Annotated in this window: 53 protein-coding genes, 1 tRNA gene and 4 pseudogenes (2 of these 58 cut by a window edge); 30 read left to right on the forward strand and 28 right to left on the reverse strand. The window is 65.9% G+C overall.

The features are described from left to right. The 3 genes from K3U93_RS11615 to K3U93_RS11625 form a co-directional block, all read left to right on the forward strand. Nucleotides 1–61 carry the 3' end of a helix-turn-helix domain-containing protein gene (locus K3U93_RS11615; RefSeq protein ID WP_071509094.1) on the forward strand. It extends 167 nt beyond the left edge of the window, so only the last 61 of its 228 coding nucleotides appear in the window; the start codon falls outside the window, past its left edge; its stop codon occupies nucleotides 59–61. A 300-nt stretch (nucleotides 62–361) separates the two neighbouring features. Beyond that, nucleotides 362–438: transfer RNA gene (locus K3U93_RS11620), tRNA-Pro, on the forward strand. Between the two features lie 259 nt (nucleotides 439–697). After that, nucleotides 698–1552: a ketopantoate reductase family protein gene (locus K3U93_RS11625; RefSeq protein WP_083009770.1), complete on the forward strand. Its 855-nt coding sequence runs from the start codon at nucleotides 698–700 to the stop codon at nucleotides 1550–1552. Nucleotides 1553–2315: 763 nt separating this feature from the next. Here the strand turns inward: K3U93_RS11625 and K3U93_RS11630 are convergent. From K3U93_RS11630 to K3U93_RS24855, 4 genes and pseudogenes are all read right to left on the reverse strand, one after another. Continuing rightward, a complete protein-coding gene (locus K3U93_RS11630) occupies nucleotides 2316–2921 on the reverse strand; it encodes a YdeI/OmpD-associated family protein (RefSeq protein ID WP_071511006.1) in 606 nt (201 codons plus the stop codon). Next, nucleotides 2918–3292, reverse strand: coding sequence for a putative quinol monooxygenase (locus K3U93_RS11635; RefSeq protein WP_071511007.1), 375 nt, complete (start codon nucleotides 3290–3292; stop codon nucleotides 2918–2920). Before K3U93_RS11635 ends, K3U93_RS11630 begins: the two co-directional genes overlap by 4 nt. A gap of 300 nt (nucleotides 3293–3592) precedes the next feature. After that, entirely contained in the window at nucleotides 3593–3901 is a 309-nt protein-coding gene (locus K3U93_RS24850) for a hypothetical protein (RefSeq protein WP_230981638.1), read from the reverse strand. A 97-nt stretch (nucleotides 3902–3998) separates the two neighbouring features. After that, nucleotides 3999–4754 (reverse strand): annotated as a pseudogene (locus tag K3U93_RS24855) (IS256 family transposase). Between the two features lie 441 nt (nucleotides 4755–5195). Between K3U93_RS24855 and K3U93_RS11645 the strand changes: the two are divergent. The 3 genes from K3U93_RS11645 to K3U93_RS11655 all read left to right on the forward strand — a co-directional run bounded on the left by K3U93_RS11645 (nucleotide 5196) and on the right by K3U93_RS11655 (nucleotide 7967). Continuing rightward, nucleotides 5196–5501 carry a hypothetical protein gene (locus K3U93_RS11645; RefSeq protein WP_083009768.1) on the forward strand — a complete coding sequence of 102 codons (306 nt, stop codon included), beginning with the start codon at nucleotides 5196–5198 and terminating at the stop codon, nucleotides 5499–5501. 38 nt (nucleotides 5502–5539) lie between these two features. Beyond that, complete coding sequence (locus K3U93_RS11650) at nucleotides 5540–6430, forward strand: DUF732 domain-containing protein (protein ID WP_083009767.1); 891 nt, start codon at nucleotides 5540–5542, stop codon at nucleotides 6428–6430. 460 nt (nucleotides 6431–6890) lie between these two features. After that, the gene (locus tag K3U93_RS11655; RefSeq protein ID WP_083009766.1) at nucleotides 6891–7967 is read left to right on the forward strand and encodes a hypothetical protein; all 1077 of its coding nucleotides are present in this window, start codon (nucleotides 6891–6893) and stop codon (nucleotides 7965–7967) included. A gap of 106 nt (nucleotides 7968–8073) precedes the next feature. Here K3U93_RS11655 and K3U93_RS11660 read toward each other — a convergent pair whose 3' ends face one another. Together K3U93_RS11660 and K3U93_RS11665 are read right to left on the reverse strand one after the other, a co-directional pair. After that, nucleotides 8074–8949 (reverse strand): NYN domain-containing protein, encoded by an 876-nt coding sequence (locus tag K3U93_RS11660; RefSeq protein ID WP_071510402.1) that lies wholly within the window; start codon nucleotides 8947–8949, stop codon nucleotides 8074–8076. Between the two features lie 458 nt (nucleotides 8950–9407). Beyond that, nucleotides 9408–9611 (reverse strand): cold-shock protein, encoded by a 204-nt coding sequence (locus tag K3U93_RS11665; protein ID WP_083009765.1) that lies wholly within the window; start codon nucleotides 9609–9611, stop codon nucleotides 9408–9410. Nucleotides 9612–10445: 834 nt separating this feature from the next. On the opposite strand from K3U93_RS11665, the gene K3U93_RS25660 reads away from it, so the two are divergent. Further along, nucleotides 10446–10835, forward strand: a complete 390-nt coding sequence (locus tag K3U93_RS25660) for a DUF5994 family protein (RefSeq protein WP_420915391.1) — start codon at nucleotides 10446–10448, stop codon at nucleotides 10833–10835. Between the two features lie 231 nt (nucleotides 10836–11066). Here K3U93_RS25660 and K3U93_RS11675 read toward each other — a convergent pair whose 3' ends face one another. The 5 genes and pseudogenes from K3U93_RS11675 to K3U93_RS11695 form a co-directional block, all read right to left on the reverse strand. Next, nucleotides 11067–11870 carry a transglutaminase-like domain-containing protein gene (locus K3U93_RS11675; RefSeq protein ID WP_083009822.1) on the reverse strand — a complete coding sequence of 268 codons (804 nt, stop codon included), beginning with the start codon at nucleotides 11868–11870 and terminating at the stop codon, nucleotides 11067–11069. A gap of 123 nt (nucleotides 11871–11993) precedes the next feature. Beyond that, a pseudogene (locus K3U93_RS11680) lies at nucleotides 11994–12239 on the reverse strand (DUF2293 domain-containing protein); the annotation flags it as partial. A 15-nt stretch (nucleotides 12240–12254) separates the two neighbouring features. Further along, the gene (locus K3U93_RS11685; protein WP_217808410.1) at nucleotides 12255–12782 is read right to left on the reverse strand and encodes a lipoprotein LppJ family protein; all 528 of its coding nucleotides are present in this window, start codon (nucleotides 12780–12782) and stop codon (nucleotides 12255–12257) included. Nucleotides 12783–12814: 32 nt separating this feature from the next. After that, nucleotides 12815–14701 (reverse strand): putative alpha/beta hydrolase, encoded by a 1887-nt coding sequence (locus tag K3U93_RS11690; RefSeq protein ID WP_083009764.1) that lies wholly within the window; start codon nucleotides 14699–14701, stop codon nucleotides 12815–12817. 270 nt (nucleotides 14702–14971) lie between these two features. Further along, nucleotides 14972–15289, reverse strand: coding sequence for a DUF732 domain-containing protein (locus tag K3U93_RS11695; RefSeq protein ID WP_420915392.1), 318 nt, complete (start codon nucleotides 15287–15289; stop codon nucleotides 14972–14974). Nucleotides 15290–15744: 455 nt separating this feature from the next. Here K3U93_RS11695 and K3U93_RS11700 point away from each other — a divergent pair, with 455 nt between their 5' ends. The 5 genes and pseudogenes from K3U93_RS11700 to K3U93_RS11720 all read left to right on the forward strand — a co-directional run bounded on the left by K3U93_RS11700 (nucleotide 15745) and on the right by K3U93_RS11720 (nucleotide 23313). Beyond that, complete coding sequence (locus K3U93_RS11700) at nucleotides 15745–17550, forward strand: N-acetylglutaminylglutamine amidotransferase (protein ID WP_083009820.1); 1806 nt, start codon at nucleotides 15745–15747, stop codon at nucleotides 17548–17550. Next, nucleotides 17547–19343, forward strand: coding sequence for an N-acetylglutaminylglutamine synthetase (gene ngg / locus K3U93_RS11705; RefSeq protein WP_083009763.1), 1797 nt, complete (start codon nucleotides 17547–17549; stop codon nucleotides 19341–19343). Before K3U93_RS11700 ends, ngg begins: the two co-directional genes overlap by 4 nt. A 54-nt stretch (nucleotides 19344–19397) precedes the next feature. After that, complete coding sequence (locus K3U93_RS11710; RefSeq protein WP_083009762.1) at nucleotides 19398–20879, forward strand: MFS transporter; 1482 nt, start codon at nucleotides 19398–19400, stop codon at nucleotides 20877–20879. 40 nt (nucleotides 20880–20919) lie between these two features. After that, a pseudogene (locus K3U93_RS11715) lies at nucleotides 20920–21024 on the forward strand (PIN domain nuclease); the annotation flags it as partial. Nucleotides 21025–21135: 111 nt separating this feature from the next. Then, entirely contained in the window at nucleotides 21136–23313 is a 2178-nt protein-coding gene (locus K3U93_RS11720) for a glutamine synthetase III family protein (RefSeq protein WP_071510410.1), read from the forward strand. Between the two features lie 19 nt (nucleotides 23314–23332). On the opposite strand, the gene K3U93_RS11725 is transcribed toward K3U93_RS11720, so the two are convergent. Beyond that, on the reverse strand, nucleotides 23333–25882 hold the full coding sequence (locus K3U93_RS11725; RefSeq protein WP_083009819.1) for a heavy metal translocating P-type ATPase: 2550 nt from the start codon (nucleotides 25880–25882) through the stop codon (nucleotides 23333–23335). A gap of 250 nt (nucleotides 25883–26132) precedes the next feature. Here K3U93_RS11725 and K3U93_RS11730 point away from each other — a divergent pair, with 250 nt between their 5' ends. Further along, nucleotides 26133–26402 (forward strand): SHOCT domain-containing protein, encoded by a 270-nt coding sequence (locus tag K3U93_RS11730; RefSeq protein ID WP_071510411.1) that lies wholly within the window; start codon nucleotides 26133–26135, stop codon nucleotides 26400–26402. Between the two features lie 59 nt (nucleotides 26403–26461). On the opposite strand, the gene K3U93_RS11735 is transcribed toward K3U93_RS11730, so the two are convergent. From K3U93_RS11735 to K3U93_RS11745, 3 genes are all read right to left on the reverse strand, one after another. After that, entirely contained in the window at nucleotides 26462–26761 is a 300-nt protein-coding gene (locus K3U93_RS11735) for a hypothetical protein (protein WP_071510455.1), read from the reverse strand. Nucleotides 26762–27001: 240 nt separating this feature from the next. Further along, a complete protein-coding gene (locus tag K3U93_RS11740) occupies nucleotides 27002–27499 on the reverse strand; it encodes a flavin reductase family protein (RefSeq protein WP_071510456.1) in 498 nt (165 codons plus the stop codon). Nucleotides 27500–27565: 66 nt separating this feature from the next. Then, nucleotides 27566–27907 (reverse strand): metal-sensitive transcriptional regulator, encoded by a 342-nt coding sequence (locus K3U93_RS11745; protein WP_071510412.1) that lies wholly within the window; start codon nucleotides 27905–27907, stop codon nucleotides 27566–27568. Nucleotides 27908–28461: 554 nt separating this feature from the next. Between K3U93_RS11745 and K3U93_RS11750 the strand changes: the two genes are divergently transcribed. Next, nucleotides 28462–29022 (forward strand): hypothetical protein, encoded by a 561-nt coding sequence (locus K3U93_RS11750; protein WP_071510413.1) that lies wholly within the window; start codon nucleotides 28462–28464, stop codon nucleotides 29020–29022. Between the two features lie 24 nt (nucleotides 29023–29046). On the opposite strand, the gene K3U93_RS11755 is transcribed toward K3U93_RS11750, so the two are convergent. Next, entirely contained in the window at nucleotides 29047–30171 is a 1125-nt protein-coding gene (locus K3U93_RS11755; RefSeq protein ID WP_083009760.1) for an FAD-dependent oxidoreductase, read from the reverse strand. Nucleotides 30172–30263: 92 nt separating this feature from the next. Here K3U93_RS11755 and K3U93_RS11760 point away from each other — a divergent pair, with 92 nt between their 5' ends. Next, complete coding sequence (locus K3U93_RS11760) at nucleotides 30264–31115, forward strand: hypothetical protein (RefSeq protein ID WP_071510415.1); 852 nt, start codon at nucleotides 30264–30266, stop codon at nucleotides 31113–31115. 84 nt (nucleotides 31116–31199) lie between these two features. After that, on the forward strand, nucleotides 31200–31889 hold the full coding sequence (locus tag K3U93_RS11765; RefSeq protein WP_083009759.1) for a PadR family transcriptional regulator: 690 nt from the start codon (nucleotides 31200–31202) through the stop codon (nucleotides 31887–31889). Between the two features lie 206 nt (nucleotides 31890–32095). Here the strand turns inward: K3U93_RS11765 and K3U93_RS11770 are convergent, their stop codons facing one another. Further along, the gene (locus tag K3U93_RS11770) at nucleotides 32096–33754 is read right to left on the reverse strand and encodes a 3-ketosteroid-delta-1-dehydrogenase (RefSeq protein ID WP_230981675.1); all 1659 of its coding nucleotides are present in this window, start codon (nucleotides 33752–33754) and stop codon (nucleotides 32096–32098) included. 141 nt (nucleotides 33755–33895) lie between these two features. On the opposite strand from K3U93_RS11770, the gene K3U93_RS11775 reads away from it, so the two are divergent. After that, nucleotides 33896–35038 carry a 3-ketosteroid-9-alpha-monooxygenase, oxygenase component gene (locus K3U93_RS11775; RefSeq protein ID WP_083009756.1) on the forward strand — a complete coding sequence of 381 codons (1143 nt, stop codon included), beginning with the start codon at nucleotides 33896–33898 and terminating at the stop codon, nucleotides 35036–35038. Continuing rightward, nucleotides 35038–35310, forward strand: a pseudogene (locus tag K3U93_RS24860) (ferredoxin); the annotation flags it as partial. The gene K3U93_RS11775 and the pseudogene K3U93_RS24860, both read left to right, overlap by 1 nt. Here the strand turns inward: K3U93_RS24860 and K3U93_RS11780 are convergent. The 5 genes from K3U93_RS11780 to K3U93_RS11800 form a co-directional block, all read right to left on the reverse strand. Beyond that, nucleotides 35300–36151 (reverse strand): SDR family NAD(P)-dependent oxidoreductase, encoded by an 852-nt coding sequence (locus K3U93_RS11780; RefSeq protein ID WP_083009754.1) that lies wholly within the window; start codon nucleotides 36149–36151, stop codon nucleotides 35300–35302. The pseudogene K3U93_RS24860 and the gene K3U93_RS11780 overlap by 11 nt on opposite strands. Further along, nucleotides 36148–36960 (reverse strand): IclR family transcriptional regulator, encoded by an 813-nt coding sequence (locus K3U93_RS11785; protein WP_083009753.1) that lies wholly within the window; start codon nucleotides 36958–36960, stop codon nucleotides 36148–36150. The genes K3U93_RS11780 and K3U93_RS11785 overlap by 4 nt, the downstream gene beginning before the upstream one ends. Nucleotides 36961–37153: 193 nt before the next feature. Continuing rightward, nucleotides 37154–38653: an FAD-dependent oxidoreductase gene (locus tag K3U93_RS11790; RefSeq protein ID WP_176219890.1), complete on the reverse strand. Its 1500-nt coding sequence runs from the start codon at nucleotides 38651–38653 to the stop codon at nucleotides 37154–37156. Further along, on the reverse strand, nucleotides 38617–39525 hold the full coding sequence (gene bphC, locus K3U93_RS11795; protein WP_083009751.1) for a biphenyl-2,3-diol 1,2-dioxygenase: 909 nt from the start codon (nucleotides 39523–39525) through the stop codon (nucleotides 38617–38619). Before bphC ends, K3U93_RS11790 begins: the two co-directional genes overlap by 37 nt. An 11-nt stretch (nucleotides 39526–39536) precedes the next feature. Then, nucleotides 39537–40721, reverse strand: coding sequence for an acyl-CoA dehydrogenase family protein (locus tag K3U93_RS11800; protein WP_083009750.1), 1185 nt, complete (start codon nucleotides 40719–40721; stop codon nucleotides 39537–39539). A 168-nt stretch (nucleotides 40722–40889) separates the two neighbouring features. Between K3U93_RS11800 and K3U93_RS11805 the strand changes: the two genes are divergently transcribed. Beyond that, nucleotides 40890–42506 (forward strand): flavin-containing monooxygenase, encoded by a 1617-nt coding sequence (locus K3U93_RS11805; protein WP_083009818.1) that lies wholly within the window; start codon nucleotides 40890–40892, stop codon nucleotides 42504–42506. A 34-nt stretch (nucleotides 42507–42540) separates the two neighbouring features. Continuing rightward, nucleotides 42541–43386 carry a mycofactocin-coupled SDR family oxidoreductase gene (locus tag K3U93_RS11810; protein WP_083009749.1) on the forward strand — a complete coding sequence of 282 codons (846 nt, stop codon included), beginning with the start codon at nucleotides 42541–42543 and terminating at the stop codon, nucleotides 43384–43386. 4 nt (nucleotides 43387–43390) lie between these two features. Here K3U93_RS11810 and K3U93_RS11815 read toward each other — a convergent pair whose 3' ends face one another. Further along, nucleotides 43391–44278, reverse strand: a complete 888-nt coding sequence (locus K3U93_RS11815; RefSeq protein ID WP_420915414.1) for an alpha/beta fold hydrolase — start codon at nucleotides 44276–44278, stop codon at nucleotides 43391–43393. Nucleotides 44279–44448: 170 nt separating this feature from the next. Further along, nucleotides 44449–44898 (reverse strand): nuclear transport factor 2 family protein, encoded by a 450-nt coding sequence (locus tag K3U93_RS11820; RefSeq protein ID WP_083009748.1) that lies wholly within the window; start codon nucleotides 44896–44898, stop codon nucleotides 44449–44451. 101 nt (nucleotides 44899–44999) lie between these two features. On the opposite strand from K3U93_RS11820, the gene K3U93_RS25225 reads away from it, so the two are divergent. From K3U93_RS25225 to K3U93_RS11830, 3 genes are read left to right on the forward strand one after another with little or no spacing between them, the layout of a single operon-like run. Continuing rightward, complete coding sequence (locus tag K3U93_RS25225) at nucleotides 45000–45131, forward strand: hypothetical protein (protein WP_254893557.1); 132 nt, start codon at nucleotides 45000–45002, stop codon at nucleotides 45129–45131. Between the two features lie 24 nt (nucleotides 45132–45155). Next, a complete protein-coding gene (locus K3U93_RS11825; RefSeq protein ID WP_083009816.1) occupies nucleotides 45156–46262 on the forward strand; it encodes a type III polyketide synthase in 1107 nt (368 codons plus the stop codon). 11 nt (nucleotides 46263–46273) lie between these two features. Beyond that, nucleotides 46274–46777, forward strand: a complete 504-nt coding sequence (locus K3U93_RS11830; protein WP_071510426.1) for an isoprenylcysteine carboxyl methyltransferase family protein — start codon at nucleotides 46274–46276, stop codon at nucleotides 46775–46777. 4 nt (nucleotides 46778–46781) lie between these two features. On the opposite strand, the gene K3U93_RS11835 is transcribed toward K3U93_RS11830, so the two are convergent. Further along, nucleotides 46782–47627 carry an SDR family NAD(P)-dependent oxidoreductase gene (locus K3U93_RS11835; RefSeq protein WP_083009746.1) on the reverse strand — a complete coding sequence of 282 codons (846 nt, stop codon included), beginning with the start codon at nucleotides 47625–47627 and terminating at the stop codon, nucleotides 46782–46784. A gap of 160 nt (nucleotides 47628–47787) precedes the next feature. Here K3U93_RS11835 and K3U93_RS11840 point away from each other — a divergent pair, with 160 nt between their 5' ends. Further along, complete coding sequence (locus tag K3U93_RS11840) at nucleotides 47788–48852, forward strand: alpha/beta hydrolase (protein WP_083009745.1); 1065 nt, start codon at nucleotides 47788–47790, stop codon at nucleotides 48850–48852. 107 nt (nucleotides 48853–48959) lie between these two features. Beyond that, on the forward strand, nucleotides 48960–51587 hold the full coding sequence (locus K3U93_RS11845) for an FHA domain-containing protein (RefSeq protein WP_176219898.1): 2628 nt from the start codon (nucleotides 48960–48962) through the stop codon (nucleotides 51585–51587). A gap of 165 nt (nucleotides 51588–51752) precedes the next feature. Here the strand turns inward: K3U93_RS11845 and K3U93_RS11850 are convergent, their stop codons facing one another. From K3U93_RS11850 to K3U93_RS11860, 3 genes are all read right to left on the reverse strand, one after another. Continuing rightward, nucleotides 51753–51917, reverse strand: coding sequence for a hypothetical protein (locus K3U93_RS11850; protein ID WP_169924618.1), 165 nt, complete (start codon nucleotides 51915–51917; stop codon nucleotides 51753–51755). Nucleotides 51918–52034: 117 nt separating this feature from the next. Further along, nucleotides 52035–52859, reverse strand: coding sequence for a hypothetical protein (locus K3U93_RS11855; protein ID WP_083009744.1), 825 nt, complete (start codon nucleotides 52857–52859; stop codon nucleotides 52035–52037). After that, nucleotides 52856–53485 carry a TetR/AcrR family transcriptional regulator gene (locus K3U93_RS11860; RefSeq protein ID WP_083009743.1) on the reverse strand — a complete coding sequence of 210 codons (630 nt, stop codon included), beginning with the start codon at nucleotides 53483–53485 and terminating at the stop codon, nucleotides 52856–52858. The genes K3U93_RS11855 and K3U93_RS11860 overlap by 4 nt, the downstream gene beginning before the upstream one ends. Before the next feature lie 171 nt (nucleotides 53486–53656). On the opposite strand from K3U93_RS11860, the gene K3U93_RS11865 reads away from it, so the two are divergent. The 5 genes in view from K3U93_RS11865 to K3U93_RS11885 are tightly spaced (at most 9 nt apart) and all read left to right on the forward strand, a layout consistent with a single transcriptional unit that may run on beyond the window. Further along, nucleotides 53657–54835, forward strand: coding sequence for an acyl-CoA dehydrogenase family protein (locus tag K3U93_RS11865; protein WP_083009742.1), 1179 nt, complete (start codon nucleotides 53657–53659; stop codon nucleotides 54833–54835). 3 nt (nucleotides 54836–54838) lie between these two features. Continuing rightward, nucleotides 54839–55969, forward strand: coding sequence for an acyl-CoA dehydrogenase family protein (locus K3U93_RS11870; RefSeq protein WP_083009741.1), 1131 nt, complete (start codon nucleotides 54839–54841; stop codon nucleotides 55967–55969). 5 nt (nucleotides 55970–55974) lie between these two features. Further along, nucleotides 55975–56475, forward strand: a complete 501-nt coding sequence (locus tag K3U93_RS11875; protein ID WP_083009740.1) for a MaoC family dehydratase — start codon at nucleotides 55975–55977, stop codon at nucleotides 56473–56475. Between the two features lie 9 nt (nucleotides 56476–56484). Continuing rightward, nucleotides 56485–56925, forward strand: a complete 441-nt coding sequence (locus K3U93_RS11880; RefSeq protein ID WP_083009739.1) for a MaoC family dehydratase — start codon at nucleotides 56485–56487, stop codon at nucleotides 56923–56925. Beyond that, nucleotides 56922–56950, forward strand: the 5' portion of a protein-coding gene (locus tag K3U93_RS11885; protein ID WP_083009738.1) for a thiolase family protein. 1183 nt of this gene lie beyond the right edge of the window; only the first 29 of its 1212 coding nucleotides appear in the window; its start codon is at nucleotides 56922–56924; the stop codon falls past the right edge of the window. The genes K3U93_RS11880 and K3U93_RS11885 overlap by 4 nt, the downstream gene beginning before the upstream one ends.

Consider the following 56950-nt stretch of genomic DNA (forward strand, 5'->3'; position numbering starts at 1 on the left):
TTTCGCGCAGGCGTTCCGCCGATGGAAAGGCATCGGGCTCTGCGCCTTCCGATCGCTTTAGCCGACCACGATGAACGTGTAACTGGCGGACAAACGGCCTGACCAAGTTGGGGCATGAGCATTTGAAATGCCATGGCTTACGCCGTATCGGTTGACCTGGATGGTAGACAGCAGCGTGCCCACACTCTCCGAGAATCGCCGCCACGACACGACACACACCAAATCGGGGCACAACCAGCCCGGCCGCTGCCCACCGTCAGCGCTGGAACCCCCAACGTGCTCACCCGCATGCCCCCGAATAGTCGGGCCCAACACTGAGGTATCGTTCCCTCGCGTCTGCCGAATTGTTGCGGCGGACTAACGGGCTGTGGCGCAGCTTGGTAGCGCACTACACTGGGGGTGTAGGGGTCGCAGGTTCAAATCCTGTCAGCCCGACCAGAGAAGCAGGCTTTGACCTGCGGGGATTCCGCTTTGCGAGCGGAAGATCGCCGGGCCTTTTGGGAAGCGTCGACTTGGCGAAATTCTTAGAACACCGTCCGACAACGTAGCCGCTTGATACGGGAGAACCCGAGGCGCCTCAGTATCGACGCCGGTGTCCACGACCTGCTACCGCATCAGTTCCAGGGCACAGATATTGGCTGTGTGTGCGGCGATCTGACAGACCGGACATTTTCGCGGTGCTGGTATTGATGGTGAGATGCAGATCGCGATAGTCGGACCGGGCAGTATCGGTAGCACGTTCGCTTTTCAGCTGTCCAAGGCTGGTCACGATGTGACTGTCATCGCCCGTGGCACCCGACTCGAGCAGTTGCGCCGTGCTGGTGCGATCGTCACTGTCGAGGGCGAGCGTGCGGCCGTCCACGTCAGTGGCGAACTTGATACGACAACGGACTGGGATCTGGTGCTAGTCACGGTTCTGGTGTCGCAGGTTGACGTGTTGCTGCCCGTGCTGAGCGCCAGTGCGGCCAAGTCCGTGATGTTCATGTTCAACACTTTCCAATCGCTGGATCGGCTGCGCGACGCCGTCGGACCGCAACGCTTCGCGTTTGGTTTTCCGGCGATCGTTGCGGATCTCGACGACGGCCGGCTGTCCTCGACGATCCTCCGCCGAGGAATGCTGACGACGGTTTCAGATCCCTTCTGGGCCAAGGTTTTTACTGATGCGGGTATTCCCACGACGGTGCATCCGGACATGGAGAGCTGGTTGCGCACCCACGCCGCGGTAGTTGTGCCGTTGGTTATCGCCGGCAGCACCGCGCTCCGACGGGGGACCGGTATCTCCCGGGAAGAAGCGGTCAGGTTGGCACGCGCCACGAAGGAAGGGCTTCAGCTGGTGCGCCACCTCGGTAACTCCGTCACCCCCGCACCTATCGCCGTCATCAGCCGCTCGCCGGTACCGGTGTTGGCCGCGTTGTTCTGGACCCTTACAAGGCTCGACGCGTTCACCAGAACGATTGCCGCTGCGCCCGCCGACGAGCCACGTACGCTGATCGATGAGATGACTTCCGCATGGCCGGGGCGCACGCCCGCACTGCTCGCGGTCAGACCTTGAGAAGCACAACGTGCCCTTACCACCAAGCACACCGACGACTGCGAGGCCTACATGGCGGTCGGGGGCAACTTCATCCGAACTGTCGTCGATCGACATAGCTCTCGCTACAAAGGCCAGAACCTCGATGATCACGACCCGAATTACACCGCTCCACGGAACGCTGTCCGTTGTGTTGGCCGATTCCGTGAGCTGTGGTTGGTTTATTCAGCTGCCGGGACGTAGGCATCGAATGGTGTCCTCGGATGGAACTCTGGGCCGCATCGGCTATTTGAGCCGTACGGCCGGCAACACCGGCCTTGGGGCGACAGCACAGGATTGCGTTTTTTGGCTTGGGACGCCGAGTGCCGGAACGACATGGGCGATGATGTGGTGACCGCAGAGAAGCTGCGTTGTGCGTGTGTCGAAGCGGCGCCGTCAGGGAGGATATCGCCCACTTCCTCATCGGCTGGGGGAGTCAGAGGCAAGGGTGTGGACCCTTCGGGGCGCGAGCAATTGTCAAATTCTGTGGATGGTTGGGTCTCACGGTAGGGAGCCCGGAGGGCATGAGCGAGGGGTTGCGTCCGTTCGGTGTCGTCGCGTCAGTGCGGACGACGACCTCCGTGGTGTAGGAGGCTGGACCGGCTTGCCGGTCGGCGCCGGATTGCCCGCGCGATGGGGGCTGTCGCGTTGTCTGCGGCACCCAAGCTCTGTCTTGGCGATTTCTGGCTGCGGCGCGAGTCGCGATGTCTTGGATCGCTTGCGGCGGGTTTGGGTGGAGAGGGTTTCAGCCGTCGAGGGTGCGCCTTTGGGGATAGATCGTTTCCCCGCGGGCGAGCATCGCGACGAACTGGGCGATCCGGCGAGTCCGGGTGTCGGTGCGTTTGGCGTTGGTGACTCGGTAGATGACGGCGTAGCGGTTCTGCGAGGTCAGTATGTCGAACATTTCCTGTGCCCGGGGCTCGGCGGCCAACGCGGTGGCCAGGTCGTTCGGCACCTCGATGCTGGCCTGCCCGGCGTAGGCCGCGTCCCAGCGGCCGTCGGCCTTGGCGCGCTCGATCTCGGTCAGGCCGGCTGGATGCATCCGGCCAGCGCTGATCAGTTGGTTGACGAGAGCAACGTTGCGTGCCGACCATGCGCTGCGGGGACGGCGCGGCGTGAAGCTTCGGCGAAAGGTGGTCTCATCGCGGCGCCGCAGCTGGCCGTCGATCCAGCCGTGGCAGAGCGCGTCTTCGAGCGCTTGGTCATAGGTGAGGTTGGTGGGTTGAGTCGTGCCCTGCTTGGCAAGCACCAACCACACCCCGGGTGAGTTGTCGTGGTGCGTCTCAAGCCATTCCCGCCACGCGCTGGCGTCGGCGACGACCAGCTCCAGCAGTTGATCCCCTGCGGTCATGGCGCCTTCTCAACATTCGACGCCGATCCCGGCTTTTGGTCGACGGCGAGCCCGACCCCGCCCCGCAAGACCAAGTCGACGCGATGGGGCTGGTCAGCGAGCATGGCCAGCACGTCGGCGATGCTCACCCCGTCGCCGGTGGCAGTGCGGGCCGCGTCGAGCGCTGCGGCGGCGGCCGCTTCGTCGGCCCAGATCTCCACGAGGTAGACCGTATCCGGGTCGGCGCGATCGTGGCTGATCAGATACGCCTCGCAGCCGGAGAAGTCGCGAAGGCTATCTGCCACCGCGATCAGGGCAGCCGCGAGTTCGGTGCCTCGTCCCGTTTGTGCGGTCATGGTCATCAGCCGGCCGACCCTGGTCGCGGCGCTCATCGGGGAACTCCTTTCAGATACCGGTGGACATACAGAACAGGTGACCCGCGAGGTCCAACAGCACCGTCCACCGGATGCCCACGCGCCCAACGAGAAGTCGACCATCCGCTGTTTGGTGTTCTTCGAACCGCCGCATTTAGGTCCTTCATGCAGCATATGTTGTCGGACTCCAAGGTGGGTGTCACCGCATCAATCATGTGCTGCCGTGTCCTTGGCATCGACCAGGATCCGTTGGACATCGCAGGGTTTCGCAAAGGTGTTCCTTTGAGGAGGAATTTTCAAACCGTGGATCGGCGAGTTTTAGGCGACCTCCGATCCGGCGGTTTCAGGCTCCGCCGTTGACGGTTCGGGTGTGATGTCGATGGGCCGTTCGAGCAGCTTGCCCTTGTGGAAGACGGCGCCGGCACGGATCAGGGCGACCAAGTGTGGTGCGTTGACTGCGCGCCAGCGGGCCTGGGCGGCCTCGATCAGCTTGTAGGCCATCGCGAGCCCGGCCCTTTGGTGACCTTGGTCATCAAACATACTGTGGCGAAAGTACTTTCGATAGGATTTGTGGTGCGATTGGTGTACCCAATGCTCGGCGGGATACCGGTAGAACTCCAGCAACACATCGGCGTCGTCAACGATCTTGGCGACCGCCTTCGGGTACTTGGCGCCATAGTCGACCTCGAATGCCTTGATCGCCAGCTGCGCTTTGTCGAGATCCTCAGCGTTTGTAAATCTCCTTCATCGCCGCAACCGCACCTGGGTGCGCCGATTTCGGCAGTGCGGCAAGAACATTGGCCTGCTTGTGCCACCAACAGCGCTGCTCTCGGGTATCGGGGAACACCTCCCGGACGGTCTTCCAGGAACCCAGAGCGCCGTCCCGACCGCGAGCACCGGTGCAGTCATGCCGCAGCGGCGACAATCGCGCAGCAGATCAGCCCCACGACTCGGTCGATTCCCGGAAGCCATCGCTGATGGCGACGATCTCCTTGCGGCCATTAGCGCGGACCCCGATCATCACCAGCAAACAGAATTTCTCCTGCTCAAGACGCACCTTGAGGTGGATACCATCCAGCCACAAATACACGTAATCGGTGCCGGATAAGTCACGCTTGCCGAAGGCTTTGGCCTCGTCCTGCCACTGCGCGGTCAGCCGAGTAATCGAGGTCGCCGACAACCCCGCGCCGGTGCCAAGGAACTGCTCCAGCGCCGGGCCGAAATCCCCACTGGATAGCCCATGCAGGTACAGCAGCGGCAGCACCTCGGTCATCTGCGGCGACTTACGCGCCCACGCCGGCAAAATCGTCGAGGAAAACCGGCACCGCTTGCCGGTGTCAGCGTCGATGCGCTTGTCGTTGATCCGCGGCGCCTTGACCGGCACGGCACCGGCGGCGGTGAGCACGCTTCGCTCGTCGTGGTAGCCATTGCGCACCACCAGGCGATGCCCGTTCTCGTCGACCCGATCGGTAGGGTGCACCCCAAATCCCGCCCGCTACAGCTGGTTTGATTCTCAAAGAGTCGACGATCTCGCGACTATCGCGTTTGGAGCATCAACACTCTTGATGGCCGCCGCCGACGACGACGCGAGTCTTGTCCACCCGCACTGTAGTTGGCCGAGATTGACGTCATTCCAACACAAGTCCGGCGCGCACATGATCGGCAGTGAGCGTCTCGAATTTTCTGATCTTGCCCGGCACGTGATCGACCAGTCCAGCAGCGTTTGCCGCCCAAGCGTCTGCGAGGCAGTGCGCGGCTTCTGCACCGGCACCTGCAGCCGACGGCGCCGCCTTGAATGATCTCTGTGAGCACATTTTCGCATGCCGGACGATATCTTCGCTTATTAGCTATCAGCCAACTTACAGCGCGAATTCAGAATATGACCATACGTATGTCAGCACGGCGGTAGTACGATTGGTACATGCCGTTGGCCAGCGGCGCAACGTTTGCTAGGCAGATCATCCTGAGGCTGCCGGGATGTGGAGGAATGGGCGAGGTCTACTCCGCCCAGCATCACCGGTTGTCCCGCCGCGAAACGCCGGACCGCTACCTGGTTGGCATGCCAGTAGGTCAGGTGGCCGGGGTACTCGCCGCGATCCCCGGTGCACTCGACTGGGCGCGTGGGCGCCGCGATCTAATTCCCAACTCGTGCGTCCGTTTAGGGCGTGCTGGCCCCGCGGGCGCTTTCATGCGGGGCGTGCATCACTATCCAAAGCCCGCCAGGTGACGGGCCCGAGTAGAACGGAGCCTTGCATGTCTACCTGCATGACCAGGCTCACCGGCCTCACCAGTCACGCCGGTGCCTTGGTTGCCGCCCTCGTGGTGCTCAACGGCGCTGCAATTGCGTGCGGCGGCGCGGCAGTGGCCGATCCAAACCAGGATGAGCAGTTTCTGGCACTGCTCGATGATGAAGGCATCCCTGCCGTCAAAGGCGTGCCAAGCCTTATTTACACTGCCCATGAAGTCTGTCGCAAACTCGATGCCGGCATGTCGGCGACCGGCTTGGTGGACAAGATGGTCAACGATGCCTATGGCGTTGATCCGCCCGAGCGGCTGTATGCACCTGGGCGCCTCGCGCGTACCGAGGCCCGATTCATCACTGCGGCAGTGGAAGTCTACTGCCCGTACGATCAAGGCAAAATAGCGTCCATCGAGGCTATTTCCGCGGCGGGATGGAACGTGCCGACGCATCGGGTGATCCCCTACACGCACGACGCGGTCAACTCAGCCGGGGAGCTACCAAAGTTACCGTCGACGTGGGACACCAGCGCCCTGTCAGCGCCGCGCCAGCAACCCGCAAGCACCGGTATAGCATTCGCCTCGCTGATCGGAGCGGTTCCCTCCGGGGAGATCAACGAGCCCACTCCGCCGCAACTTCCGACACCATCGCCGCCGGGGGCGCATCTTCGGACGGCACCGCGGCCAGTCGCGACACCACCTCGACCCAAACACCTGCCACCCCCACCCCAACAGCCACCGCCCCCTGCTGTTGGACCGCAGCCGGGGGACGCTGCCGGCGGCGGCGGTATCGGCGGTGGCGGCACCGGCGGCGGCACAGGCGGTGGAGGCAGCGGCGGCAGCAGCGGCGGCGGCCATCCAGTCGAGCCGGCGCCAGCGCCACCCATGCCGCCAGGCTTTGTCACGCTCGCACCATGACTATCCCGCGGGTTTGTTAACGGAAAAATATAAGGAGACCGCAACGATCGGCAGGCCCGCCCAAAGAACTGCGGTCAAGGGTTCCTTGACCTGGCGCTAGCAGTCGCAGTCTTTCAGACACTCATAGTCGAGACATGTCAGCAAGAGGTCCGACGGATCGTGAGCCCGGCGCCGACTTTGTTATAACAAGGCGCGAATTCGGGGATGGTCTGGGACGGTTTTGCTGGTCAAGCTGCTTTGAGAGTCCTTGCAAGACAACAAAATTCAGTTGATGCTCGACTGAGGGTTAAGTGGACGCAGGTTTGAATCCTGTCAGCCCGACTAATGGAAGGCGTTCGATCTGCTCTTTTTCATTTCTTTCGGTCGCACGAAGCGTCAATTGCGCTTTTAACGCGGCCTGAATCTGGACTCTTGATTAACCAAAGGGCAAACTGGACTGCTTTGAGTCGAAGCGCTCAGCATGACCGCCTGGTTTGCGTACCCTCAACGCATGCATCAGTGCCCTGACGACGATCAGGCCCGCGGCCAGGAACCCGACGATGCCGAGGCGATGCGGCAAAACGTCGGACGCAGCGCGGACGACAAAGCCGCGACGGAGCCGCCCGCACTCGCCGACGCCGTCGTCGACCCCTTTCGGAAGCTCGCCTCGTACCGGCGGTGCATTCAACGGATTCGAGCCACGTGGCCAACGTTTGCCGCTCGCCGACGCGAGCGCCTGCAGCAGGGCTTGTACGACGCACCGGTCGAAAAGATCGCGGAAAACATCCTCGAGGACCTGTTCACAACCGTCCTCGACTGGTCCCTGGCGGATGTCAACCTTCAGGTCGGTCGCGCCGATGTGGTGTTGTCTGCCTTGGGAATCAAGCAGCTCGTGCTGGAAGTGAAGCGGCCTGGCTCCCTGATTTGGCGGCGAGGCGCCGTCGAAGCGGCGTTGGATCAAGCACGCCGCTATGCAGCCAGCCAGCGGGTCGGCGCAGTTGCTGTGAGCGACGCGACGATGTTGTATGCGGCCGACGTGGTCGATGGTGGACTGCGCGATCGGGTTCTGGTGACCCTCGACACCGAACAAGCTCCTGGTGAGCTGTGGTGGGTATCGGTTCATGGCATCTACCGGCGATGCCCGGGCGTGGCGGCTGCGCTTGATATGGCGCCAAACCGTGACAGTTCCGGTGGGGGCGTGGTCGGTGCCGGCGTGGTGCTGCATCCGAAGTACGCCCTGGGCATGCAGTGCTTCGCATATGTGGGCACCGCCGACAATGCCCGCAGCTGGAAGCTGCCCTACCTTCTGGCCGACGGTGCTCCCGACGCTAAGCGGTTACCGAAAGCCATCCAGTGCATCTTGAGTAACTATCGGGGCGCCAAGGTCGACATTCCTCGGACCGCCGTCGCCGATGTGCTGGTCCGCCTTGGGATTGCCGCCAAGCAGCTTCGCAAAATGCCGTGTCAGAACGCATCGACAGCCGACGCGTACGTCGAGGCCCACGAGGCGCTCCAACAGCTCAATCGGCTATCCGACGTCGCCTGTTGCACCGCATAATACGGGCCGGGCCACGTTATGTCGCGGCATATGCCGGCCAACCCCAGAGCCGAATTACGCTGCTGGACAATGCAATTTTGCCGTGTCAGCGGTCGCGATGATCAGCCTATGGGGCCGTGTCGCTGTGCAGTCGTACCAACCGCGTGGTACTGGTCTCGTCGAGATCGACAAGGTCGATGCGGGAGCGTAGGAAGTCGCTGAACGATTTAAAGCCCAGGGTCTTTTCGCTGAATGACGGGTCCATCCGCTTCATCTGGGCCTTGACCGCCGAGTTGTGGAGCCAGTCGGCGTCGTCCTTCTCTTGCCCTATTCGCAGTGCACGCTCGAGCAGCCCGGTGGCGGCGGCCTGCGGGTCGGCGGGCGCTGGCTCGCTGTCGGGCTCGGGTGTGCTCGGGCGTCGGCCACGTTTTTTGGGTTCGGGCGCTTGCACTGCGACGGTGGGTATCCCGGGCAGCGCGTCGTAGGTGACGAACTCGTCGCAGGCGGCGGCCAGCGATCGGCTGCTGGCGCCAGCCACCCCGATGCCCACCACGTAGCGGCCAAGCCGTTTGCAGCGCTGGGCCAAAGCGATGTAGTCGGAATCGCCGCCGACGATCACCACGTGGGTCAAATCAGGCAACCGAAACATGTCCTCGACCGCGTCGACGGCTAGCCGGATGTCGGCTCCGTTCTTGCCGTAAGCGGCCGCCGGAAACAGTTGGACGAGATCGACCGCGCGGGCGACGAGCTGGCCGTGGTAGGCCGCATTGACGTCGGCGGACCAGTCCGCATAGGCGCGGGTCAGCACGAGTGTGCCGAACGACGACGCGAAGTCGATAATGGCGCCGACGTCGACGGTCGCCAACTTCAGCCGGTCTTTGTCGAGCCCCTTTGTCTTGTCTCGCTGGAACGCGCTGCGGCCGTAGAGTTGGTCGTAACGCGAGATCACGATGTTGTCGAAGTCGAGATAGACGGCGACGCGGGTCGTGCCCGATTCGGTCATGGTGCCTGCATCCTCCGGACTACAGGTTTTGTCACATATGCCACGGAGCGGCTATTACCGTCACCGGGCCGGTAATCACGAGCGAGGTTCGTAGTGACGAGCAGTTGATCCACCGCCTGATCTTGATCGAGAGCAATCATCCGGTCATCGTGCGCTACGGGGCCCAGAACCATCAAGCCCTAGCGGAGTGGTGACCCGAATCTCCTTGGGCCGGACCGCTCACGCCAACGACGGCAATGCGATCCGGCAGAGTCTCGGTTGACTCACGGCGAGCGGAACAGGGGACGAGGCGAGCGAAGTGTTGACTCAAAAATCATGGTCGCTTTCGATTCCGTCGAGCGCATTCCCTCAAGGAGACACGCTCGACGGCTGCTCACACTCCGGGGTCGACCAATAACGTCGTCCGTCGACGAACCGGGACGATACGATTCAGCCCCAGGGGTTTTCGCGCTGAATTGCTAGACGGCGGTCACTCGCACCGCCTGAGGACCTTTAGGTCCCTGGCTGATCTCGAATTGGACTCGTTGATTCTCCTCGAGAGATCGAAAACCGTCCCCTTGTATTTCGGAATGGTGGACGAACACATCTTTTGCGCCGCCGTCAGGAGCGATAAATCCGAAGCCCTTTTCGCTGTTGAACCATTTCACAGTTCCCTGTGTCATACTAGCTTCTCTCTTTTTCAGGTGAATGCAATTTACATGCATCCATAGCCACCGTAACACACACATGAACCAACAAAATAGGCGCCGGTGGAAAATGCCGGTTACTTCATGCCTGCCGCGTGTTCACAGATTACCTTGTGTCCAGATATCTTGGTAGATCTAGCGTTTCGTTCACACGTATCCGATGAAGTTCGATATGGAAAGGCCGCACGCAGACGCTAGGCGGCTCGGTCGCAAACGATTGAACCGGACTTCAAGGGGCTGCCCCTCAGCGTTTCTTGGTTTGTAGCAAAGTGTCGGTCCGCGAGGCCTGGGTGGCCTTTGAGCGCTTTGCGGCACGTTTCTCTTTCAGAGACTTAACCGACTTCTTGCTCATAGATTGCCGAGGAGATTTATCAGACATCGCGGCCCTTATGATTTTAGGGGCCTGTGTTGGTCCCGGTTCGGCCAGTGTACGCCCCTCTGTCCCGCATCGCGCCGCCTCTGCAAATCGGCACCAACTAGTTTGTCGAGAGAGGCTCGAGAATCAGTTGACGAGTCCCTCCCACTCGCCCGATAGCGGCTCTCATCAATGGACGAGACCGGTGCTGGCTCGGGAGGCCCTGAGAGGCGACGCGTCTTGTCCTCGGACCAGCCTCCCATGCGTCCGCGAACTCAGCGCCGCCGCCCACATGGCGGCGCATGAGTAGATATCGGCGTAACGTCACGCCTAGAGCCGTTACGTTGTCGGCGCTGGCCTCGAACGTCATTTCCGCGAACGAGATCACGGACAATGCGATTCCTCCGTCGGCCCTACTCGCAAGCCGGTTGTCTCGAATTGCGAAGGGTTGTCCCATGAATCGCGCAGATCCGTTGATCGACGTCATTGCGTCTCAACAGAATCCGGTAACGGACGTCATCGTAAACTCTGTGGAGCAACGCTCCGAGGGGACGACTACCTCGTTGGCGGAGCCAATGCCGCGCATGATCGGTACGGCAGGGGCGCGGCGCCAAGCGAGCCCGGTGCGGCTCACTCTGGCATCCCGGCTCGGGAACGAAATTGACGGAGCGTGGTGGCCCCGAACGGAGCTGATCTCGCGGGAGCTGCCTGAGTTGGTCTCTATTCTGGAGATTCGTTTAGGCCAGGTCATCGACATCAACGTCAATTGGTCGCCGCTGCAAGGCCCGCCGAACCTGAACTGGGACGGTTGGCAGGGGGGTACACCAACACGTGATGGCGGTTAGCGGCCGCGATGCCCGGGCGAACGTCCTGATCGTCCCGTATCGAACTGGAACGGCCCTTGCGGTAATGGTTTTGCGCCGGGTTGCCGGCCTACCCATCTACCCGGTGCATCGCGACTCCCGGGCATTTCAGACCGCCGAGGCCATCGTCCGCGTCGCCCGGGGTGAAAACGCAGCCGAGGCCAGTAATCGTGCTGTGGCACAGCCACTTTCAACGGTAAGGTGTCGGATTCCTCAGCGGATGGAAACCAGTTGGTCGATCGAATCCCGAGGCAATTCGCGGTCGACGACGGCGGTCACTACCAGCTGGTTCAGCGTGACCGCGCCTTTGTGATTGTCGAGGAACGCTGTGTCGGCGGCGTCGCGACCGGTGGCTATGCGCACCAAGGTCTGCCGCGGCGCTAGCAGCGTCGCATCGACCACCCGCCATTGCCCCTCGACGAAGGCCTCGGCGACCGCGTGGAAGTCCATCGGATATACGCCCGGTGCATACACGGATACCAAGCGGGCCGGGACATATACCGCACGCAGCAGTGCCACGACCAGATGCGCGTAGTCGCGGCACACACCTTCGCCGGCGAGCAACGTATCCACCGCCCCGTCAATCGGATCGCTAGACCCGGGCACATAGTTCAGCCTGGTACCCACCCACGAGCTCACGTGCTCCAACAGCGTCGCCGAGTCGGCGTCGCTGCCGAATTCGGTTGCGGCGAAACCATAGAACTTGTCGGCCTCGGCGTAGCGGCTGGGCCGCAGATAGAGCGACTGATCGTATTCGGTCACCGGAGCCGGATCGGTCTGACCCACGATTGTCGCCGCGTAGTCGACTTTCAGTGTGCCCACCGGTGCGTCGAACTTATGGATGCGATTGCCATGCACACCACTGACTTCCAAAGGCCGGATTGGCCGTCCATTCAAGACGAAGCACAGCGACTCGAACACTTCTGTGCCGGGATGCGGCGCAACAGCAATCTGGAACTCCAGCGTCGTTGCCGCCGTGATCTCGACTTCCATCTCGGCGCCCACTTGTCGTCTCATAGCGCGATACTGCGCCAGTCGTTGCGGATTCACCAGCCGTGGACCGCGCTGGAGTTGAGGGATGCGGCATCGGCGGAGGGCGCCCGGCGGGCAGGATGCGAGCTGGTGGCCGCAATGGTGCAGGGCTGGATTGAGCCCGCGATTCCGCGCCCGCCGCCGGAACGCCGCCATCGCCGCCGAGACCTAGGCCAGGTTGGCCTGCACGACTTGCTCCAGCGCATCGACGCGGCCCTGCCGCCAGTTGTCGACGTGCGACGGCGCCAGCCAGCCCAGGCCGACCAAGGCATCGATCGCGCTGACGAACTGCTGGTCCGCGAGCACCGCCTCGGCCACCCGCGTGACGCGCTGCTCTACGTGCTGACGTGCCATAGCCCCCACCTCCCGTCACGGCTGGTCGATTTCGGTGGTGATGTTGACCGGCACTATGGAGCCGTCGGTGCGATGGTCGGACGTGTCGCGGCATTCGCCGTCGACTTTGACCCATGCGTGACCCTTGAGCTGAATTCCCGCGGGCGGGCGCGGCGGCACCGTGAGGATGATGTTGACGCCGCCTTTCCGCAAGGTCGGCGAGTGAGACTTGAAGTCGGAGTCGGTGCTCCAACCATCGGCGACCAGCGCCTTGATCACCGCCTGCGGGTCGGCGGGTTCGTCATGCGGGACGCCGGGCATCCAGAACGACACCTTCGCAACCCCGCGAAACGGTGGGTCTCCCTGATCGTTACACGATTCGTAACTGAACGTCGCCTCGGTCACCTGGCCATGCACGGCCTTCACGATGTCGCGGGCGGCGTCGACGACCTGGGCGCGGGCCTGCTGCGGGGAGATCGGGTGCGACACGGTCTCAGCACACCCGCCCAGCGCCAGGCCGATGCTTATCGCCGCGGTGGCGATCCTTGTCGACAGGGTCCACACTCGTCACTTCCTTTCAGGCTCGGCGGTGCCGCTTAGCCGGCTGGTCCGCTATGGCGGTGGCCGCTGGTCGCCGTCCGCAGGGCCTCGGGGTCGAACCATTGCCCCACACCGTATTCGCCACGGTGGCGTGCGGTCATACCGTCGTGCTGCAGCGCATCACCGTGGCCGGACACCACGTCGGAAATGCTGAACAGCGACTCCGACCCGTCGTCAAAGTAGTGGGAATGGTCATAGATCGGGTTCGCGGTGTAGCGGGGATTTTCGGCCCTGAACCGGGTGGAGCCGTAGCCGTCGACCGAAGGGTCGTCGCCGAGTCCGCCCAGGGTCGGACCGAAGAGGCCGGGCCCCCTCACATGACCGGGTGACCAGGTCACCGCGTCGCCGGAGGCCGCCCCGACGTAGAGATGCCCGCCGGGCGACAGATGAAAGTCGGCCGCCGAATGCGCCAGGTCGGTGCCCGGGGAGCCGACCAGCACCACATCGTTGCTGTGCATCCCGTAGCCCGCCGCCGCATCCGCAACGACGGTCGATCCGTACGAGTGGCCGACCACGGTCATGTGTGCCGGCGCACCTTGGTGGGTGACCGCCAACGCGTTGACGTCGGAGGCCAACAACTGGCCGCCGGTACGGGCCATGTTCGGCTCCCACAGGCCCGGGTCGTGCCAGGTATTGGGGGCGTCATAGCCCACCCACATCACCACCGCCGTCTCCTTACCCCAATCAGCGCGGGCGGACTCCTCGAACAGACGCACGCCATCGGGGTTGGCCAACGTTCCTTCGCGCACGCCGGACCCCAACCCCTTGACCACCACCGCGGTATTGGCCGCCGTGTCGGGGTTGCCTATCGCGATGGCCGCGGCCCCCTCTCCGTCGAATGCCTCGGGCTCATATCTCAACAAAAACACGGGCGGGTGGTTGTCGGGCCACTTGTCCACGGCTTCCGCGGACTTGGCCAAGCCCTCCCTGGCGCGGCAGGCGTTGGTGTAGCGCATGATCGCCGACGGGGACAGCCCGTATTTGCCCGGATCGCCCAGCACGTCGTTGACGGAGACGCCGTTCGTCTTGGCGAGGTCCTCCACGCGATGAAGGTCGTCGTTCATGACGGCCTTGTTGACGTCCCCGCGGACGTCGACCGGAATGCCGTTGAAGTTGCCTAGCTCCGGCGGGTGGTCGGCGATCAGTTGCTTTTGTTGTTCCGGGCTCAGCGTCTTCCACCACCTGTTGACGTCCTCGACGCTCGTTCCCGGCGGCGGCAACGGTATCGGCTCGTGGGGTTTCGGCGGTGATTCGGGCGCGTCCGCTCCCTGAATGGCCGCCGCGTCGTACCCGTCGGTGCGCAGGGTGGTCAGCGACTTCTGCAGGAATGTCGAGTAGCCGCCGCGTATCGACTGCAGCTGGCCCAGGGCCGACTTGGTGTCGCTGATGGCGTCGTCTTCACAGGTCTGGATGAGCGCGTCGAGTGCCGATCTGTCGTCCGCGCTGAGGTGGCCGTTCTGCTCCAGCTCCACCGCCTGGCCGATCAAGTCGTCGAGCTGCTGCAACTGACCCTCGAGAGCTGCGATCTGCGCACCCGCGGTGCGTTGCGCCTCGGCCAGGGCGGCGGCGATGTTTTCCAGGTCGACCCCGATCTTGGGCAACTGCAGGGACTGCGCCCCCAGTGCCTGGGTCACCCGCTGCACCTCGGCGGAGTCGTTGATCGGATTCTCACCATTCTCATGAGTCCAGGCCGCCTCGAAGCTGCGCCGGGCCTCCTCGAACGCATTGCTGGACTCGGCGGTGCACCGGCCCGCGGCATGAAACGCCTCCGCCAGGTCGGAAATCTGCGCCGGGCGGCCAACCTGCAGGCTTTGATTGATCGTCCAGGGGTCGCCGCCGGCTTCGGCGATCAGCGCCGGGACGCTTATATAGCGGAGCCGCATCGCATCGCCCGCGGTTCCGCGTCATCGCGCTTAGCGACGCCGGTGAATTCCGTGGCCGCTCGGTGTGCCTTGACCACTACGGACAAACCTCGCTATCCCTTCCCGATTAGGTGATAACGCTACTACCGTGTCCCGTCGCAGGACGCTGATGCGAAGGGGCACACCGCGTCGTGCGACGGGGGAGGAGGTCACCGAACCGCACCTCGGGAACCGCAACCGGGTTTACTTGATTCTAAAGTCGTTGCAGAACAACAGGATACGCTGTATGGCTCACATAAGCGGGGGTCCCGGCAGCAGCCAGAACACCGAATCGTCGGTAGCACCTTTGTATTGCGGGCAGTAGGCGGACACCGAAGCGCCGATAAAGTAGCCGGCTTCTTTCAGCGAGAGATTGGTATCCTTTTTCAGCTTCATCGCCAGAACGGTTGACGTTTGGCCTTTGTCGAATCCGGTGCACACCGTATGGGCCATCGAAATCGCGGTGCCGTCGGAGATGACGATCCCGTAATTCGTAAGGGCCGCGGTGAACGCGTCATCGGTTTCGTCGGCCGATGCCGGCGCTGCGCAGAGCAGCGTGGCGGCGGACAACAGGACCGCGCAGACTGTCGACCACTTCGCAGGACCTACGTTCGTAGGGGCCATGGTCTCCCCCTGTATGCGGGTGAATCTGCGTCGTGTCAACGACGTATTGAGTGCACCCTAGCCGAAAACTCTACGTCCTTCTCGTCATGCGCGGTATCCGAGCGGACGTAAGGATTCCGCAAGGGCTTTACGATTCCCTTGGCCTCCGGTGGGTCGCCCAAGGGTTGGTCAGGTCGGGCCGGTGATCTCTTCGACGGGTCGGGCAACACCCAAGCCACTCAACATGATTCGCGGGGCGTCGCCGTCATTGAGGCGGCTCGGGCTTGACGTCGCGGTACCGCATGGCCGAATCCAAAAATGCACCCTACCGCCGGATCAGCATCGGTTCCCGACCACCGCCGATCCCGATCAACGCCGGCCGGACCGCGCGCGCAGGAATGGCCCGCGGTAGGGTCAAAGAGGTGTGTGGAGCCACCGGTGAGGTTCGACTCGACGGCAAGGTCCCCGACATAGCGGCGGTGTCAGCAATGGCGGCCGTGATGGCACGAAGGGGGCCGGATGGGGCGGGCGCCTGGTCACAGGGCCGGGTCGCCCTCGGTCACCGGCGCCTCAAGATCATTGACCTGACCGAGGCCGGCGCCCAGCCGATGGTCGACGCCGAGCTCGGCCTGACGATCGCCTGGAACGGCTGCGTCTACAACTATAAGGAACTCCGACGCGAGCTCATAGGGTACGGCTACCGGTTTTTCTCGCACAGTGACACCGAGGTTCTGCTCAAGGCCTACCATCGCTGGGGCGACGACTTCGTCGGCCGCCTCCAGGGCATGTTCGCCTTCGCCATCGTCGAAAGAGACAGCGGTCGGGTGTTGCTCGGCCGGGACCGGCTCGGTATCAAACCCCTGTACCTCACCGTGGACGGTCGCCGGATCCGGTTCGCGTCGACGCTTCCCGCGCTGCTGGCCGGCGGCGGCGTCGACACCCGGATCGACGCGACAGCGCTGCACCACTACATGACCTTTCACTCGGTGGTGCCGGCACCGCTGACCATCCTGCGCGGAGTACGCAAGGTCCCGCCCGCGTCGCTGCTCGCCATCGAGCCCGACGGCCGGCGCACCCTCACCACCTACTGGACGCCGGACTTCAGCAGGCGCGACGACCGTTCCGGCTGGTCCGAGCGTGACTGGGAGGACGCCGTGCTGTCGGCGCTGCGGCTCGCGGTCGAGCGCCGCCTCGTCGCCGACGTGCCGGTCGGCTGCCTGCTGTCCGGCGGCGTCGACTCCAGCCTGATCGTCGGCCTGCTCGCCGAGGCCGGCCAGCACGGGCTGTCCACCTTCTCCATCGGCTTCGAGTCGGCGGGTGGCGTCGAGGGCGACGAGTTCCGCTGGTCGGACATCATCGCCGAACGCTTCGACACCGACCACCACCAGATCCGCATCGGAACCGACCGGATGCTGCCCGCGCTCGACGGGGCGATCGGCGCGATGAGCGAGCCGATGGTCAGCCACGACTGCGTCGCCTTCTACCTGCTCAGCCAGGAAGTGTCGCGCCACGTGAAGGTCGTGCAGTCAGGTCAGGGCGCCGACGAGGTGTTCGCCGGCTACCACTGGTACCCGCCGATGGGTTCGCCGGCCGCCGCCACGCTTGAGGGCTCGGTCGCCCAATACCGCGGCGCCTTCTTCGACCGCGACACGGCGGGCGTCGAGGCCCTCGTGGGGCCGGGCAACCTGCCGCAGGGCGATCCCAGCGAACGGCTCGTCGCCGAGCACTTCGCGCGCCCCGGTGCCGAAACCGGCATCGACCGCGCGCTGCGGCTCGACACAACCGTGATGCTGGTGGACGACCCGGTGAAGCGGGTCGACAACATGACCATGGCCTGGGGATTGGAGGGCCGGGTTCCGTTCCTCGACCACGAGTTGGTCGAACTGGCGGCGACCTGCCCCCCGGAGCTGAAGACCGCACACGATGGCAAGGGCGTCCTCAAAGAGGCTGCGCGACGGGTGATTCCATCGGAGGTCATCGATCGGCCCAAGGGTTATTTCCCGGTTCCCGCGCTGACCCACCTCGAAGGGCCATACCTCGACATGGTTCGCGACGCTCTCTATGCGCCGATCGCCAAGGAGCGTGGGCTGTTTCGCGCAGAAGCGGTCGATGCGCTGCTGGCCGACCCCAATGGCAGGCTGACCCCGCTTCGGGGCAATGAACTCTGGCAGATCGCCCTGCTCGAGCTCTGGTTGCAGCGCCACGGTGTGACGGGGCCGGTGGCATGACCGCCTTCGAACCCTCGGGCGACCACACCGAGGCGATCACCCTGGGCCTGCACGACGCGTCGCCGCCGGACCTGGTCGACGCGATGGCCAAGGACGTCGAGCTCGAATTAGGTTGGGGCCGGCTTATTTTCGGTCAAACCTTCGCCGATGCTCACGAGCTGGTCGAGGCGCTGCGGCGGGAAGGACCCGGGCGCCGCGACATCTGCATCTACGCGCGCGAATCCCACGTGGTGGTTGCCGAAGCGCCGACCGAGCTGTTCATTGACCCCAGTCATACCTATCGGCTGCGCTTCACCGATTCAATGACGCAGGAAGACTTCGCACGGTCGCCGCTCGGCGTGACCGTGTGCACGCTCAACGACGCTGTCGATGCCGATGCCATGAACCGCGTTTATGTGCGTTGCGGAATGGTCCCGGCGCCCATCGACGTGATCTGGGACAACCATCTGCATGCGCCGGCGGTGACCTACCTGCTGGCGGTGCGTGACGAGGACGGTGCCGTGGTGGGCACCGTAACCGGCGTCGACCATGAGTTGCTGTTCTCCGATCCCGAGCAAGGGTCGAGCCTGTGGACCCTGGCCGTCGACCCTGCCGCCGGACTCCCCGGGATCGGTGGAGCCCTCACCCGAGCTTTGGCGGAGCACTTCCGCGGCGCCGGTCGCGCCTACATGGATCTGTCGGTCGCCCACGACAATGCCGCCGCCATCGCCCTCTACGAGAAGCTGGGTTTCCGCCGCGTTCCGGTGTTGGCGATCAAACGCAAGAACGCGATCAACGAGCCGCTGTTCAGCCCGCCCCCGGAGACGGTCGACGACCTCAATCCCTATGCCCGGATCATCGCCGATGAGGCGCTGCGCCGCGGAATCTGGGTCGAGGTCCTGGATGCCGAGACCGGCGAGATGCGACTCACCCACGGGGGCCGCAGCGTGGTCACCCGTGAATCGCTGTCCGAATACACCTCGGCGATCGCCATGTGTCGGTGCGACGACAAGCGTTTGACGCGCCGCCTCGTTTCGGAGGCGGGCATCACCGTGCCCCGCGCCCGCCTGGCCAGCTTCGACGAGGGGGACTACACGTTTTTGACCGAGGTCGGGGAGGTCGTCGTCAAACCGACTCGGGGGGAGCAGGGCAAGGGCATCACCGTCGGGGTGACGGCCGACCACGGTCCTGACGAGCTCGCCACCGCCCTCGCGCGGGCGCGACAGCAATATCCGGAGGTGCTGATTGAGCAACGGGTGACCGGCGACGACCTCCGGTTGGTGGTGATCGACGGCCGGGTAGTCGCCGCCGCGCTGCGGATACCCCCCGAGATCATCGGCACGGGTGAGCACAGAATCCGCGACTTGATCGCGGCCGAAAGCCGCCGGCGCTCCGCGGCCACCGGTGGTGAGTCCCGCATCCCGATCGATGACATCACCGAAGCGACGGTCGCCGAAGCCGGCTGGAGACTGGACGATGTGCTGCCCCAGGGCACCCGGCTTCTCGTGCGGCGCACCGCCAACTTGCACCAGGGCGGCACCATCCATGACGTCACCGCGCAGGTGAATCCGGAACTCTGCCGGGTGGCGGTGACGGCCGCCGAGGCGATCGGTATCCCGGTGACCGGCATCGACCTCCTCGTGCCCGATGTCACCGGCGCCGACTACGCCTTCATCGAGGCCAACGAGCGACCGGGACTGGCCAACCACGAACCCCAACCCACGGCAGCGGCTTTCATCGACTTCCTATTTCCCGGCCACCCCGGCCAGCCGCCGGCCTGGATTCCCGAGGAGTCGCGCCCTGACCGTGACTGAGGCTTGCGATACGCCGTGCTTGGGTAACCCGTCGTTCACCCCGATCGGAGCCAGATGAGCGCCAGCGCGCAAACCGCAACCATCACGACGCATGTGCCGGCGCGGTTGGACCGGCTGCCCTGGTCGCGGTTTCATTGGCGCGTCGTCATCGGGCTCGGCGGTGTCTGGATCCTCGACGGGCTCGAGGTCACGATGGTCGGCAACGTGTCGTCTCGCCTCACGGAGAAGAGCAGCGGCATCGACCTCAACGCCGCACAGATCGGCGTGGCGGCGGCCTTCTACATCGCCGGCGCCTGCCTGGGCGCGTTGTTCTTCGGTCACCTGACGGACCGCTTTGGGCGGCGCAACCTGTTCATGCTGACCCTCGCGGTGTACCTGACCGCCACCGTCGCGACCGCATTCGCCTTCGCGCCTTGGTATTTCTTCATCGCGCGCTTCGTCACCGGCTCCGGCATCGGGGGCGAATACGCCGCGATCAACTCGGCGATCGACGAGTTGATCCCCGCGCGGGTGCGCGGTCGCGTGGACCTGGTGATCAACGGGACATACTGGCTGGGTTCGGCCGCCGGGGCGGCAGGCGCACTGGTCCTTCTGGACACGTCGAACTTCCCGGCCAACATCGGATGGCGGCTCGCCTTCGGCCTGGGGGCCATTTTCGGCATCTTCGTCCTGCTCGTCCGCCGCAACGTTCCGGAAAGTCCGCGGTGGTTGTTCATTCACGGGCGCGACGAGGAAGCGGAGCGGATCGTCGGCGAAATAGAAGGCGAAGTGCAGCGAGAAACCGGCCAACCGCTGCCCGAGCCGCAAGGGCCCCCGCTCAAAATCCGTCAGCGCCAGACGATTTCGTTCCGAGAGATCGCCCGGGTGGCATTTACACTCTACCCGCGGCGCGCCGTTCTCGGGCTGGCGCTGTTCATCGGGCAGGCGTTCCTGTACAACGGCGTGACGTTCAACCTGGGCACGCTGTTGAGCGGGTTCTACGGAGTCCCATCCGCAAAGGTGCCACTGTTCTTCATCCTGTGGGCGCTCAGCAATTTCGTCGGCCCCGTGGTGCTCGGGCGGCTGTTCGACACCGTCGGCCGCAAGCCGATGATCACCCTGTCCTACGTTGGTTCGGCCGTCGTGGCGGTCGTCCTCGCCATCCTGTTCGTGACCCAAACGGGTGGTGCCTGGACGTTCATCGTCGTGCTTGCGGTGGTGTTCTTCGTGGCCTCGGCGGGTGCGAGCGCGGCCTACCTGACCGTCAGCGAGATCTTCCCGATGGAGACCAGGGCGCTGGCGATCGCGTTTTTCTACGCGGTGGGCACCGCGATCGGCGGCATCACCGGCCCGCTGCTGTTCGGTCAGTTGATCAACTCCGGCCAGCGCGGCCAGGTGGTCTGGTCATTTTTGATCGGAGCGGCGGTGATGGCAGTTGCCGGCCTGATCGAACTGTGGCTCGGTGTCGCGGCCGAACGACGCTCGCTGGAAGATCTGGCATTGCCCTTGACGGTGGCCCACGCCGAGCCCGAGGACGACCAGGCCGAGCATGTCTAGAATCTAGAAGAAGTTAAATAATCCGGATATGGCATTGAGCGTCCGGCTGATGTCGACGGCGTCGTACCTGTCGTACCTGGAGACGGCCATCGTGGTCGAAGCGCGATTCGGCGAACCGGGAGGGCGTGAGTTAGACCTGTGGCTTGGTCTCCACTGTTGACACCGGCGTAACAGGCTTGCCATCGAACGCGCCTACGGTGAGTCGGTCCACCTTGCGTCACGCAAAAACGGTGGAGCCCCAGCGATAGGAACTCAATTGAGCGGAAACGCAGTCCGCCTGCAAGCGATCAACAACGTCGAGGCCTATGTCCCGCCGGCCGTCAGCTTCGTGCCCGGCGAAGCCCCCGGCGAGATCTTCGGCTCGAACGTTTTCACCAAGGCCGAGATGCAGGCGCGGCTGCCCAAGTCGGTGTACAAGTCCGTCGCGGCGACGATCGAGAAGGGGGCCAAGCTCGACCCGGCCATCGCCGACTCGGTCGCGGCGGCGATGAAGGACTGGGCGCTGGAGAAGGGCGCCACCCACTACGCCCACGTGTTCTACCCAATGACCGGCCTGACCGCCGAAAAGCACGACAGCTTCTTGGAACCCATCTCCGACGGGCAGACGCTCGCCGAGTTCGCCGGCAAGACCCTCATCCAGGGCGAGCCCGACGCCTCCAGCTTTCCCTCGGGCGGGCTGCGGAGCACCTTCGAGGCACGCGGCTACACGGGCTGGGACGTGACCAGCCCGGCCTACGTTCTGGAGAATCCGAACGGGAACACCCTATGCATCCCAACGGTATTCGTATCGATGACCGGTGAGGCGCTGGACTACAAGACGCCGCTGCTGCGCAGCCAGCAAGCCATGGGCATCCACGCCGAGCGCATCCTGAAGCTGTTCGGCCACAAGGACGTAGACAAGATCGTCTCGTTCTGCGGGCCGGAGCAGGAGTACTTCCTGGTCGATCGGCACTTTTTCGTGGCGCGGCCGGACCTGGTCAACGCCGGTCGCACGGTGTTCGGCGCCAAACCGCCCAAGGGCCAGGAGTTCGACGACCACTACTTCGGCGCGATCCCCGAACGCGTCCTGGGCTTCATGATGGACACCGAGCGGGAGCTGTTCAAACTCGGGATCCCCGCCAAGACCCGGCACAACGAGGTGGCGCCCGGCCAGTTCGAGGTGGCGCCGATGTTCGAGCGGGCCAACATCGCCTCCGACCATCAGCAACTGCTGATGACGGTCTTCAAGACACTGGCCAGGAAGCACGGCATGGAATGCCTGTTCCACGAAAAGCCGTTCGCCGGCGTCAACGGATCGGGTAAGCACGTCAACTTCTCGGTGGGTAGCGCCGAGTTGGGCTCGCTGCTCGTGCCCGGCGATACCCCCCACGAGAACGCCCAGTTCCTGGTGTTCTGCGCCGCGGTGATCCGCGCCGTGCACAAGTTCGCCGGCCTGCTTCGTGTTTCGGTCGCGTCGGCCACCAACGACCATCGCTTGGGAGCCAACGAGGCACCCCCGGCGATCATCTCGATCTTCCTCGGTGAACAGCTCGCCGATGTGTTCGAGCAGATCGCCAAGGGCGCGGCCACGTCGTCAAAAGGCAAGGGCACCATGATCATTGGTGTCGACACGCTGCCACCGCTGCCGACCGATCCGGGTGACCGCAACCGCACCAGCCCGTTCGCTTTCACCGGCAACCGATTCGAGTTCCGGGCACCCGGCTCCGGTCAGACGGTTGCCGTGCCCATGATCGTTCTCAACACGATCATGGCGGACTCGTTCGACCACATGGCAACGATCCTGGAGAAGGCCGTCGAAGACGGTGAGGACTTCGATGTGGCGGTGCAGAGGCTGCTCACCGATGTCATCACCGAACACGGCGACGTGGTGTACAACGGCGACGGATATTCGGAGAAGTGGCAGATCGAGGCGGCCGAGCGAGGGCTGCCGAACCTCAAGACCACGCTGGACGCGATTCCGGAGCTGATCAAGCCGGCGGCGGTCGAAGTGTTCGAGAAATACGGGGTTTTCAGTGAACGTGAGCTGCATAGCCGCTACGAGGTCCGCCTGGAGCAGTACGCCCTGACCATCGCGGTCGAGGCCAAGCTGACGCTGGAGATTGGGACGACGGTCATCCTGCCGGCCGCGATCCGCTACCAGACCGAGCTCGCGCAGAACGTCGCGACCTTGAAGGCCGCCGGTGTGGAGCCGAGTATGACTGCGCTGGAAATGGTTTCGGCGCCACTTGCCAATCTCACCGCGGCACTGAGCACGCTCAAGACGGCGCTGTCCGATCTCTCGGCAGAGTCGGCGCTCGACGAGGCGAGGCATGCACAGCAGGTGCTGTTGCCGGCGATGGAGGCGGCGCGGGCGGCCGTTGACACGCTGGAAAGTGTTGTGGCCGATGACTTGTGGCCGCTTCCTACCTACCAGGAGATGCTCTACATCCTGTAATCAGCGCGGAGCACACCCCTTAGTGACGGATGGATTCCCGTTGAGTGGCATCGATTTCCACCCGAGGCTCGATTGTGGGCGGCTCAGCCGGGCGCAGTGGTTCAATGCGGTAGCGGCGCAGGCGGTTGGCGTTGCCGACCACCGACAGTGAGGACAGCGCCATCGCGCCGGCGGCGATCATCGGTGAGAGCCGCAGTCCCAGCACCGGATACAGGATGCCCGCGGCAAGCGGGATGCCGATGGCGTTGTAGATCAGGGCAAAGAACAGGTTCTGCCGGATGTTGCGCATGGTGGCGCGGGAGAGCCGGATCGCGGTGACGACCCCGGCCAGTGATCCCGAAATCAGGGTGATGTCGGCGGCTTCGATGGCCACATCGGTACCCGTGCCGATGGCCAGCCCGACGTCGGCTTGGGCCAGAGCGGGGGCGTCGTTGATGCCGTCACCGACCATGCCGACCCTGCGCCCCTCGGCTTGCAGCCGGCGGACCTCGTCGGCCTTGTGTTCGGGCAGGACTTCGGCCAGCACCCGCTCGACCCCGACCTGGCGGGCGATCGCGGCGGCGGTACGGGCGTTGTCGCCGGTGATCATCACGACCTGTAGGCCCAGCTTGCGTAGGGCGGCGATCGCCGCCACGGAGTCATCCTTGACGGTGTCAGCCACGCCGAGCACCCCGGCCGGGTGGCCATCGACGGCGGCCAGAATCGGGGTTTTTCCCGCGGCCGCGAGATCCGCGCTGATGTGCTCGAGTTCGGCTGTGTCGATGCCATTTTCGGCCAATAACGCCGCCGTGCCGACGAGCACCGTCAGACCCGCGACGGTGGCGCGGACCCCCTTGCCGGTAATCGACTCGAAACCCGATACGGCGGGAACCTTGATGCCGCGATCGCGGGCCCCGGCGACCACGGCGCTGGCGATGGGGTGTTCGCTGTCGGCTTCGGCGGTGGCAACGACGGTGAGCAGTTCGTTCTCCGTGAGCGCCCCGGTCACGCGGACGTCGGTGAGGGCCGGCTTACCGGCGGTGATGGTGCCGGTTTTGTCCAGCACCATGGTGTCGAGTTTGTGCGCGGTTTCCAGGGCCCCGGCCGAGCGGATCAGAATGCCCGCACGGGCGCCCTTGCCGGTGCCGACCATGATCGACAGGGGAGTGGCCAGGCCCAGTGCGCACGGGCAGGCGATGATCAGCACCGCCACCGCCGATACCAGCGCCTGGGTCAATGCCGGTGACGGGCCGGTGACGAACCAGACCGCGAAAGTGGCGATGGCGATGGCCATTACGGTCGGCACGAAGTAAGCCGAGATCGCGTCGGCCAGCCGCTGGATGGGTGCTCTGGATGCCTGCGCCTGTTGCACCATGCGGATGATTTGGGCGAGCATGGTGTCCGCGCCGACTTTGGCCGCACGCACGCGCAACGAGCCGGTGGTGTTGACGGTGGCGCCGATGACGGTGTCGCCGGCGTGCTTGGTGACCGGCATCGATTCGCCGGTGACCATCGACTCGTCGACGGCGGACTGTCCGGATAGAACGGCAGCGTCGACAGGGATTTTCTCGCCGGGCCGGATCAGGATCTCGTCGCCGACGACGACCTCGTCGACGGGGATCTCGGTTTCGGCGCCGTCACGCAGCACACGGGCGGTGCGAGCCTGTAACCCGAGCAGGGCGCGGATGGCTTCGCCGGTGCCGGCTTTGGCGCGGGCTTCCAAGAGGCGGCCCAGCATGATCAGGGTCAGGATCACCCCGACGGCCTCGAAATAGACCTCGCGCACTTCGGGTGGCAGGGCAGTGGCGGCGACGGTGACCAACACGCTGTAGCTGTACGCCGCGACGGTGCCCAGGGTGACCAGGCTGTTCATGTCGGCGCTGCGATGCGCGAGCGCCAGCCAGCCGGTGCGATGGATCGGCCAGCCGACGTAAAACATCACCGGGGTGATCAATGCCAGCTGCACCCAATGGTTGAGCAAGACCGTCGGCACCCAATGGGCGCCCAATGGCCGAGCCATCACCGCATAAAGCACCGGCGTGGTGAGCACCGAGCCGATCACGACCCGGCGGATCAGGTCGGCGATCTCGGCGCGCCGTTCTTCGGCCTGAGAGGCCTCGATTTCGGCGACGGCGGGCCCATGTACGCCGTCAGATGCTGCGTAACCGCTTACGGCACCGGGCATTTCCGATTGGGGGGATTCGGCGGTGTGCCCGTTGGATGTGACGACCAATGTGCCGGAGATCATGTTCATGCCGCAGGTGAATGGGAAGGATCCCGCCTGTTGCGGGGTGAACCTGACAGTGGTGCGCCGATGCGCGGGCAGGGCCGCCGACAGCTGAAGGTCGGGAAAGACCACTCGCGAGCTGCAATCCCCGGTTTCTTGCCGATCGAATTCGATCTCGACGGGAATGCCCTGGCGCACTTCCACGACGTTGGGGCTGTATCCACCGCGGACCGTTACTTGTATCCGCTGTACTCCGTCACTGACCGCGGCGGCGTGGGCACGTTGCGGCGCAAAGAAATACCGTGCCAAACCTGCAATCACCAGGGCAGCGCCTATCAGGACGGCAATATCAACGCCGGACATCATGTACTCCTCGGCAGCCGGAACTCACACATGGTCCAGCATGGCCACCACTATACCCCCAGGGGGTAGGGCCTTATGTCACTTCTCGCCCGGACAGGTCGATTCATCGCGAGCTGGCATCCGGCCACCCCAAATCGAGGGCCGAAGGTCCTTGACCTTTGGGGCGATCGACTCCTGCCGCCCAGGCCGTCGCGAGACAGACTCGTTTGTCAGTAATCCCTTCGGGCTACGTGATTGGAGGCAACCGCAGATGATGTTTTGGTACGACCACGACATGGGCTGGTGGGGATGGGCTGGAATGGGCATAGGGATGGTTTTGTTCTGGGTGCTGTTGATCGCCGGCATCGTTGCGCTCATCGTCTACACCTCGGGAGATCGCCAAGATCGCCGAATTCCGCCGGGAACAACCTCGATGGCCTCGCCGGAGCAGCTGCTCGCCGCTCGGTTTGCGCGCGGCGAAATCGACGAGACCGAATATCGCGACCGGCTGGCCGTGCTCCGCGATCACGCGCATCCCTGACAAAGCACGAGAATTCATGTGGTGCCGAATCGCGTCAGCTTTTCCTCGGATGGGCATCGTTAACGGCATTCCTCGTCACCGCTCTTGCGTTCGCTAAGCCCCTCCCGTGACAGCGCCCTGACAAAGCCATAAGCTCGCATACCCGCCGGCCCGGGGTTTTTGGTAATCCAGTCGTTGATGTTTCCCAACGCCTTGGCCAAGTCGTCGCGCTTGACCCGTATCAGGTACGTCTTTCGGTCGTCTTCGGGATCGTCAAGGGATTCGGCGACGGCGACGGGGTTCCTGAACGCATAGGCGATCCCGTGCACCGCGTCGTGGTTAAGGGCCCACTGAAGTTCACCGGGCCGCAGCCGGTTCACCGCCAAATTGCGGTAGCCGTCCTCGTCGTGTGAGTCGCTCACGTTGCCGATGGCCCTCCTCTGTGTGCCCCGCGAGAAAGTGGACGACGACGGACCGAAGGCAATGTCGCGCAGGCAATTCGATGAAGCTTTCAACCTGAACAGTCTCATCATAGGAAGCGGCGTGACTCGTTGCATGCCGAGCGTTTGTCCAGCTAACGACTTCCGCCGAGGCTGACCGCGGCGCAGCGGTGCCGTCGGCTAGGCGTCGTGGCCCGGCTGGAGGTGGTGGACGTCCCGGAAGGACAGCCATTGCTCCAGCTCGCGCGGCGGGCTGCCGTCCACCGGTTCCAGCAAATACCCGACGTGATCGCCCAGCGAGAAACGATCGATGATCTTGCCGACAAACCAGGCGGCCGCGTCGTCGAGAATGGGCATCTGCGCTGGGCCGGGATGCCAGGGGCAGCGGTCGAACTTGTCGACGGTGTCGCCGGTCTGGCCGCCGAAGAGCTCCGCGATGTCGAGGTGCTCGCGGTCGAACACATGCACCGCCAGGTGGGTGGCGTCGGCGGCCACCCGGAACGTGTGGTTTTCCTTGGACAGGCCGACCAGGAAACGGGGCGGATGGATGCTGGCTTGGCTGGCAAAGCCCACCAGACAGCCGGCCACAATGCCGTCGGCCCGCGTGGTGACGACGAACATCGGATAATTCAGCAGCGCCACCAGCTTTTCGAACGCCGCGGTTCCAGGCTCGGCCACCCGCTCAGCCTTCCCGTTCGGACCGGGCGGGAACCGCATTGTCGTGATCGTGGCGTGCCGTTCGGATCATTCTTTGCCAGTGCTCACGGCCCCGTCGGCAATGGCGTCGTTCAAGCAAGCATCCGGGCCGGTCAAGGCGGGACTGAACTTGAGGGCGGCGACGAGTTCGTCGATGGCCGTTGCCCCCTGCCCGCCTAGGATGGCCTGCGAGAAGCAGGTCTCCAGGTGGTTATGCAACATCACCCTGTTGGTGCGCTCCAGCGCCGCCTGCACCGCAGAAATCTGCTTCATCACGTCCACGCAGTACGCGTCGTCTTCGAGCATCCGAATAATGCCGTCGAGGTGACCCCGCACGGTCTTCAGCCGGTTGACTGCCGCACGCTTTTTAGCCGTCAGTTCCGAAGCCATCGCCGTCTCCTCGCCTCGCCGCCTTTAACCACCGTGCGGCGACTGATTCAATTGGTCAGACTACCCCACCCCACCTGGGGTGGGGTAGCATGGCTCGATCTACCGAAGTGAAGAGGAGGCCCAAGCCATGGTGAGTCCGATCGACGCACCCGGAGACCGTTCCGGTTTGACGGAGGGACAACCCGAGCCTTCGCGAGACGGCATCCGGGCAGGCCGCCCGAGCCGTCTGAGTCAGGCCCTGGCGTGGGTGGGTATCGTCGCCGGCGGCTTATTCATCGTCGCGGCAATCTTCTTCTCGGGATTTTTTCTGAGCTGGGGCTTTAGCGGTCAGTGGGACGAACCCGCCGGGCACATGGCTTACTGCAGCCAGATGAAACCGGGCGGAATGATGGGGCCCGGCGGAATGATGGGGCCGGCTCCGCGGTCACCCGCAACCCCGGCCCCGAGTTCACCTCGGCCGTAGCGCCGGGGACTGAACCCACGGAGCGTTCGATGTCCGTCCGACCCGTCAGTGGGATGCAAACTTCTGTCCGGCAACCGGATTGGAGTTCCGGATGGCGACGTTGACGCGCCGCGCCGTACTCGCCGCGCTCGGAGCCGGCGGCGGCGCCCTCGCGGTGGGCTATGCGCTGCGAGGCACCCTCGGATGGCCGGCGCCGGTGATCCGGCTCGTTGACCACACTTGCATGGGCGTCGATCCCGCCGACATGAGTCGCTACACCGATATGTTCAACCGGCACGGCGAAATCACCCGCACCGTCGAGGAGATCCCCGGCGGGATACGCAGTACCACTCAATCGAATTCACCTGACCTTGCCGCACAGCTCCAAGCCCACGTGTCGAGCATGTACTCCCGTCTCGATCAGGGCACGGAGGTCATGTGCATGAGCGGTAGCCTGCCCACCTTGTTCCGGCGTGCGAATGGCTATCGGCGCCAGCTGACTTTCACCCCTACCGGTGTGATCGCCGAGGAAACCGCCGACGACCCGGCCCTCGTGCAGGCCATTCGTGCTCACGCCCAAGAGGTCACCGGTTTCGTGCGCGATGGAATGCCGCCGATGATGCAAGCAATGATGTGCCCCGGGATGATGGGGCCCGGGATGATGGGCCGTTGAGGCCGCACGGGTAGGCGCAGGGCGTCATCGAAGCGGCTGGTTTTCTCGCACTCCGCGATACATGCCCCACCGGACGATCCACGGCATCACCACCCGTTCGACCGACCATAACGGGAAGCGGAACCCGTGGCCGGTGGGAAAGAAGACCTCCAATCCGTCGGGCTGGATGCCCACCAGCGAACCCCACCGCCGCCCGGGCGCTCGGAAGGCGCGCAGCGGCCTACCCGCGAACTCGGCGCGAATGTTGCGAGCCGCCAGCGCATCCCCGCGATTGCGCGCCGAGCTCCGAAGAGGGTCGGTCGCCGCGACGTCCCCGATCGCGAAGACACCCCGATGGCCGGGCACCCGCAGGTCCGGCGTCACGCGGACAAACCCCAGCTCGTCGAGCAGCTCGGGCGGCAGCCAATCGGTGTTGGGCCGGACCCGCCCGATCGCCCAGAGCACGGCGTCGGCGGAGGCCGGGGGTTGTCCGGTGCTCCAGTAGACCGGTTCGTTGGTGATCTCGTCGCCCGGGAAGCCGTCCGACACCGCGGCGCGGTGGCCCGGGTGGAGGCCCACGCCGAGGTCGGTTAGTCGGCGCCGGATGCGTTTCCAAATCCGCGGGTGGTACCCGCCCAAAGCGCGTTCTCCGGGAAAGTACAGGTCGATCCGCTTGCCGGGCCAGGTGGTTGCCATGTTGACGGCGCCGCTGACCGCCGCGACCCCGCCGCCGATGACGATCACTGAGTCGGCGGCGGCCAGCCGGTGGTGGGCGGCGCGCAGGTCGGCGCCGATCTCAGCGGCCGACTGCAGCGTCGGTCGGCGCCAGAAGCCGTTGGTAACCCCGGTGGAGATGACCAGCGCGTCGTACTCCTCGGCGATCACTACGCCGTCCGCGCGCCGGCCAAAGACCGTTCGGGTTGCCAGGTCCACTCCCGTCAGCGTGGCCTGAATCGTCCGTACCCGATCCAAACGGCGGAACCTGTCGAACGGAATCCAGTAGTCGCGGGCCCAATCGCCCGGGCGGGAGAGCCGCACGCCGAGTTCCTGGCCACTGACCAGCCCGGGTTTGACCGAGATTCCGACGACGTCGGCGTGCCGCGCCAGGCGGATCGCGGTCAGGACACCCACGTCCCCCAGTCCGGCGATGACGACGCGCTTGCGCTTCATGCCACTATCGTGCGGGTCGGCCCGGGCGCCACACCACGTGATCGCCTGACCCAAGTATCGTCGCACCGACAGCCGCCCTGGCGGGGGAGCACATGTTGGAGTTTCACACGTCGGTGCACCCACATGTTCGCGCCGCCTTGCGCGCCGCGACGCGTGCGTCGGCGCCCCGCCCCACCGCGGCCCGACGAGCCGCCAAAGACTTTCAAAAGGACCTGTGGCCGGCCGTTGGCGCCGAGGTCCGGTGGGCGTTCATGGCACCGCGCACCTGGCTGATGGGCGTGGTAGCCAACGTGTTCTTCGCCGCGGCGTGGTTGCTGGTGCAGCCGCTGACCGCGGGCCGTCACCATGACTGGGTAATCCTGGTCGGCACGTACTTCTCGTCGTGGGTCCTCGCCGACGTCACCACCACCAACATGTTCGGCGCCGATCACTACCGTGTCCTCGAGGGCTTGTCCGACGGTGTGCCATTCTGGCGGATCCTGCTGATCAAAGACTTGGCCTTGCTGGTGATAGTCGGCCTGCCCACCTTGGCGACGGCGATGGCGCTGACGCTCTGGTTGGAAACGCCCGCACGCCTGGCGGTCACGATCCCCACCGTCGCGGTGCCCATCGTGTCCTGGCTGGGCGTGGGCAACCTCATTTCGGTGCTGCACCCGGTGAGCGTCGAGCCGCTGATCCGCCGGTGGCGGCAGCGTCGCGATCGTCGCCGCACGGGCGGCTGGCTGTTGGCCCTCACGCTGCCTTATGCGCTGTACTACGTGGCCGACCCGATGGACGGGGTGGAGCATCGCGTGTTGTGGACGCAGGTGCCCGCGTTGATTTGGCCGGTTTTCGGGCGTGACACGAAAAGCTTTGTGCATCTCGCGATTGCGGCGGGGGTTTGGACGGCCGGGACCGTCGCGGCCGTGCTGTGGGTGCGCAAGCGTGGGTTGCAGATCGGGTGAGACCCACGGGCGGCCGCCGTGAGCGGTGTCCCGGCCAGCGGTCGATGACGCGCAACCGTGCGACCCGGTTGTTAACCTGGCCCCATGGGCTCCGAAGCGGACGAGACCAGCGAAAAGCCGGGGAAGGCGGCGCTTGCCGCCACCAGTCGGGCGCTGCTGTGCATGATGTCTTACGAAGAGGAGATCTCCGGCTACGACCTCAAGAAGTGGATCGACTGGAGCGTCGACCTCTACTACTGGAGCCCGTCGTACAGCCAGATCTACACGGAGCTGAAAAAGCTGGAGAGCCTTGGTCTGGTGACCTCCCGCGTCGAGCGCGACGAGGGCACCCGCAGCCGCCGGCTTTACAAGATCACCCAGGCCGGGATGGACGCCGCCATCGAGTGGGTCAACGACGCGCCGGTCGATCCGCCGGTGCTCAAGCACAGTGTGCTGCTGCGGGTGACGTTCGGTCACCTCACCAACCCGGCACGGCTCAAGGAACTGCTGCAGGAACACGCGGCGTACGCCGAAGCCAGGCATCGCAAGGCCATCGAGGACGCCGAGGGGGCCGAGGCCGAACCCGCGTGGGCCTATTCGGTGATCGCGCTGCGCTGGGCGGCCAAGTACTACGCCGCCGAACGCGAGTTTGCGCTGGAGCTAATCAAGGACATCGACGAGGCCGACGCCACGATGCAGACGGCCCCCAAGGGTGGTTTCGGCAAGCCGCGCACCACGCCGGGCTACTGGCGCGAAGTCGAGAAGCAGGTCCAGGCCAGGCGCGAAGCTGACTAGTCCTGATGGTGGCGACCGGGCGGCTAGCGGATGTCCTCGAATGTGTATGCGTGCGTGCCCGTTTCGCCCGGCTCCGCCGCGATCGCGATCACCACTGGTGCTGGTGGTGGCGATCCGCTTCGCCCGGCTCCGCCGCGCTCGCGATCGCCACTGGTGCTGGTGGTGGCGATCCGCTTCGCCCGGCTCCGCCGCGCTCGCGATCGCCACTAGCCGGCCGCGTCTCGGGCCGCGATGTAGCCATACACCAGCCCCTGCGCGATCGTCGCGCCCGCGCCCGGGTATGTCGTGCCGAACGCGTTGGCGGCCGTATTGCCGATTGCGTAGAGCCCGGCGATCACGGTGCCGTCCTCCCGCAGCGCCCGCGCGCGGTCGTCGGCCTTCACCCCGCCGCACGTGCCCAGGTCGCTGAGCACCATTTTCACGGCGTAGAACGGTCCTTTCACCAACGGGCGCAGGTTGGGGTTCGGCGTGATCGTCGGGTCGCCGTAGTACCGGTCGTAGGCGCTGCGGCCCCGACCAAAGTCGGGATCCTGTCCGGCCCAAGCGTTTTCGTTGAAACGCGTCATCGTCTTAGTGAAGTCTGCCACCGGGACGCCGATTTGCGCGCCCAGGTCGGCGAAACCGTCGGCGCGCACCGCGATGCCCGCGTCGTACCAAGACCGCGGAATCCGCATTCGCGGAAATAGTTGGGCGCCAAAGACATAGCTATTGCGGTATTGCTGGTCGAAGACGATCCACATGGCCTCGACGGGGCTGCCCGAGCGCTCCAATTCGAGTAGCCGCTGGCCGAACGACATGTAGTCCGCCGACTCATTGGCGAACCGGTGGCCGTCCTGGTTCACGATGACGCAGCCGGGGAGTGAGCGTTCGGCCAGCATCACCGCGGGCGGCTTGCCGGGCAGTGGCGCGACGGCGGGGAACCACCACGCCTGATCCATCAAATCGATACCGGCGCCCAGTTCCTGCGCCGCGCGGATTCCGTCGCCGGTATTGGCCGCGGCACCCAGGCTCAGGTTGGCGCCCAGCGACTCGGACTGGAATTTCCACCGCATATCCATGCTGTGGTCGAAACCGCCGGTGGCGAGCACCACGCCGCGCCGGGCGGTGATCGTCACCTCGCGGCCAGCGTGGTCGACGACCGCGCCGGTCACCCGGTCACCGTCGTCAACAAGGCGCACCAGCGTGGTGTCCGTCCACACCGGGATGCCGGCGCGCAGCACACCCGCGAACAGGCCGGCCGCCAGGCCCTGACCGCCCGCCGCGTAGCGCCGGCCCAGCAGCCGGCCGCCCACGCCCTGTGCCACCCGCTTGGCGAATATGGGAATTCCCTTGCGCGGCACCCGAAATACCAGATTCATCCAGCGATAGTCGGCGCCGGTCGTCGGTATCGGGACGCCGGCCTCCATGACGCCGGGCAGCAGCCGGGTGCGGTATTCACCGAGGATCGACGTGTCGAACGGGGAGCACTCGCAGGTGCGGCCCGCCGCGCTACCACCCGGCTCCTCGGGGTGGTAGTCGGAGTAGTCGCGGGCCCAGAACAACCGCAGCGGCGTCATCCGGCGCAACATGTCGACCGTCGCGGACACGTGTGCGAGAAACCCCGCCGATCGCTGAGGTGGCGCCGACCCCGCGACCGCCGACTCCAGGTAGGCGGTGGCGCGCTCGGCGGTGTCGTTGGCGCCGGCCTCACGCAGCACCGGGCTGGCGGGCAGCCACAGCGCGCCCCCGGACCGGGCGGTCGAGCCGCCGACGTAGGAAGACTTCTCCACGATCAGTACCGACAGCCCGAATTCGTGGGCGGCCAGTGCCGCGGCCATGCCGGTGCCCGAGCCGACCACCAGCAGATCCACGCATCCGTCGGCCACGGAAAGCCCGGCGGGGATCGTCGTGCAGTGCGCGGCCACGTCGAGAACGGTATGCCGGGGCGGCGCGGCAACGGAAGAGCCGTCCTGATGAGTGGAACAAGCCGCCCCCACAGGCCGGCGCCGGGGAGTTAAATCATGCCTATGACGTCGCAGACCGAGGCCGACGGAGTTCGGCTCATCGAAGCGCAGGCCTCACCGACGCGGTTCGCCCGCGGCTGGCACTGCCTGGGCCTGATCAGGGATTTCGATGACGGCAAGCCGCACGCGATCAACGCCTTCGGGCAGAAGCTTGTCGTCTTTCGCAGCGGCCCGCCCGGCGAGGGCACCGTCAACGTGCTCGACGCCTACTGCCGCCACATGGGCGGTGATTTGTCGCGGGGTGAGGTCAAGGGCAACGAGATCGCATGCCCGTTCCACGACTGGCGCTGGGGCGGCGACGGGCGATGCAAGCAGGTGCCGTACAGCAGGCGCACACCCAGGCTCGCCCGCACCCAAGCCTGGACCACGCTGCAGCAGGACGGCATGTTGTTCGTGTGGAACGACCCCGAGCGCAAGCCGCCCCCGCCGGAGGCCACGATTCCTCGCATCGAGGGTGCGACGAGCGACGAGTGGACCGACTGGCACTGGTACACCACCGTCGTCAACAGCAACTGCCGCGAAATCATCGACAACGTCGTGGATATGGCGCACTTCTTCTACATCCACGGCTCGTTGCCTACCTACTTCAAGAACATATTCGAAGGGCGCGTGGCGACGCAGTACATGAACGGTTCGGGCCGCCCGGACCTCGGCGGCACCGAGGGCGCACAAATTCTCGGCACGACGTCGGTGGCGTCCTACTACGGTCCGTCTTTCATGATCGACGACCTGACCTATCACTACGAGCACGGCGACCATCAGACGATACTCATCAATTGCCACTATCCGATTGACGCGAATTCCTTTGTGCTGCAATACGGCATCATCGTGAAGAAATCGGATACGCTGCCCGGCGATGCGGCCATGCAGACCGCGATCAGCCTCGGTGACTTCGTCAAGATGGGTTTCGAGCAGGACGTCGAGATCTGGCGGCACAAGGCACGCATCGATAACCCGTTACTCGTGGAGGAGGACGGCCCGGTCTATCAGTTGCGTCGGTGGTATCAGCAGTTCTACGTCGACGCCGCCGACGTGCAACCGGATATGGTGGACCGCTTCGAGTTCGAGCTGGACACGACCCGGCCCTACGAGGCGTGGATGAAGGAGGTCGAGGCGAACATGGCGGCCCAGGCGGGCTCGATCTGATGACGGTCGATTCGTGGGTCGACAATCGCCTCGACGAGCTGCCCATGATGCCGGTCGCGTGCCGCAACTGCGGTGCGCGGGTGCTGGCCCGCAAGAGCAGCTGGAACCAGACGAGTGTGCAGTGGAACGCCGACGCGATGGCCCGGTGTGCCGAGCGCAGGGAGGCCGACAAGATGTCGGCGCACGCTGGCAGAGGAGTGTTTCTGGCGTGCTCGGCGTTGAGCCAGTCGATCGCCGACGCGGTGCGACACGGCGACTTGTCTATCGTCGACGAGACGAAAGTCCCGGAAAGCTCTGCGCGGCAAGCACCTTCGCCCGCTCCGCCATGGCCACCCCAACAGACGGTTCGGTGAGCAGGTAGAACCGGCCCTCGGCGGCCTGCTCGAAAATCGTCGCTGCGGCGGCCAGCGGATCCATGGCCGCGGTCTTGACGTCAAGCATGGCCGCACGCTGCTGTTCGGCTGCCGTGGTGTCGGTGGCAGCCGCGGGGTCTACGCCGCCCGCCGAGTCGAAGATGTTGGACACCACCGCTCCGGGCAGCACGGCCTGCACGTGAACGTGGTGGCCGTGGCCGGCCGACTGAACGTCGAGATAGAGGCACTCGGTCAACGCCAGCACCGCGTGCTTGCTCATGATGTAGGGCGCCTGCAACGGAATCGCCAACACCGCGCCCACCGACGACAGGTTCCACACCCAGGCTTGCTCGTCGGTAGCCATCATCTTCGGCAGAAACGCCCGCACCCCGTGGAAGACTCCACTGACGTTGATGTCGACGACGCGTCGCCAGTTGGTCACGGGCGTGTCCCACAAATACCCGAACTGTTCGACTCCGGCGTTATTCACCAACAGACGCACCGGACCGATATCGCGGTAGGTCTTCTCGGCGAGTTCGCGCATCGCGTCGGGGTCGCGCACGTCGCACACGACGTCTACCGCTGAACCTCCCGCTGCGCAAAGCTCGTCCCGCGCCGCGGCGACGGCATCGGCGTCGATGTCGGCGAGGACGACCGTCATCCCCAATGCGGCGGCATGGCGGGCCAGTCCCATGCCGATACCCGCGCCGGCTCCCGTAATGACGGCGACGCCGCCGGAAAACGCTTCGCGAGCGGTCACCGAATTCGGGCGTACTGCGTGGCGGGCCGCAGCGGCCGCAGTGGCTGCAGAGTCGGCGCAACCCGTTGCGGGCCGTCCTCGACGTTGCGCCAGATGCCCATCGCGGTCATGCGTACCGGGGCGGTCAGCCGTTGATCGAACATCATCCGATTCATCGGGCCGCACACCGACACCGCCGCCACCGTCTCCCCGGCCTCACCTGGATTCCCGATAGGTGCTGCGACACAACCGAATCCGAGCAGCGACTCCTCACGTTCGAACGCGACACCATGGGCGCGCACCTTGGCCAGTTCGATTGCCAGTTGGGCGCTGTTCGAGATCGAGTACCTGGTCTTGCGGACCTGCAGGTCCACCTCGGCATCGTGATGGGCCAGGATCGCCTTGCCGACGGCAGTACAGTGCGCGGGCTGGCGACCGCCGACGCGGGTGGGGATCCCCTGGTCCCCGATCTTCTCCAGATAAACGACGTCGGGGCCGTCCAGAACCGCAAGGTGCACGACGAGCCCAGTGGCGCGGTGCAATTCGCCCAGCAGCGGGCGGGCCGCTCGCACCAGGCGGTCCTGGTGTACCGCCAGCGAGCCCAGCTCCACGAGGCGCATGCCAAGCTCATAGTCGCGACCGCTGCGGCGCAGCCAGCGCAGCTGCACCAGGCGCTCGAGCATGCGATGCGCTGACGACCGGGGCAGGCCGGTGCGGCGGACGATCTGGGCCAGCGTCAGCCGCCCCGGTCCGTCGAACGCGTCGAGGACCAGTGAGATGCGGTCGATGACGGCCGTGGGCGTAGTCGGTTCGACGGTCTGCACAGTCATCGGTCCTCCATCGCCAGCTATAACTGACTGTCATATTCCTAATAGGAATATCTGTTTCTACCACACCGCTGTGGCCGTTGTCACACGGCACGCGAACAAGCCCGCGAACGTAACGTGGCTGCGAGTTTCAGCAGGATTTTTCACCGTGGCGTTACGCTCGCAAGCGGGCGGCGCCCGGACAACGAAGGGCGGATCAGCCCTTGGCCGCCGACCGGCCCGCGCGGCGGCCGTAGAAGCTGCCGTCCCCGAGCGAGACACCGCTGGCGTAGCCCCAGGCGGCCAACCCGGCCGTGGAACGTCCCGCGGCGAAGAGCCCGGGAATGGGCTCACCGCTGACGTGCAGCACCTCGGCGTCCAACGAGGTCCGCAGCCCGCCCAGGGTGAAGCCGCCGGTGTTCTCCCGCAGGTCGATGGCCCCGACGGGGGAACCGATCGGCTTGAGCCACTCGGGCTTCTTGTGCAACAGCGGGTCCTCGCCGCGGGCGGCCCCGTCGTTGTAGGCCGCCACGGTCGCCTGCAGCGAGCCGGGCGCCAAACCCATGTCCCGTTCCAGATCGGCAACGGTGTCGGCCACCCAGGTCGGCGGCCGCAACATCAACTTCGGCGACCACGAGGCCATCGCCTCGTCCTGGGCATCGTTGTCGATGATCAGGTACGCGACGTTGTCCTGCTGGTAGAGCGTGAGTTGGCCGATCCGGCCCGGGTAGGTGTCCTCGGCGACGTAGCGCTGACCGCGGCCGTTCACCAGGATGCCGCGCACGAGTTGTTGGGGGTCGATGAAGATCGCCACCTCGGTGGCGTCCATGTGGGCCAGGTCGGCGCCCAGCGCCTGCGCCATCCGGATTCCCTGCCCGTCGTGCTGCTCGATCGAGGCGGCCGGCCGCCCGGCGATGCGGGGGGCGTACTGCGCCACCATCGCGTCGTTATAGGCGAAGCTGCCGGTCGCGAGCACGACTCCGGTGCGCGCCCGAATCGCCATCTCGGTGCCGTATCGGCGGGCGCGCAGGCCCACCACCCGGCCGTCGGATTCGACGATGAGCGACCGCACCCGCACGTCGTAAAGCGGCCGCGCGCCGGCGGCGGTAGCCGTCTCGACGAGCGGCTTCATCAGCATGTAGCCGGCGCTGGCCTCGCCCTGCTTCTTGTTCTGCATCTGGGGGACATGCCCGCGCGGGGCGGGGGCGGCAATCGTGTTGAACGGGTAAGCGTTTTCGCCGCCGCTGTACATCAGGCCCTGGTCGCCCATCGGCTCCCAGCCGGGCTCGGCGAAGAACTCCGCCTTGAACGGCACGCCGCAGCCGACCAGCCAGTCGAAGTGGGCCACGCTGCCGGCGCAGTAATCGGCGATGCGGTTCTCGTCGGCGCCCGGACCCATCGCGACGTTCAGGAACGCCGCCATGTTCTCGACGGAATCCGTGAAACCACAAGCCTTTTGCAGCGCCGTGCCACCGCCGAGGTAGATGAATCCGCCGGCCATCGCCGCCGCCCCGCCCCACGACCCGGTGCGCTCGGTCACCAGGACCTCGGCCCCGGAGCGGGCCGCCTCGACCGCCGCGGCCGCGCCGGCCACGCCGTAGCCGGCGATGACGACATCGGCCTCGTCGTCCCACGAGGTGATCGACGACGCAGGTACCGGTATGACGTCAGTGTCGGGTGTCATAGCCGCATCGCCGCGGGCATCTCCCCGATCCATTGGTGGCCCCAATAGCTGTCGGCCGTGATTTCCTCTGCGGTGTAATAGGTTTCGTCGACCCGCATGCCGTCGGTGCCGAATTCGATGTCCCAGTCGCCGGGCGCCCGGACGTAGAACGAGACCATCTTGTCGTTCGTGTGACGTCCCAGGGTGGACGACAGCTGGAAGCCCTCGGCGGTGACGCGGTCCAGCGCCTGGCCCACCGCGTCGAGGGTGTCGACCTCGACCATGATGTGGACGAGGCGCGGGTCGCGCTGATGTGCGGCCGGGACAACCGCCAGGCTGTGGTGCCGCTCGTTGATGCCCAGGAAGCGAACCCGCACCGGGCCAAACTCTTTCGGTAGCGGCACCCGGAACGCGCCCCGGGAGCGGAACCCCAAGACCTCGGTGTAGAAGTCGAACAGCCCGCCCGGATCGGTGGCCGGCACGACGACATGGCCCATGCCCTGGTCGCCGGTGACGAATTTCGCGCCGAACGGCGTGATGACCGGGCTGTGGTCAAGCACCGCGCCGTGAAAAACCTCGAGCGTCGTGCCGGCCGGGTCCTCGAAGGTGATCACCTCTTCCACCCGGCGGGCCTCGGCCTCCTCGGTGGACAGCTGCTTGAACGGCACCCCGGCGCCGTCGAGGGTCGCCTTGACGCGCTGCAGCGCCGGGTGGTCGCGTACCTCCCAGCCGACGGTGAGCACCCGGTCGGTCTCGCCGGGCACCACGATGAGCCGGGCCGCGCGCTCGTCCATCCGCAGGTACAGCGCCGACGGGTCGGGCCCCGAGCCTTCCGCAAAGCCCAGGACACCGAAGGCAAACTGCCGCCAGCGGTCGATGTCCTTGGTCGAAATGGTGATGTAGCCAAGGCTTTTCAGGTCGGTCACCGCGTGTTCTCCTAGATCAAAGCCCGCAGCGGGCCCTCGGGGGGCTCGATGCCGAGCGAGCTGAGCGCCGACGCGTGATAGACGGTGCCGGGAACATGGATGGCATGCATCTGGCCGACGTGCGCGTCACGCCAATACCGCTGCAGCGGCTTGTCCATCCGCGACGCGTTGCCGCCTGAGCGGGCGAAGATCTCGTCGACCGCCGACACCGCCCGCCACACCGCGCGGACCTGGGTGCGGCGACCGGCGGCGCGGTCGGCGAACGACACCTCCTTGCCGGCGGCGACGAGGTCGTAGATGCGGTCGACGTTGGCCAGCAGTTCCTGGCGGGCGGCGTTGATGTCGGCCGCGGCCTCGCCGACGGCGTACATGACGTAGGGGTCGTCCTTGATCGCGGTGCCGGTGGCGCCGACGCGCTCGCGCTGGTAGTCCAGGTGCGCCGCGAGCGCCCCCTCGGCGATGCCGATGGTGGCCGCGGAGATGCCCAGCGGGAACATCGTCGACCACGGCATCAGATACAGCGGCTCGGTCATGCCGGCCTCGCGCTGCGCGGTACCGTCCATCACCTTCGTCGCGTCCATCGTTCGGTAGGCCGGGACGAACGCGTCTCTGACGATGACGTCCTTGGAGCCGGTTCCGCGCAGCCCCACCACATTCCAGGAGTCCTCGACGATCTCGTAGTCCTTGCGGGGCAGGATCATGTGCAGCATCTGCGGCGGCATCAGCGGCACGCCCTTGTCGTTGCCGAGCATCGCACCCAGGATGATCCAGTCGCAATGGTCGGTGCCCGAGCTGAACTGCCAGCGGCCGTTGAAGATATAGCCACCGTCGACCGGTTTGGCCACCCCCTGCGGCGCGTACGGCGAGGCCATCCAGGTGTCGACGTCGTCGGCCCAGACCTCGGCGGGCACCTTGGGATCCGCATAGGCCAGCTGGTAGGGGTGCACGCCCACCACGCCGACGATCCAGCCGGCGGCCGGGTCCAGGGCCGCGGTGGCCATCACCGTCTCGGCAAACTCGCGGGGATGGACCTCGAACCCTTGGTAGCTCTTGGGCTGCAGCAGCCGGATCAGGCCGGCCCTCTTCATGAGCTTGACGGTGTCGTCGGTCAGCCGGCCGATCCGCTCGGCCTCGGCGGCCTGCTCGCGCAACTGGTCCGCCATGACTAGTACCCGGTCGAGTACCCGCTCGCTCATGTTGTTGTCCTTACGTCGTGTGGGCGTACTAATGGTCTACCGCAGTTGGTGCCGGACCAGAAGGCGATCCCGGTGAGCGGACGCAAATGCGGTCAAAACTCGACCAAGGCGTCCGGTGACCGGGAAAGGGAACGGCTCGCCGGTCAGAGGTCCCTACCGTGAATGTTCGTGAACAATGCCGACGAGCAACTTCTGGACGTCATCGTTGTCGGCGCGGGGTTCGCCGGCCTCTATGCCGTACACAAACTGCGCACCCAAGGGCTTTCGGTGCGGGCGCTCGAGGCCGCACCCGCGCTGGGCGGCACCTGGTACCACAACCGATACCCGGGCGCGCGTTGCGACGTCGAAAGCGTCGACTACTGCTACTCCTTCTCCGACGAACTACAGCAGGAGTGGACCTGGACCGAGAAATACGCCACCCAGGCCGAGATCCTCGGCTACCTGAACTGGGTCGCGGACAAACTTGACCTGCGCCGCGACATCGCCTTCAACACCCGCGTCGTGTCGGCGGTGCTCGACGAGGCGACGCTGCGCTGGACGATCACCACCGACGGCGGACGGGTGCTCTCGGCGCGGTTCTGTGTGATGGCGACGGGGCCATTGTCGGCCGCAATGATCCCCGACTTCACCGGCCTGGAGACCTTCTCCGGCGAGATCCACCACACCGCGCACTGGCCCCACGATCCCGTCGACTTCACCGGCAAGCGGGTGGCGGTCGTCGGCACCGGATCGTCCGGAATCCAATCGATCCCGATCATCGCCGAGCGGGCCGCGCACCTCTACGTCTTCCAGCGCACCCCCAACTACAGCGTCCCGGCGGGCAACAAACCGTTGACCACCAAGGAACTCGACAACATCAAGGCCACCTACGCGGAGCGGCGCCGGCTGTCCTGGCGAAGTGGCGGCGGTTCACCGCACGCCACCGCCCCGAAGCCGACCATGGAGTTCACCCCCGACGAGCGCCGCGCGGTATTCGAAACGCGATGGCGGCTCGGCGGCGTGCTGTTCTCGAAGACGTTCCCCGACCAGATGAGCGACCTTGAGGCCAACGAGGAGGCCCGCAAGTTCTACGAGGAGAAGGTCCGCGCGGTCGTCGAGGATCCGGCTCTCGCCGACATGCTGATTCCCAACGATCACCCGATCGGAACCAAGCGAATCTGCACCGACAGCAACTACTTTCAGACCTTCAACCGCAACAACGTATCACTGGTCAGCGTGCGCGCCACCCCGATCGAATCCGTCGACGCCGCCGGAATCAACACCGTTGACGCGCATTATGACCTCGACATGATCGTGCTCGCAACGGGTTTCGATGCGATGACGGGGGCGCTGGCCAAGATCGACATCGTCGGCCGCGACGGCAGGACCCTGCGTGACGACTGGGCGCACGGACCCCGGACTTACCTGGGGTTGGGCGTCGACGGGTTCCCCAACCTGTTCCCGATCTCGGGCCCGGGGGCGCCCGCCGTGCTGGCGAACATGGTGCTGCACGCCGAAGCGCAGGTGGACTGGATCGCCAAAGCCATCGCCCACCTCGACGACCATGGTTACGCCGCCATCGAAGCCACGCTGGACAGCGTGGACGAGTGGGTGGCCGAATGCGCCCGGCGCGCCGAGGACACGCTGTTCACCAAGGCGAACTCCTGGTACATGGGCGCCAACGTGCCCGGAAAGCCCAGGGGCTTCATGCTTTTCGTCGGAGGGTTTGCGACCTACAACGATATCTGCGCGGAAGTGGCCGACAGCGGCTATAGGGGTTTCGATCTGATCGAGATGCCGCGATGACCGCGATCGACACCGGCCTGACGCGGAAGACGACATGAGCGGGGCGGCCGAAGGACGGCTACAAGGAAGGATCGCCCTGATCACCGGCGCGGCGCGCGGGATCGGTCGCGCCCAGGCCGTGCGGTTCGCCCAGGAGGGCGCCGACATCGTTGCGCTGGACGCGTGCGGTCCCATCGAGACCGTGGTGATCCCGCACAGCACACCGGCCGACCTCGACCGCACGGCCGCATTGGTCGCCGCGACCGGCGCGCGGGTGCACACCGAAATCGTCGACGTCCGCGACCTCGCCGGCGTGCGGGCCGCCACCGACCGCGGCGTCGAGCGCTTCGGCGGACTCGACGTGGTGTGCGCGACCGCCGGAATCACGTCGCGCGGGTCGGCGCTCGAGCTCGACGAAAGAGCCTGGCGCACCATGCTGGACGTCAACCTCACCGGCGTGTGGCACACCTGCCGGGCGACTGCGCCGCACCTGATCGCCCGTGGCGCCGGTGCGATGGTCCTGACGAATTCCATCGCCGGGCTGCGTGGGCTGGTCGGCGTCGTGCATTACACCGCCGCCAAGCACGGCGTCGTCGGCCTGATGCGCGGCCTGGCCAACGAGCTTGCGCCGCACAATGTTCGGGTGAACTGCGTGCACCCCACCAACGTCGACACCCCGATGATCCAGAACGACGCCGTCAGAAGCGCATTTCGCCCCGATCTGGACCGGCCGCCCACGCGTGCCGAATTCGCCGAGGCCGCTCGCGGCATGAACATGCTTGCGGTCCCATGGGTGGATCCGGTGGACGTCGCCAATGCCGCGCTGTTTTTGGCCTCCGACGAGGCCCGCTACATCACCGCCGTAACCCTGCCCGTCGACGCCGGCGCCACCCAGCGATAAGGCGCTATTCGCGTGATAGGAATGCCAGCACGGTGCTTTCGAAGGCCTCCTTGGCCTCGATCATCCCCCAGTGCCCGGAGTTCGGGAAGACGTGAAGTTCCGCGTTGGGGATGGTGCGCATCGGGATGAGCGCCATGTCGGGCGGGCTCACCCTGTCGTCTCGGCCCCACGTCAGCAGGGTGGGTGCCGCCAGCTTGTGCATCACCGCCCAGGGCAGCGGCCGGTCGGAGGCATTCATCGCGGCGTTCATCGCGGCGAACGCCGCCCTGCCGTACATGCGCCGCGCGGCCGCGAGCGTCGCCGGGTCGGTGGCCAGCTGCCAGCGTTCCTCGACGAGTTCGTCGGTGACCAGAGACTGGTCGTACACCATCGATTTGAGCCAGTCGACTAGCCGTTGCCGGGTCGGGTCCTCGACGAACTCCTGCAACAAACGGATGCCCTCACTGGGGCTGGGACTGAAGATGTTGGTCCCGATGCCGCCGATCGTCACCAGCCGGCCGACGCGGCCCGGATTTTGGATGGCGAAGTTGATGCCCACGCCGCCGCCCATCGAGTTGCCGACGATGTGCGCCTTTTCGACGCCGAGCGCGTCCAGAAACGGCGCTACGGTGCCGAATGCGGTGACCATCGGGTGGCCGCCGAAGTCGTCGCTGACGCCGAAGCCGGGAAATTCCAGGATCAGGCAGCGGAAGCGCTCGGCGAATGCCGGCAGTATCCCGCGGAAGTTGCGCCAGCCGGTGACCCCGGGGCCGGAGCCGTGCAGGAACAGCAGTGCCTGGCCGGAGCCAGGGCCACAGTCGTAATAGCGCAAAGCGCCCTTCGGAGTGTCGATTTCACGCAGGTCTTGCTCGACGACGGTGATCGGTTCAGAAGTGTGTGCCACGCATGTCACCTTGCCATGCCGACGGTGATCGAGTATGCGGCGGGTGCCGAGTTTTCCATGCACCACACGGACACTGTCGATTTCGATGTCGCGCTTTCGGGCTCGGTGGAACTGATCCTCGGTGACGGTGCGCACCCGCTTGCGGTCGGCGACGCCTGGCGCGCGGGTCCGGCAATGGCTCAGCTGCCGGGTGGCGGGCGAACCATGGTCGAGTCGGGGGATGCCCAGTCGGTCGACACCTTGCGGTGCTTGATCAGCCACGCATCACCATCGGCCACGAAGGTGTCGCGATAACGCCCGAAATGGTCCAGCCCGATATGGGTGAACACGGTGAAGTATGACGAGACGTGCGCCTCGCCGGGAGCCAGGGCTGTGAATAGCACATTGGTGAGGTTGTGCCGGACGACCGGCTTGACGTCGGTTCTGACGGCGATGTTCCCGCTGACACCGCCGAGGAACGCCATGATCTCGGAGCGGCCGTGCAGTGGCTCCCCAAGGCGTATCTCCAGAACACCGTCCTCGCAGAACGTCTCGGCGAGGCCGTCGAGCCGGCCGGCGTCACCCGACCAGTTGTACCGCGCGAGAGTGTCGCGGATCTGCTCACGGGCGATCAGTTCCCACATCTTCACCGTCGTGGCTCCTCGCCTCGGATTACTCAGGATATGCGGCGGGTCCCAACCTCGAAGCCGCCCGTGGGAATGAATCGCCGCGCGAAACGGTAGAACAACGCATGAAACTCAACGACGCCGCGCGCGGCCTCATTGGCCAGGGCGCCGACGCCACCTCGCATCGGGGCATTTCCGTTGAAGACGCGCCGGGGTGTGTTTTGGTTCACCTTCGCCATGACCCGATGAACCTTTGACGGGTACCGGTCGTCGGCATGGGCATGACCGTAACAACGTATTCCACGTCCACAAACCATGCCGCCGCTCTTGCCCGCGGCGCGCCACGCATCGCCGGTGCTGCCGTTGCGTTCACGCCGCACCGGTACAACCAGGAGGAGGTGGCCCGAGAGCTCACCGACTTCGCCGAGCCCGGATTCATGCGCTTCGCGCAGACGACCGGGGTCGACAGCCGCAGCCTCGCGCTACCGCTGTCGCGTTACCCGAAACTGAGTGGCTTCACCGAGGCGAACAACGCCTACCTCGAGGTCGCCGTCGACCTCGGCGAGCGGGCAATACGGAAGGCGCTGGCCGAGGCGAACATTGAACCTCACGAGGTGGACGCCATCGTGATGGTCTCCAGCACGGGAATAGCGGTGCCGACCATCGACGCGCGGCTGATGACGCGAGTTGGGTTGCGGCCCAACGTTAAGCGTGTCCCGCTGTTCGGGCTCGGTTGCGTGGCGGGTGCGGCCGGGATGGCGCGCATCCACGACTACCTGCACGGCTACCCGGGGGATGTTGCCGTGCTGCTGTCCGTGGAGCTGTGCTCACTCACGCTGCAGCGCGACGACACCTCGATCCCGGCCCTGATCGGCGTCTCCCTGTTCGGGGACGGTGCGGCCGCGGTGGTGGCCACCGGGGCCGACCGAGTCCCGTTGGGCCCCAAGGCGGGTCGAGGACCGCGCGTCCTCGCGACGCGCAGCCGCATCGTTCCCGAGACCGTTGACGTCATGGGTTGGAACGTCAGCTCCCGTGGATTCCAGCTCGTGATGTCCCGCGACGTCCCGAAGATGGCCGATGACTACCTGCGTGACGAGGTCGACGGCTTCTTGGCCGATCATGACTTGTCCATCGCCGACATCTCGACATGGGTGTGTCATCCCGGCGGTCCGAAAGTGCTCGATTCGATCGAGAATGCCATAGGCCTTCCGCCGGAAGCGTTGATCCACAGCCGAAACTCCATGCGGGACAATGGCAACATCTCCTCGGCCTCGGTGCTTGACGTGCTGCGCCGAACGGTCGCCGAGCCGCCGCCCGGGGGAGACTTCGGAGTGATGTTGGCGATGGGTCCGGGCTTCAGCTTCGAGTTGCTGCTGCTGCAGTGGTGACGGGGATAGCCATGTACTACTACCTGTTCATCCTCGCCGTCGGTGCCGAACGCCTGGTCGAGCTGGCGGTCGCTCAACGAAACGCCAAATGGTCAATCGCGCACGGAGGCAAAGAGTTCGGGCGCGATCACTACCCGGCGATGGTCAGCATGCATGCCCTGCTGTTGGTTTCGTGTGTCGTGGAAACCTGGACCCTGGGCCGGCCCTTCGTCCCCTGGCTGGGATGGCCCATGTTCGGTGTCGTGGTGCTTAGCACGATTGTCCGCTGGCGCTGCGTCAGCGTGCTCGGCAAACGCTGGAACCCGAGGCTCATCGTGATCCCGGACGCGCCGTTGGTCCGGGACGGGCTGTACCGATGGGTGCGCCATCCCAACTACACCGCGGTCGCGGCGGAGGTGGCGGCGCTCCCGCTGGTCCATTCGGCGTGGCTGACGGCGATCGTGTTCAGCCTTGCCAACGCCCTGGTGCTCAATGTGCGAATCCGGGCGGAGAATGCCGCGTTGGGTTACGCCTGAGCGGTCAGGGCGCGATCGGCCGATTCGTCCACTCCCGGTCGGGCCGGCGCGACGAGCGGAACCAGCCGCCCGCCGCGCCGGTGCCGCCGTCGGTCGGGATGGTGTGCCCAGTGACGAATGCCGACAGGTCCGAGGCCAGGAACAGGATCACGCGGGCCTGATCCTCGGGCAGGCCCATACGCCCGATCGGAACCCATTGCGGCCACCGCATCCGCTCCTCGGCGGACAGCCACCGCGAGTAGGGCACCTGAAGGGATTCGGTGACGTCCGGAGCGATCGCGTTGACCCGCACCCCGTCGCCGCCCACCTGGACCGCGAGACTGCGGGTGAATCCGATGACGGCGGCCTTGAACGCGGCATAGACCGGATCCTCCGGGTAGCCGCGCAACCCTTCGAGGGACGAAACGTTGACGATCGCTCCGGCGCGCCGGTCGACCATCGCCGGCAGGAACGCGTGGGTGACGAGGAAGACGTGATGCAGGTTGATCCGGTAGAGCTCGTCCCACAGTTGCGGCCCGGTGTCGACGAAGTTTCCGGGGTGGCGCAGCCAGTGGCCCACATTGTTGACCAGCACGTCTACTCGGCCGTAACGATCCAGCACCGATCGCGCCAAGGCGGTGACCTCGTCGGCGTCGCGGACGTCGGTGACGACCGCCAGGGCCGATCCACCAGACGCGGTGATTTGGTCGGCGGTCCGTTGAGCCAGCTCGGCGTCGATATCGGCGATGACCACGCGGGCGCCATGTTCCGCCAACAGCCGCGCGGTCGCCGCGCCGATACCGCCACCGCCGCCCGTCACCACCGAGACCCGGCCGGTCAGCAGCGGCTCGGCGTGCGTTTCCTCCGTCATCGCTATATCTTGGGCCACCCGGCGAGATCGGCCCAGCGGCACCGAGCGATACCCATATTTCTCCCCGGTAAACGGTGATGGATCCGACTTTTCAGGTGCGCTGCCCGCCGTTTGCCCGCTTTAGCTACGGGTATTCGGGTGTCCTTGGGAGTTGATTGCAATGGCCAGCACAGGTGATTCACCTACTTTATTGCCGAGCGGGGCGGTGCAGCGGCGAATCCATCATCGCCACAGCCCGCAGTCGGTTGCGGTCTCGCTGGCCAGCCGATTAATCGTGAAAAACGCGGTACGGGTATGGGCGATTCAGCCGAATCTGCACTGGCCATTCGAATACGTCGATGGGTTTGCGGGATTAGTCCCCCGTTTCGGAGCGTCGGCGCACATCGAACCGGTACGGCTCGAGCACTGCGCCGCCGAATGGGTTCGCGCGCCCGGCGTCTCGGGAAAACGGGCGGTGCTGTATCTGCATGGCGGCGCGTTCCTCACCTGCGGCCTCAACACCCACCGGGCGCTGGTGACCCGCCTGTCGAAGGCGGCGGATGCCGCCGTGCTCAACGTCGGATATCGAAAATTGCCCGCACATCAGATAACCGATGCCATCGACGACGGGATAAGCGGACTTCGGTGGCTGCAGGATCGCGGGTTCGACGGCGATCGAGTCGTCGTAGCCGGCGACTCAGCCGGGGGATATCTCGCATTCGTGACCGCGCTGTTGGCCATTCGCAGTCAGGTCATGAGGCCGGCCGGAATTGCGACGGTCTCGCCTTTCACCGATGCGGATCCGGCGCGAAAGCTCAGGCACCGCGCGGGCAGGTGCTTCATGTTCACCCGCGGGGCGCTATCGATGTTTGCTCAATATCTCAGTGAGGCGCAGCTTTTGAACGATCGGGGCGATTCCGCGGGTCGGATTGTCTCACCGGTGGACGCCGATCTTTCCTCGCTGCCGCCGGTCACCATCCACGCCAGCCGCGATGAATTGCTGCTCCCGGACGCCGAGCTCATGGCCGAACGCCTGGACGCCAGCGGAATCCGCTGTGATCTGCACCTTTGGGACGGACAGATTCACGATTTTCCGTTGGCCGCCGAAATTCTGCCCGAAGGACGGCGGGCCATTCGATACATCGGGGATTTCGTCAAAGACGTCACGGCCGCGTCGGGCACATTGCCCGCCCGGCGCGACGAGTCGTGGCGTCGTAGCGTGCGTGCCACCGCCGCGGCGGGATAACGCATCGCGAAGGCTCCGCACGGCGTCAACCCTCGGGTTCGGGGTGTTGGGCCGCCCGCACGAACGCGGGCGAACTGGCGGTCCGATTCGTGCCGCTGCCGATACAGTTGGTCCTCGTGAGCCCACCAGCCCCGCCCGTGCTGACCGTGCGGTACGAGGGATCCGAGCGCACCTTCGCGCCAGGCAACGACGTGGTTATTGGGCGCGACCTTCGCGCGGACGTCCGGGTCGCACACCCCCTGATCTCTCGGACACATCTCATCGTGCGCTTCGACCAGGGCCGATGGATCGCAATCGACAATGGCAGCCTCAATGGGTTGTATGTCTACAACCGTCGTGTGCCGGTCGTCGAGATCCAGGACGGCATGCGGGTCAACGTCGGCAATCCGGACGGCCCGGCGCTGACCTTCGAGGTCGGCCGCCACCGGGGTTCGGCCGGGCGGCCTCCTTTGACGACGTCGATACCGCTCGTCAACCCGGCCAGCGGCCCAAGCGCGCCGGTCCGGCAGGGGCAGCCGCAGGTTGCCGCGCACCGGCCCGGCCCGCCTCAGCCGCCGCCATCGGGCTCGTTTCGCCAGCCCTCGCAGCCCTCGCACCCGCCCAGCGGACCGCTGCCGCGATACCCGACCGGCGGACATCCGGCGGGACCGCCGAGCGGACCGCAGCCGGTGCCGCAGATTTACCGGGCGCCACCGATGAAGTTGCCACCGGCCCCCGCGGCCGAGCCCGAGACCGCCCACGTCGGCGATTCCACAAACATCGCGACATCGATGATGAGGATCCTGCGGCCGAGTAGAACGGCGATCGAGTCGACGCCGGGCGCGATCAAGATCGGCCGGGCCAACGACAACGACATCGTCATTCCCGAGGTGTTGGCGTCACGCCACCACGCCACCCTGATCCCGACGCCGCACGGCACCGAGATCCACGACAACCGCAGCATCAACGGCACCTTCGTCAACGGCGCCCGGGTCGATTCGGCCGTGTTGCGCGACGGCGACGTGGTCACGATCGGCAACATCGACCTCGTCTTCGCCGGCGGCACGCTGGCTCGCCGCGACGAGACCGCGACCGCGACGCGCACCGGCGGCCTCGACGTGCGCGGGGTGACGTGGACGATCGACAACAACAAGGTCCTCCTGGACGACATCTCGTTGGGCGCGCAACCCGGAACGCTGACGGCCGTCATCGGGCCGTCGGGTGCGGGAAAGTCGACGTTCGCCAGGCTGGTGGCCGGATACACGCACCCGACCACGGGCACGGTTTCGTTCGAGGGTCACAACGTTCATGCCGAATACGCGTCGCTGCGCAGCAGGATCGGGATGGTGCCGCAGGACGACGTCGTGCACGGGCAGTTGACCGTGCAGCAGGCGTTGATGTACGCAGCCGAATTGCGGCTGCCGCCGGACACCACCAAGGCTGACCGCGCCCAGGTGGTCGCCAGGGTGCTCGAGGAACTTGAGATGAGCCAGCACCTGCACACCCGGGTCGACAAGCTGTCCGGCGGGCAGCGCAAGCGGGCCTCGGTGGCGCTGGAGCTGCTGACCGGCCCATCGCTGCTGATCCTCGACGAGCCCACGTCCGGTCTTGACCCCGCACTGGACCGGCAAGTCATGACCATGCTGCGGCAGCTCGCCGACGCGGGCCGGGTGGTGCTCGTGGTCACCCACTCGCTGACCTACCTGGACATCTGTGATCAGGTCCTGCTGCTGGCCCCCGGCGGCAAGACCGCGTTCTGCGGGCCCCCCGGCCAGATCGGCCCGACCATGGGGACGACGAACTGGGCCGACATCTTCAGCACGGTCGCCAACGACCCCGACGGGTCCCAGGCACGCTACCTGGCGCGCACGGGCCCGCCACCGCCACCGCCTCCGGCGGACAAGCCCGCCGAGCTGGGCGACCCGTCGCACACGAGCCTGTTCCGGCAGTTCTCCACGATCGCGCGGCGGCAGGTTCGGTTGATCGTCTCCGACCGCGGCTACTTCGTCTTCCTGGCGGTGTTGCCGTTCATCATGGGCTCACTATCGATGTCGGTGCCGGGCGACGTCGGCTTTGGTATCCCCAACCCGCTGGGTGCCGCGCCCAATGAGCCCGGCCAGATCCTGGTGCTGCTCAACGTCGGTGCGGTGTTCATGGGGACGGCGCTGACGATCCGAGACCTCATCGGCGAGCGCGCCATCTTCCTGCGCGAGCAGGCGGTCGGCCTGTCGACCTCCGCATACCTGCTGGCCAAGGTGTGTGTCTATACGGTGTTCGCCGTCGTCCAGTCGGCGATCGTGACCATCATCGCGCTGATCGGCAAGGGCGGTCCCACGCAGGGCGCCGTGGCGTTGGGCGTTCCGGGTCTGGAACTGTTCGCCGACGTCGCCATGACCTGCGTCGCCTCGGCGATGCTCGGGCTGGTGTTGTCGGCCATCGCCAAGTCGAACGAACAGATCATGCCGCTGCTCGTCGTGGCGGTGATGTCGCAGCTGGTGTTCTCCGGCGGCATGATTCCGGTCACCGGACGCATCGGCCTGGACCAGATGTCGTGGGCCACGCCGGCCAGGTGGGGCTTCGCGGCGTCGGCGTCCACAGCCGACCTCACCAAACTGGTCCCCGGTCCCTTGACTCCCAAAGATTCGCACTGGCGTCACACGGCAGGCGTGTGGTGGTTCGACATGGGCATGCTGGTGCTGCTCAGCGTCGTCTACCTCGGCTTCGTGCGGTGGAAGATTCGCCTCAAGGGCGGCTGATCACTCGCGCGACTAGGCCCCGGGGGTGCCGGCGTATCGAGTGTGCGCTCAGGGCTTTCGCCGTGCGGTGAGGGCGGTGATCTCGCGAAATCCGCGCCTTGGACGCACACTCGACGCCGTCAGCTCACGCCCGAACGCCGTCGGTACACACCGAACGCCAAGACGCTAGGCGCCCCTACGGACCGCCTGGTCGGCGGCGGCGCGCATCCGGTCCGACAGCTGAAGCAGCGCATGCTCGCCAACCCCGTGCGGCACCGTGTAGGCCAGCTGTCGTAACTCAAGGGCGCAATCGCGCAACTCCTGCCGAAGGCGTGTCTCAAGGGCGGGCATGGCTGTTTCCTAACGTCTGTTCGACAAATTGTCGCAGCCCGGCCGCCAGAACGCGACGGCGGCGAAGCGTTTTTACGGGAGATTGACAGCGCATTTACATGCGGGCGCCCGGGGTGATCAGGGGCGCGCGGCGACGAACGTCTCGTTCGGCACCCCGGCGGCGAGCCCCTCGACGTCGAACGGCGCGGCGAGGCGGCCGCGAAGTTTCACCGGATCGGTGAGCAGGCCGATCTCGGCGGTCTGGCGGGCAAACAGCCGCCCGAAAAGCGGGTAGAGCCGACGCATTAGCGCCCGCTCGCCCTTCGTGCAGCGCGCCGCGCAGTAGCCGACGTGGCCCAGTTCGTCGGTGAGGATCTCGCTGTAGAGGCGCTCGATCCGCACGGCGACGGCCGGTTCGTCGGCGAACAACTCGACCCCGACGCGGCGCAATTCGTCGAACATGATGCAGCCCGCCATTTCCGCCGCGCCCACGAACGGAAACCCGAATCGCTCGGGGAGAAACACTTCCGTCTTGACGAACTGGCGCATCACGAACGGCGGCACCACCACCTGGAATGGCAGACCGAACATGTCGAGCACGTAGGCCAGCAGGCGGGTGTGGTAGTGCTCCTCGAGGGCGAGGTATACCCGTTCCGGTGGCTGGTCCTCGCCGCCGATCCGGCCATAGGTGTCGCCCAAGTCGACGCCGAATCGCTCCGCCTGGTTCAGTTTCGCGGTGGCCAGCAGGAACAGCATCTCGCGGGAAAGCCCCGGCTCGGGCCGGCGGCGGCGCAGGTTCCGCAGGAACACGGTTCGATCGATGGGACGGGCGGAGCGAACCGGGTCGGTCTCCAACGACACGAAGAATTCCTCGCGGTTGGCAAGCCGGCGATGCAGCAGATCGGCGTCGCCGTCGCGATGGGCTAGGTAGACCCGGTAGCCCTCGATGCCAGTGCCGGTCATGGCGCCTCCATTCCCTGAACGATGGTCTTCACGTATCGGTCCAAGAGGGTGGCCCGCGGGCGAGACGCGGTCGTCGCGGTGGCCAGCAGCGCGAACAGCCCGGTCATGAAAATCACGCCGAGTTCGCCGGCGTCCGCATCCCGCGACGCGCGCTCCGCGGTTTGCGCTTCGGCGATCGCGGCGATGACGAACTGGGCCAGCGGATGCTCGCCGGGCTCGTCCTCGACGGGTCGCGACGCGGAGAAGTGCAGCCCCAGCATGTCCCGAAAGAGCACCGGACCCAGCCGCTCCTCGGTCGCAAGCACCCGGTGCACCAGCAGAGTGAGCACCGACAGTAGGTCGCCCGGCTCGCTCGGCCCCGCGGCAAGCGCCGCCACGATATTGGTCTCCTCGTTGCGTTCCAGCTCGATCAGCACGTGTTCCTTCGTCGGGAAGTGGAAATAGAACGTGCCTCGCGCCACTCCCGCCGCCGCGGCGATCGCGGCGACATCCGTGCCCGCCAATCCCGACCTGCCGAGCTCGGCCACCGCGGCGTCGAACAGCCGGGTCCGCGTCTGCAGCCGCCTAGCCTCCCGGGCGCCCACGGCCCGGGAAACGGCATCCTCTGTCGACGTCGCCGAAACCACATGAGCCAACGTACCCAGATTCACTGACAGCTGTCAATGACGAGCGTCAGCGAGTTGCGTGCTCCCGCGCGAGGAAGCCCGGGGCGTAACGTCAGGGCGAAATCGCCAGCCGGCGTTGTCAAGTGGCGTTACGCTCGCGCCGCCCGATGACCCGATGAAAGGTGAGCGGGGATGGATTTCGAACTCGACGCCGGGCAACGCGCGTGGTTGGCCGAGGTTCGCGAATTCCTCCACGACAACGTGACCGCCGAGTTGCGGGCCGAACTCGCCCAGCATGACCTGGAGTTCCCCGACGGCGAGGTCGCCCGGTTTCGTCGCAAGGTCGGCGAGAGGGGCTGGTTTGGGCTGAACTGGCCGCGCGAGTATGGGGGTCTGGGGCTGGGGGCCGTTTATCAGCACCTGCTGATGAGCGAGTTCGAATACTGGGGCGTGCCCGGACCGGACCTCACCGTCACCTCGGTGGCGCCGATGATCATGCGGCACGGCACCGAACGCAACAAGACCGAATGGCTGCCGCCGATCGCCAAAGGCGAAATACTTTGCGCTGTCGGCTATTCCGAGCCAGAGGCCGGAACCGATCTGGCCAGCCTGCGCACCCGCGCGACGCTCGACGGCCAGGAATGGGTGATCAACGGCACCAAGATCTGGAACAGCGGGGCGCAGCGCGCCACCCACGAATGGCTCTGTGTGCGCACCGACCCGAACGCCGCCCGCCATCGCGGGATTTCGGTCATCATCGTGCCGATCGACAGCCCCGGCATCCAGATCCGCCCGCTCTATGCGTGGTCGGGCTACCGCACCAACGAGGTGCACTTTCGTGACGTCCGCGTCCCGGCCACCAACCTGATCGGCGAGGTCAACCGAGGCTGGACGTACATCACCGGCGCGCTCGATCTGGAACGTGGCGCGCTGACCAACGCGGGCGATCTGCGCCGCGCCGTGGACGAATTGCGCGACCTTGCGCTCAGCCCGCGGCGTGACGGCACGGTGCCCGCCCGCGACCCGGCGCTGCGCCGCCGGCTGGCGCGGGTCGAAGCCGACGTGGCGGTGGCCACGCTGATGGGCTACGAGGCCGCGTCCATCCTGGACAGCGGTGTTATCCCGACCGTGGAGGTCAGCGTCGAGAAGGTCTTCACCAGTGAACTGCGCCAACGCATCGCCGATCTAGCGCTCGATCTGCTTGGCCCCGATGGCCTGTTGGCGCATCGCAGTCAAATCGCGCCGCTGGCCGGCAAATTCGAGCGGCTTTACCGGGCCGCCCCCTTGATGCGCTTCGGCGGGGGCACGAACGAGGTCCTCCGCGACATCATCGCCCAGCGCGGGCACGGTATGCCCTCCTACGGACGCTGACCGATGAAGCTGATACCCACCGCCGAGCGGCGCGAGTTCGCCTCGACGTTGCGCGCCCTGCTGTCGGCGGAGAGCCCCGTGGGTCTGGTGCGTGGTCTCAACGAGCCCGGCGCCGACCGAAGCGTCCCCGCGCTGTGGAAGGCGTTGGCCGACGCCGGCGTATTCGGGCTTGCCATCTCCCAGGAGTGCGGCGGCTCCGGGGGCTCGCTCGACGATCTCGCCGTCTTCTACACCGAGGCCGGCCGCGCGCTGTGCCCCACGACGGTGCTCAGCAGTGTTCAAGCCGCGCTGGCGATCGACCGGCTCGGCTCCCGCGACGCCAAGGCCGCGTGGCTGCCGCCGCTGGCGGGCGGCGGCATTCGCGGCACCACGGCGCTATGGAACGCCCGCGACGCCGCCGACGTCTCGGCCGTGCTACGCGCCGATCCCATCTCGGCCGGTGACTGGCGGTTAACCGGTACCGCGGACTATGTGGCCGACGCCGACCTCGCCGACCTCGTCGTGGTTTCGGCGGTTTCGGCCAAGGCAGGCGAGCGCACGCTGGTCTTCGTCGTCGACGCGCACGCCACCGGCGTGACCGGGGAACCGCTGGCCATGGCGGGCGGGCACCGGGCGTTCACCGTGCGCTTCGACGACGTCGTCGTCGGCGCCGGCGCGCTGCTCGGCGAGGCTGCCCCGGCGGCGCTGCGCCGAGTGGCCAATACGGCGGTGGCGCTGGGGTCGCTCGACCTGGTCGGCGTCGGGCAGGCCGTGCTGGACCGCACCGTCGACTACACCAAGCTGCGCCACCAGTTCGGCCGGCCGATCGCCTCGTTCCAGGCGGCCCAACATCTGGTCGCCAACATGCACATCGCCTTGGCCGCAGCGCGATTGGCCGCTCACTCGGCCGTCTTCTGGCTGGCGCGCGGCCACACGGCAACCAGGGAAACCGCGATCGCCCGCATGCACGCGGCCACCGCCGCCAGGCTGATCACCCTGGACGCCCATCAACTGCACGGCGGGATGGGCTACGTCACCGAGACCGACCTGCATCTGTGGAGCGAACGGGCACGGCTGGGCTCGACGCTCGGTGGCGGAGCCGACGTCGCCGCATCCTGGCTGGAGGAAACCATGGCTAAAGAGGAGCGCCGGTGAGCCCAATGAATGAGGACACCCTGATCGACGCCGAATCGGCGTCGCGAGTGGGCACCGTCGCCGCAACGGCGACGGGCGAGGTGAACCGGCGCGACTGGCAACGGTGGGCGGCTGCGGTCGGAGACCGCAGCCCATTATGGTTCGACCCGGATTACGCCCGGGCCAACGGCTTTCGCGACATCATCTGTCCGCCGCTGTATCTGCAGTACGCCGTGCTCGGTGTCACGCACCTCGAGTCGCTGCGGCCGGACGGTTCCTCCGGCACGGTCTCGGGCAGCCTCGCGTTTCCCCGGGCCCCGAAGCGGATGGCCGGCGGGGAGAGCTTCACCTTTCACCTGCCGGCCTATCACCGCGACGAAATCGACATGGTCCGCACCATCGAGTCGATCATCGAAAAGCAGGGCCGCTCCGGCAGATTCGTCCTCGTCACCTGGCGCACCGTGTACCGCAACCAGCGCCGCGATCTGGTTGCCGAAGCGTCGACGTCGATGATCGCCCGGCCCTAGGAGCGGCCCATGACCGATCAGCAGCTGTTCTACGACGACATCGGCGTGGGCGACCAGATTCCCACGCTGACCGTCGCCGTCGACGAGACCCAGCTCTTCTTCTTCAGCGCCGCCACCTACAACGGCCACCGCATTCATTACGACAAAGACTGGGCCAAAAGCGAAGGCTACGACGACGTGGTGGTCCACGGGCCGCTGCAGGCGGCGCTGCTGGCCCGCGCGATCGGCGACTGGATCGGTGGGCGCGGCCGGCTGGTGTCCTTCTCGGTGCAGAACCGGGCGATCGCCTACCCCGGTCAGCTGCTCAGCTTTGGCGGGGAGGTCACCGGCAAACGCCTCTCCGATAACGGCTCCGGGCTGGTGGATCTCGACATCGCGGGCCGCCGCGACGACACCGTGCTGATGCCCGGAACGGCGACCGTCGAGCTGCCCCGACGCGGAACACCGTGACGGGCCTGCGTGGCGAGGCGGCCAT

The organism is Mycobacterium malmoense (genome assembly GCF_019645855.1).
Taxonomy (GTDB): domain Bacteria; phylum Actinomycetota; class Actinomycetes; order Mycobacteriales; family Mycobacteriaceae; genus Mycobacterium; species Mycobacterium malmoense.

Coding starts and splice junctions, on each gene's coding strand:
- K3U93_RS11660 (WP_071510402.1), bottom strand. CDS start 8,949: ATGACCGAATCGGGCACGACCCGCGTCGCCGTCTATCTCGACTTCGAC.
- ngg (WP_083009763.1), top strand. CDS start 17,547: ATGACCGCCTTCGAACCCTCGGGCGACCACACCGAGGCGATCACCCTG.
- K3U93_RS11625 (WP_083009770.1), top strand. CDS start 698: ATGCAGATCGCGATAGTCGGACCGGGCAGTATCGGTAGCACGTTCGCT.
- K3U93_RS11630 (WP_071511006.1), bottom strand. CDS start 2,921: ATGACCGCAGGGGATCAACTGCTGGAGCTGGTCGTCGCCGACGCCAGC.
- K3U93_RS11825 (WP_083009816.1), top strand. CDS start 45,156: ATGACCGTAACAACGTATTCCACGTCCACAAACCATGCCGCCGCTCTT.
- K3U93_RS11760 (WP_071510415.1), top strand. CDS start 30,264: ATGTTGGAGTTTCACACGTCGGTGCACCCACATGTTCGCGCCGCCTTG.
- K3U93_RS11850 (WP_169924618.1), bottom strand. CDS start 51,917: ATGCCCGCCCTTGAGACACGCCTTCGGCAGGAGTTGCGCGATTGCGCC.
- K3U93_RS11745 (WP_071510412.1), bottom strand. CDS start 27,907: ATGGCTTCGGAACTGACGGCTAAAAAGCGTGCGGCAGTCAACCGGCTG.
- K3U93_RS11765 (WP_083009759.1), top strand. CDS start 31,200: ATGGGCTCCGAAGCGGACGAGACCAGCGAAAAGCCGGGGAAGGCGGCG.
- K3U93_RS11870 (WP_083009741.1), top strand. CDS start 54,839: ATGAAGCTGATACCCACCGCCGAGCGGCGCGAGTTCGCCTCGACGTTG.
- K3U93_RS11730 (WP_071510411.1), top strand. CDS start 26,133: ATGATGTTTTGGTACGACCACGACATGGGCTGGTGGGGATGGGCTGGA.
- K3U93_RS11800 (WP_083009750.1), bottom strand. CDS start 40,721: ATGAGCGAGCGGGTACTCGACCGGGTACTAGTCATGGCGGACCAGTTG.
- K3U93_RS11690 (WP_083009764.1), bottom strand. CDS start 14,701: ATGCGGCTCCGCTATATAAGCGTCCCGGCGCTGATCGCCGAAGCCGGC.
- K3U93_RS11855 (WP_083009744.1), bottom strand. CDS start 52,859: ATGACCGGCACTGGCATCGAGGGCTACCGGGTCTACCTAGCCCATCGC.
- K3U93_RS11675 (WP_083009822.1), bottom strand. CDS start 11,870: ATGAGACGACAAGTGGGCGCCGAGATGGAAGTCGAGATCACGGCGGCA.
- K3U93_RS11645 (WP_083009768.1), top strand. CDS start 5,196: ATGCCGTTGGCCAGCGGCGCAACGTTTGCTAGGCAGATCATCCTGAGG.
- K3U93_RS25660 (WP_420915391.1), top strand. CDS start 10,446: ATGAATCGCGCAGATCCGTTGATCGACGTCATTGCGTCTCAACAGAAT.
- K3U93_RS25225 (WP_254893557.1), top strand. CDS start 45,000: ATGAAACTCAACGACGCCGCGCGCGGCCTCATTGGCCAGGGCGCCGAC.
- K3U93_RS11875 (WP_083009740.1), top strand. CDS start 55,975: ATGAATGAGGACACCCTGATCGACGCCGAATCGGCGTCGCGAGTGGGC.
- K3U93_RS11810 (WP_083009749.1), top strand. CDS start 42,541: ATGAGCGGGGCGGCCGAAGGACGGCTACAAGGAAGGATCGCCCTGATC.
- K3U93_RS11655 (WP_083009766.1), top strand. CDS start 6,891: ATGACCGCCTGGTTTGCGTACCCTCAACGCATGCATCAGTGCCCTGAC.
- K3U93_RS11830 (WP_071510426.1), top strand. CDS start 46,274: ATGTACTACTACCTGTTCATCCTCGCCGTCGGTGCCGAACGCCTGGTC.
- K3U93_RS11710 (WP_083009762.1), top strand. CDS start 19,398: ATGAGCGCCAGCGCGCAAACCGCAACCATCACGACGCATGTGCCGGCG.
- K3U93_RS11650 (WP_083009767.1), top strand. CDS start 5,540: ATGACCAGGCTCACCGGCCTCACCAGTCACGCCGGTGCCTTGGTTGCC.
- K3U93_RS11755 (WP_083009760.1), bottom strand. CDS start 30,171: ATGAAGCGCAAGCGCGTCGTCATCGCCGGACTGGGGGACGTGGGTGTC.
- K3U93_RS11840 (WP_083009745.1), top strand. CDS start 47,788: ATGGCCAGCACAGGTGATTCACCTACTTTATTGCCGAGCGGGGCGGTG.
- K3U93_RS11665 (WP_083009765.1), bottom strand. CDS start 9,611: ATGACACAGGGAACTGTGAAATGGTTCAACAGCGAAAAGGGCTTCGGA.
- K3U93_RS11790 (WP_176219890.1), bottom strand. CDS start 38,653: ATGGATCGGGGAGATGCCCGCGGCGATGCGGCTATGACACCCGACACT.
- K3U93_RS11880 (WP_083009739.1), top strand. CDS start 56,485: ATGACCGATCAGCAGCTGTTCTACGACGACATCGGCGTGGGCGACCAG.
- K3U93_RS11725 (WP_083009819.1), bottom strand. CDS start 25,882: ATGTCCGGCGTTGATATTGCCGTCCTGATAGGCGCTGCCCTGGTGATT.
- K3U93_RS11635 (WP_071511007.1), bottom strand. CDS start 3,292: ATGAGCGCCGCGACCAGGGTCGGCCGGCTGATGACCATGACCGCACAA.
- K3U93_RS11785 (WP_083009753.1), bottom strand. CDS start 36,960: ATGACTGTGCAGACCGTCGAACCGACTACGCCCACGGCCGTCATCGAC.
- K3U93_RS11865 (WP_083009742.1), top strand. CDS start 53,657: ATGGATTTCGAACTCGACGCCGGGCAACGCGCGTGGTTGGCCGAGGTT.
- K3U93_RS11750 (WP_071510413.1), top strand. CDS start 28,462: ATGGCGACGTTGACGCGCCGCGCCGTACTCGCCGCGCTCGGAGCCGGC.
- K3U93_RS11835 (WP_083009746.1), bottom strand. CDS start 47,627: ATGACGGAGGAAACGCACGCCGAGCCGCTGCTGACCGGCCGGGTCTCG.
- K3U93_RS11775 (WP_083009756.1), top strand. CDS start 33,896: ATGACGTCGCAGACCGAGGCCGACGGAGTTCGGCTCATCGAAGCGCAG.